This is a genomic window from Pseudomonas sp. ok272 (assembly GCF_900109995.1).
Lineage (GTDB): Bacteria > Pseudomonadota > Gammaproteobacteria > Pseudomonadales > Pseudomonadaceae > Aquipseudomonas.
The window spans coordinates 57,029-98,826 of sequence record NZ_FOCB01000017.1 but is presented as its reverse complement, the minus strand read 5'-3'; the positions used below and the strand labels follow the sequence as shown (position 1 = coordinate 98,826).

The 41,798-nt window shown below is 62.5% G+C and carries 38 protein-coding genes (1 of these 38 cut by a window edge); 24 read left to right on the top strand and 14 right to left on the bottom strand.

Going from position 1 to position 41,798, the window contains the following annotated elements; all coding sequences use genetic code 11:
• Positions 1 to 144 precede the first annotated feature (144 nt).
• Together cysQ and nudE are read right to left on the bottom strand one after the other, a co-directional pair.
• Complete coding sequence (cysQ, locus tag BMW74_RS21320; protein WP_093426125.1) at positions 145 to 981, bottom strand: 3'(2'),5'-bisphosphate nucleotidase CysQ; 837 nt, start codon at positions 979 to 981, stop codon at positions 145 to 147.
• Positions 978 to 1,544, bottom strand: a complete 567-nt coding sequence (gene nudE / locus BMW74_RS21315; RefSeq protein WP_093426124.1) for an ADP compounds hydrolase NudE — start codon at positions 1,542 to 1,544, stop codon at positions 978 to 980. The genes cysQ and nudE overlap by 4 nt, the downstream gene beginning before the upstream one ends.
• Before the next feature lie 89 nt (positions 1,545 to 1,633).
• On the opposite strand from nudE, the gene yrfG reads away from it, so the two are divergent.
• A complete protein-coding gene (gene yrfG / locus BMW74_RS21310) occupies positions 1,634 to 2,296 on the top strand; it encodes a GMP/IMP nucleotidase (protein ID WP_093426123.1) in 663 nt (220 codons plus the stop codon).
• A gap of 75 nt (positions 2,297 to 2,371) precedes the next feature.
• On the opposite strand, the gene lysM is transcribed toward yrfG, so the two are convergent.
• Positions 2,372 to 2,815 (bottom strand): peptidoglycan-binding protein LysM, encoded by a 444-nt coding sequence (gene lysM, locus BMW74_RS21305; protein ID WP_093426122.1) that lies wholly within the window; start codon positions 2,813 to 2,815, stop codon positions 2,372 to 2,374.
• A 136-nt stretch (positions 2,816 to 2,951) separates the two neighbouring features.
• Between lysM and BMW74_RS21300 the strand changes: the two genes are divergently transcribed.
• The 4 genes from BMW74_RS21300 (at position 2,952) to BMW74_RS21285 (ending at position 7,969) form a co-directional block, all read left to right on the top strand.
• Entirely contained in the window at positions 2,952 to 3,839 is an 888-nt protein-coding gene (locus BMW74_RS21300; protein ID WP_093426121.1) for a LysR family transcriptional regulator, read from the top strand.
• 94 nt (positions 3,840 to 3,933) lie between these two features.
• Positions 3,934 to 4,773 (top strand): formate dehydrogenase accessory sulfurtransferase FdhD, encoded by an 840-nt coding sequence (gene fdhD / locus BMW74_RS21295; protein ID WP_093426120.1) that lies wholly within the window; start codon positions 3,934 to 3,936, stop codon positions 4,771 to 4,773.
• Positions 4,770 to 7,118 carry an FdhF/YdeP family oxidoreductase gene (locus BMW74_RS21290; RefSeq protein WP_093426119.1) on the top strand — a complete coding sequence of 783 codons (2,349 nt, stop codon included), beginning with the start codon at positions 4,770 to 4,772 and terminating at the stop codon, positions 7,116 to 7,118. The genes fdhD and BMW74_RS21290 overlap by 4 nt, the downstream gene beginning before the upstream one ends.
• A 359-nt stretch (positions 7,119 to 7,477) precedes the next feature.
• Positions 7,478 to 7,969, top strand: coding sequence for a glycine zipper domain-containing protein (locus BMW74_RS21285; RefSeq protein WP_093426118.1), 492 nt, complete (start codon positions 7,478 to 7,480; stop codon positions 7,967 to 7,969).
• Between the two features lie 102 nt (positions 7,970 to 8,071).
• On the opposite strand, the gene BMW74_RS21280 is transcribed toward BMW74_RS21285, so the two are convergent.
• From BMW74_RS21280 to BMW74_RS21270, 3 genes are all read right to left on the bottom strand, one after another.
• Positions 8,072 to 8,503, bottom strand: a complete 432-nt coding sequence (locus BMW74_RS21280; RefSeq protein WP_093426117.1) for an acyl-CoA thioesterase — start codon at positions 8,501 to 8,503, stop codon at positions 8,072 to 8,074.
• 58 nt (positions 8,504 to 8,561) lie between these two features.
• A complete protein-coding gene (locus BMW74_RS21275) occupies positions 8,562 to 9,788 on the bottom strand; it encodes a 3-hydroxyacyl-CoA dehydrogenase (RefSeq protein ID WP_093426116.1) in 1,227 nt (408 codons plus the stop codon).
• A 69-nt stretch (positions 9,789 to 9,857) separates the two neighbouring features.
• Positions 9,858 to 11,828, bottom strand: coding sequence for a RecQ family ATP-dependent DNA helicase (locus tag BMW74_RS21270; RefSeq protein ID WP_093426115.1), 1,971 nt, complete (start codon positions 11,826 to 11,828; stop codon positions 9,858 to 9,860).
• Positions 11,829 to 12,028: 200 nt separating this feature from the next.
• On the opposite strand from BMW74_RS21270, the gene BMW74_RS21265 reads away from it, so the two are divergent.
• From BMW74_RS21265 to BMW74_RS21255, 3 genes are all read left to right on the top strand, one after another.
• On the top strand, positions 12,029 to 12,199 hold the full coding sequence (locus BMW74_RS21265) for a YhfG family protein (protein WP_093426114.1): 171 nt from the start codon (positions 12,029 to 12,031) through the stop codon (positions 12,197 to 12,199).
• Positions 12,199 to 12,801: a putative adenosine monophosphate-protein transferase Fic gene (locus BMW74_RS21260; protein ID WP_093426113.1), complete on the top strand. Its 603-nt coding sequence runs from the start codon at positions 12,199 to 12,201 to the stop codon at positions 12,799 to 12,801. Before BMW74_RS21265 ends, BMW74_RS21260 begins: the two co-directional genes overlap by 1 nt.
• 62 nt (positions 12,802 to 12,863) lie before the next feature.
• The gene (locus BMW74_RS21255) at positions 12,864 to 13,229 is read left to right on the top strand and encodes a DUF1493 family protein (RefSeq protein ID WP_093426112.1); all 366 of its coding nucleotides are present in this window, start codon (positions 12,864 to 12,866) and stop codon (positions 13,227 to 13,229) included.
• An 85-nt stretch (positions 13,230 to 13,314) separates the two neighbouring features.
• Here BMW74_RS21255 and BMW74_RS21250 read toward each other — a convergent pair whose 3' ends face one another.
• The 3 genes from BMW74_RS21250 to BMW74_RS21240 form a co-directional block, all read right to left on the bottom strand.
• Positions 13,315 to 14,856 (bottom strand): phosphoenolpyruvate carboxykinase, encoded by a 1,542-nt coding sequence (locus BMW74_RS21250; protein ID WP_093426111.1) that lies wholly within the window; start codon positions 14,854 to 14,856, stop codon positions 13,315 to 13,317.
• A 179-nt stretch (positions 14,857 to 15,035) separates the two neighbouring features.
• Entirely contained in the window at positions 15,036 to 15,938 is a 903-nt protein-coding gene (gene hslO / locus BMW74_RS21245; RefSeq protein WP_093426110.1) for an Hsp33 family molecular chaperone HslO, read from the bottom strand.
• Between the two features lie 300 nt (positions 15,939 to 16,238).
• Complete coding sequence (locus BMW74_RS21240) at positions 16,239 to 16,646, bottom strand: RNA-binding S4 domain-containing protein (RefSeq protein WP_093426109.1); 408 nt, start codon at positions 16,644 to 16,646, stop codon at positions 16,239 to 16,241.
• Positions 16,647 to 16,882: 236 nt separating this feature from the next.
• Between BMW74_RS21240 and BMW74_RS21235 the strand changes: the two genes are divergently transcribed.
• The gene (locus BMW74_RS21235; RefSeq protein WP_175479276.1) at positions 16,883 to 17,347 is read left to right on the top strand and encodes a retropepsin-like aspartic endopeptidase RimB; all 465 of its coding nucleotides are present in this window, start codon (positions 16,883 to 16,885) and stop codon (positions 17,345 to 17,347) included.
• Positions 17,344 to 18,249, top strand: a complete 906-nt coding sequence (gene rimK, locus BMW74_RS21230; protein WP_093426107.1) for a 30S ribosomal protein S6--L-glutamate ligase — start codon at positions 17,344 to 17,346, stop codon at positions 18,247 to 18,249. Before BMW74_RS21235 ends, rimK begins: the two co-directional genes overlap by 4 nt.
• Positions 18,250 to 18,894: 645 nt before the next feature.
• Here rimK and BMW74_RS21225 read toward each other — a convergent pair.
• On the bottom strand, positions 18,895 to 20,208 hold the full coding sequence (locus tag BMW74_RS21225; RefSeq protein ID WP_093426106.1) for an ATP-binding protein: 1,314 nt from the start codon (positions 20,206 to 20,208) through the stop codon (positions 18,895 to 18,897).
• Between the two features lie 108 nt (positions 20,209 to 20,316).
• Entirely contained in the window at positions 20,317 to 21,057 is a 741-nt protein-coding gene (ompR, locus tag BMW74_RS21220; protein WP_093426105.1) for an osmolarity response regulator transcription factor OmpR, read from the bottom strand.
• Between the two features lie 359 nt (positions 21,058 to 21,416).
• Here ompR and BMW74_RS21215 point away from each other — a divergent pair, with 359 nt between their 5' ends.
• The 8 genes from BMW74_RS21215 (at position 21,417) to BMW74_RS21180 (ending at position 30,261) form a co-directional block, all read left to right on the top strand.
• Entirely contained in the window at positions 21,417 to 23,741 is a 2,325-nt protein-coding gene (locus BMW74_RS21215; protein WP_093426104.1) for a Tex family protein, read from the top strand.
• Positions 23,741 to 24,124, top strand: a complete 384-nt coding sequence (locus BMW74_RS21210; RefSeq protein ID WP_093426103.1) for a PaaI family thioesterase — start codon at positions 23,741 to 23,743, stop codon at positions 24,122 to 24,124. Before BMW74_RS21215 ends, BMW74_RS21210 begins: the two co-directional genes overlap by 1 nt.
• A 267-nt stretch (positions 24,125 to 24,391) precedes the next feature.
• Positions 24,392 to 25,975, top strand: a complete 1,584-nt coding sequence (gshA, locus tag BMW74_RS21205) for a glutamate--cysteine ligase (protein ID WP_093426102.1) — start codon at positions 24,392 to 24,394, stop codon at positions 25,973 to 25,975.
• 214 nt (positions 25,976 to 26,189) lie between these two features.
• Positions 26,190 to 27,167 (top strand): taurine ABC transporter substrate-binding protein, encoded by a 978-nt coding sequence (gene tauA, locus BMW74_RS21200; RefSeq protein ID WP_093426101.1) that lies wholly within the window; start codon positions 26,190 to 26,192, stop codon positions 27,165 to 27,167.
• Positions 27,168 to 27,182: 15 nt separating this feature from the next.
• Positions 27,183 to 27,962, top strand: coding sequence for a taurine ABC transporter ATP-binding subunit (gene tauB / locus BMW74_RS21195; protein ID WP_093426100.1), 780 nt, complete (start codon positions 27,183 to 27,185; stop codon positions 27,960 to 27,962).
• Positions 27,959 to 28,798: a taurine ABC transporter permease TauC gene (gene tauC, locus BMW74_RS21190; RefSeq protein WP_093426099.1), complete on the top strand. Its 840-nt coding sequence runs from the start codon at positions 27,959 to 27,961 to the stop codon at positions 28,796 to 28,798. Before tauB ends, tauC begins: the two co-directional genes overlap by 4 nt.
• 222 nt (positions 28,799 to 29,020) lie before the next feature.
• A complete protein-coding gene (gene tauD / locus BMW74_RS21185) occupies positions 29,021 to 29,863 on the top strand; it encodes a taurine dioxygenase (RefSeq protein ID WP_093426098.1) in 843 nt (280 codons plus the stop codon).
• A 143-nt stretch (positions 29,864 to 30,006) separates the two neighbouring features.
• Positions 30,007 to 30,261 carry a hypothetical protein gene (locus BMW74_RS21180; RefSeq protein ID WP_093426097.1) on the top strand — a complete coding sequence of 85 codons (255 nt, stop codon included), beginning with the start codon at positions 30,007 to 30,009 and terminating at the stop codon, positions 30,259 to 30,261.
• A gap of 11 nt (positions 30,262 to 30,272) precedes the next feature.
• Here the strand turns inward: BMW74_RS21180 and betT are convergent, their stop codons facing one another.
• Positions 30,273 to 32,234, bottom strand: coding sequence for a choline transporter BetT (gene betT, locus BMW74_RS21175; RefSeq protein ID WP_175479275.1), 1,962 nt, complete (start codon positions 32,232 to 32,234; stop codon positions 30,273 to 30,275).
• A 618-nt stretch (positions 32,235 to 32,852) separates the two neighbouring features.
• Entirely contained in the window at positions 32,853 to 33,779 is a 927-nt protein-coding gene (gene epsC / locus BMW74_RS21170; RefSeq protein WP_093426095.1) for a serine O-acetyltransferase EpsC, read from the bottom strand.
• A gap of 188 nt (positions 33,780 to 33,967) precedes the next feature.
• Between epsC and BMW74_RS21165 the strand changes: the two genes are divergently transcribed.
• From BMW74_RS21165 to BMW74_RS21140, 6 genes are all read left to right on the top strand, one after another.
• Positions 33,968 to 34,960 carry a D-cysteine desulfhydrase gene (locus BMW74_RS21165; RefSeq protein WP_093426094.1) on the top strand — a complete coding sequence of 331 codons (993 nt, stop codon included), beginning with the start codon at positions 33,968 to 33,970 and terminating at the stop codon, positions 34,958 to 34,960.
• Between the two features lie 116 nt (positions 34,961 to 35,076).
• Positions 35,077 to 35,874: a cystine ABC transporter substrate-binding protein gene (tcyJ, locus tag BMW74_RS21160; protein WP_093426093.1), complete on the top strand. Its 798-nt coding sequence runs from the start codon at positions 35,077 to 35,079 to the stop codon at positions 35,872 to 35,874.
• Positions 35,871 to 36,539, top strand: a complete 669-nt coding sequence (gene tcyL, locus BMW74_RS21155) for a cystine ABC transporter permease (RefSeq protein ID WP_093426092.1) — start codon at positions 35,871 to 35,873, stop codon at positions 36,537 to 36,539. The genes tcyJ and tcyL overlap by 4 nt, the downstream gene beginning before the upstream one ends.
• Before the next feature lie 4 nt (positions 36,540 to 36,543).
• On the top strand, positions 36,544 to 37,290 hold the full coding sequence (gene tcyN / locus BMW74_RS21150) for an L-cystine ABC transporter ATP-binding protein TcyN (RefSeq protein WP_093426091.1): 747 nt from the start codon (positions 36,544 to 36,546) through the stop codon (positions 37,288 to 37,290).
• 500 nt (positions 37,291 to 37,790) lie between these two features.
• Positions 37,791 to 38,546: a hypothetical protein gene (locus BMW74_RS21145; RefSeq protein WP_093426090.1), complete on the top strand. Its 756-nt coding sequence runs from the start codon at positions 37,791 to 37,793 to the stop codon at positions 38,544 to 38,546.
• Positions 38,547 to 38,722: 176 nt separating this feature from the next.
• A complete protein-coding gene (locus tag BMW74_RS21140; RefSeq protein WP_093426089.1) occupies positions 38,723 to 39,349 on the top strand; it encodes a class I SAM-dependent methyltransferase in 627 nt (208 codons plus the stop codon).
• Between the two features lie 266 nt (positions 39,350 to 39,615).
• On the opposite strand, the gene BMW74_RS21135 is transcribed toward BMW74_RS21140, so the two are convergent.
• Positions 39,616 to 41,798, bottom strand: partial view of an efflux RND transporter permease subunit gene (locus BMW74_RS21135; protein WP_093426088.1) — the 3' portion only. The gene runs 868 nt beyond the window's last position; 2,183 of the gene's 3,051 nt are visible here — the last part of the coding sequence; its start codon lies off the right edge, out of view; the stop codon is at positions 39,616 to 39,618.

The window sequence follows — 41,798 nt, the reverse complement described above, 5'->3', positions numbered from 1 at the left end:
TGTTCATCAGACGGGTGTGCGCCGCTGGTCTACCGTGGGAGCGGGCTTGCCCGCGAATGCAATCTGCCAGCCGACATCAATGTTGACTGACCCGAGGCCTTCGCGAGCGGGCTCGCTCCCACAAGGATTGGTCATCAGTGGGCGTCAGGCACGGGCCAACGCCAGCAACTTGCCACGCCATGGCGCCTTGGCTGGCAGCGCCAGGAATGATGGGTTCAACAGCGACTCACGCGCCGGGTAGCTGAACGCTTCACCGCTCAACTCCAACACCTCGCCACCGGCCCCTTCCAGCACCCCTTGCGCTGCCGCGGTGTCCCATTGCGAAGTGGGCGCCAGGCGCGGATAGCAGTCCGCCGCGCCCTCGGCCAACAGGCAAAACTTCAACGAGCTGCCGACACTGGTCAATTGCAACTCACCCAGGCTGTCGCTCAACCCGGCGAGCAGGCGCTCTTGTTCCGGGCTTGAGTGCCGGCGGCTGGCGACCACGGTGAACGCCTCGCCCGCCGGTGGGACTTCACGCACCCGGATCGGCTGCGGCGCGGCATCCAGGTCCGCGCGCCAGGCACCGAGTCCGGCACCGCCGAAGTAACAGCGGCCGCTGGTCGGCATCGACACCACGCCAAACACCACGCGTCCCTGTTCGATCAACGCGATGTTGACGGTGAACTCTTCGCTGCCGTGGATGAATTCCTTGGTGCCATCGAGCGGGTCCACCAGCCACCAACGCTGCCAGCCCGCCCGCACCGCTTGTGGGATGTTGGCGTCTTCCTCGGACAGCACCGGGATGCTCGGATCAAGGGCGGTCAGCCCGTCCAGGATCACATGGTGGGCCGCCAGGTCGGCGGCGGTGACCGGCGAATCGTCCGCCTTGGTGATCACGTCCGTTCCCGTGCGCCAGAACGGCAGGATCGCCTCGCCCGCCTTCAGTGCCAGCTCGACCACCGGGGCCAACAACGGATGAACCTGAGGGAAATCGCTCATGGCTGGAACACCCCACGCTGGGTCAGCAGATCACGGGCCAGGTACAACGCCGCCAAGGCCCGGCCTTCGGTGAATTGATCGTTTTGCGCCAGTGCCGCCAACTCACGCAGGTTGACCTTGTCCACGCGCATCGGCTCCGGCTCATCGCCTTCGAGCTGCTCTTCGTACAAATCGGTGGCCAGCACCACCTGAATCTTCTGGCTCATGTAGCCCGGCGACAGCGACAGCTCGGTCAGGTGTTCCAGTTGCCGCGCACCGAAGCCGGCCTCTTCCTTGAGTTCGCGCTCGGCAGCCGCCAGCACATCTTCGCCCGGCTCGATCAAGCCCTTGGGCAATGACAGCTCGTAGGCATCGGTGCCGCCGCAATACTCTTCGACCAGCACCGCGTGCTCGGCGTCGAGCATCGCCACAATCATCACCGCGCCATAGCCTGCGCCCTTGCCGACCAAGCGCTCATAGGTCCGCTCGACACCATTGGAGAAGCGCAACTGCACCGCTTCAACGCAGAACAGGCGGCTGGTGGCGACGATCTCGCGGGCTAATACTTCGGGTTTCTGGCGCATGGCGGCTCCTTGGCGTGAACGCGCTACTATAACGCGGCCCGCCCGATTGGTTACGTCGGATATCTTTCTACCCGCTTGAGAAGTACCCCATGCCCTCATTGCCCTGGCGCGACATCGATACCGTTCTGCTGGATATGGATGGCACGCTGCTGGACCTGCACTACGACAACCACTTCTGGATGGAGCACCTGCCCGAGCGCTATGCCCAACTGCACGGCATCAGCCGGGCCATGGCCGAGCTTGAGATGCAGCCGTTGTTCGAGCGCAACGCGGGCCAGTTGCAGTGGTACTGCCTGGACTTCTGGAGCACCGAGCTGAAGCTTCCAGTGCGTGAGCTGAAGCTGGAGACCGCGCATTTGATTGCCCTGCGCCCGGACGCCGACACCTTCCTGGCCGCGATCAAGCAGGCCGGCAAACGGGTGATCCTGATCACCAACGCGCACCGCGATTCCTTGTCCTTGAAGCTGGAGCGCATTGAACTGGCCCCGTACTTCGAGCGCTTGATCAGCTCCCACGACTACGGCTTCGCCAAGGAGCACCCACAGTTCTGGGACGCCCTGCAAGCGGACATCGGCTTCGATCCGAAACGCAGCCTGTTTATCGACGACACCTTGCCGATCCTGCGCAGCGCCCGCGACTTTGGCGTGGCCCATCTGCTGGCGGTCAGCCAGCCGGACAGCCGCAAAGGACCGAAGGACACCGGGGAGTTCGAGGCGGTGGGGGATTATCGGGAATTGATTCAGGGCCTGTAGACCGAGGCGCCTGACAAGCTTCGCGAGCAGACGGAGCGCCGTCTGCTCGCGAACGCCATCACACGGTGTTAGGACTTACTCAGGAATACGCAACGACTGCCCTGGGTAGATCTTGTTCACATCCTTGAGCATCGGCTTGTTGGCCTCAAAGATTTTTTGATACTTGTTGGCATCGCCGTACACGCGCAGGGAGATTGCGCTGAGGGTGTCGCCCTTCTCGACCACCACGAACTTGGCGGCCAGCAGCGTTGGCTGGTTTGTGACCGTGATCTGATCATCCACACTGCCAACGCCGGCAATGTTGCCCAGCGCCAGGAGGATTTTTTCTTTCTCTTCCTGGGTCGCCACTTCGCCGGTCACCGTGACTTTGTCGCCATCGACCGTGGTCTGGACGTTCGGGTTGCCCAGGCCGACCTTCGCGATATGATCCTTCAGTTGCTCGCCCGCATTGGCGTTACCCGGTGTCAGCAAATCGATCAGTTTTTCGCCTGCCTCTTTTACAAAGCTCAAAAGACTCATAGTGCACACTCCTTGGGATTAATAGGTCCGGTCGCGAAAGACTAGACCAACATCACGCCACACGGTTCCCAACCGACCAATGACGCAGGTCAACCCAAGCGCTAGAATCCAGGCCTCATCGCGCCCGGGGGAAAAGATGGACATCAAGCAGCTGAAATTTCTCATCGCCCTGGACGAAACCCGGCACTTTGGCCAGGCCGCCGCGCGCTGCCACATCACCCAGCCCACGCTATCCATGCGCTTGCGCAGCCTGGAAGAAGAACTCGATCTGCCGCTGGTCAATCGTGGCCAGCGCTTTGAAGGCTTCACCGCACCCGGCGAGCGGGTGCTGGCCTGGGCACGGACCGTGCTGGCGGCCTATGACGGCCTGCAGGCCGAGGCGGCAGCGTGTCGGGGCAACCTGGTGGGCACGTTGCGCCTGGGCGTGGTGCCGCTGTCCAGCTTCGACCCGTTGCCCTTGATGCAACAGTTGCACGGCGACCACCCGAACCTGCGCTTCGAACTGTCGGCCTTGAGTTCCGAGCAGATCCTCGAACAACTGGCCAACAATCGAATCGACCTGGGCGTGTCCTACCTGGAACGGCTCGATGGCGAGCGTTTCGATTCCCTGGCCTTCAGCGAAACCCGCATGGGCCTGCTCTACGATCAGCGTTTCTTCAGCTTTGGCGACACGCCACTGAGCTGGGAAGCCTTGATCGAACTACCCCTGGGCATGCTCACCAGCGGCATGCACTTTCGCCAGTCCATCGACCACAACTTCCACAGCCGCGGCCTCACCCCACAGCCGTTGTTGCAAACCGACGCCGTGCACCAATTGTTACAAGCCGTGCATGGCGGCCTGTGCTGCGCGGTGATGCCGCTGGATGGCGGGCTCGAAGCGTTGACTGAGCACCTGCGCCTGCAACCGATTGAAAATGCGCAAACCCTTGGCCGGCTGGGGCTGATCATGCGCCGTGGCGCCCCCCGCTCAGCGCTGGCGGAAGCCTGCTTCACCCTGTACCAAAAATCATTAGTCAACTCTTGATCGACGGCATCTATCGATAGATCAGTACTAGCGATTAGACGCGACACATTGTCGCGCCTAGGCTAAGTGCTTAACAGACCGTCGGTGATGCCCCATGAACGCCAAGCGCCCGGACGGCATGGCGCCCGCCCTTGAAACGCCCGCGCCCGTCGCCAGCCAGAGTTACCAGTACTGCAACTTCGACCACAGCGAGCCGGCCAGCACCGCGCTCGCCGAGGAAGTCGCGCTGGCGATTGCCTATAACGGCATCAGCCAGGCGGTGATGCTGGTGACCCCGACCGACCTTGAGGACTTCATCGTCGGTTTCAGCCTGGGCAGCGGCATCATCCAGGACGCCAGCGACCTCTACGACCTGCAACTCAGCGGCTGCGGCAGCGCGCTGCACGCCCAGGTCACGATCGCCAACCGTGCCTTCTGGAACCTCAAGCAGCAACGTCGACAACTGGCGGGCACCAGCGGTTGCGGGTTGTGTGGCGTGGAGGCGGTGGAACAAGCCCTGCCGGAACTCAATGTATTGCCCGGTGCGCCCTTGCCCCCCGCGCACTGGCTGGACGGCCTGCGCCAGCGCATCAGCGCATTCCAGCCCTTGGGCCAGTACTGCGGCGCGGTGCATGCGGCGGTGTTCATGAACCATCAGGGCGAGTTGCTGCTGGGGCGCGAAGACATCGGCCGGCACAACGCCCTCGACAAGCTGATCGGCGCGCTGGTGCGCCAGGACATCCCCACAGCCGGTGGGCTGGTGATTGTCACCAGCCGCTGCAGCCTCGAACTGATCCAGAAAGCCCTGCGCGCCGGCATCCAGACCCTGGTCAGCCTGTCGTCGCCCACCGGCCTGGCCCTGCAATGGGCACGCCGGCACAACCTCAATCTCATCCACCTGCCGCACAAAAGTGCGCCGCGGGTGTATAGCCCCGCGATGGAGAATCAAGCGTGAGCACTCATCACCAAGCCGACCAGACACCCACCCCGCGCTACAAGCCCTACAAGGGCCCGGCCGGTGGCTGGGGCGCGCTGATCAGTGTGGCCCAGGCATGGCTGACCAGCGACAACGCGCTGAAAAACCTGCGCATGATGCTCAAGACCAACCAGAACGGCGGCTTCGACTGCCCCGGCTGCGCCTGGGGCGACTCGCCGGAAAGCGGCATGGTCAAGTTCTGCGAGAACGGCGCCAAGGCGGTCAACTGGGAAGCGACCAAGCGTCGGGTCGATGCGGCGTTCTTCGCCAAGCACAGTGTCAGCGCGTTGCTTGCGCAGAGCGACTATTGGCTTGAATACCAGGGCCGGCTGACCGAGCCGATGCGCTATGACGCCGAGACCGATCACTACGTGCCCATCAGCTGGGAAGCGGCTTTCACCCTGATCAGCAAACACCTGCACAACCTGGCAAGCCCCGACCAGGCCGAGTTCTACACCTCGGGCCGCGCCAGCAACGAGGCGGCTTATTTGTACCAGTTGTTCGTGCGGGCCTTTGGCACCAATAACTTCCCGGACTGCTCGAACATGTGCCACGAGGCCAGCGGCGTGGCCCTGGCGCAAAGCGTCGGCGTGGGCAAAGGCACCGTGACCTTCGATGACTTCGAGCACGCCGATGCGATTTTCGTCTTGGGCCAGAACCCTGGCACCAACCATCCACGGATGCTCGAACCGCTGCGCGAAGCCGTGAAACGTGGCGCCCAGGTGGTCTGCGTCAATCCGCTCAAGGAACGGGGCCTGGAACGCTTCCAGAACCCGCAACGCCCCATCGAGATGCTCACCAACGGCGACAAGCCGACCAACACCGCGTATTTGCGCCCGGCGCTGGGCGGCGACATGGCGCTGCTGCGCGGCATGGCCAAGTTCCTCCTGCAATGGGAACGTGACGCACAGAATGCCGGCACGCCGTCCGTATTCGACCACGACTTCCTCAATGAACACACGGTCAACATCCTCGACTACCTGGCCAAGGTCGATGACACCGCCTGGGAGCAGATCGTCGAACAGTCCGGGCTGACCTTGGTGGAGGTCGAGCAAGCGGCGCGCATGTACGCCAAGAGCAAGAGCGTGATCATGTGCTGGGCGATGGGCATCACCCAGCACCGTCACTCGGTGCCGACCATCCAGGAAATCGCCAACCTGATGCTGCTGCGCGGCAACATCGGCCGCCCAGGTGCCGGCCTGTGCCCGGTGCGCGGGCACAGCAACGTGCAAGGCGACCGGACCATGGGCATCAACGAACGCCCGCCCGTGGCCTTCCTCGACGCGCTGGAACGACGCTTCCAGTTCAAGGTGCCACGGGACAACGGCCACAACGTGGTCGAGGCCATCCACGCGATGCTCGACGGCCGCTCGAAAGTCTTTATCGGCCTGGGCGGCAACTTCGCCCAAGCCACCCCGGACAGCCCTCGGACCTTCCAGGCCCTGAGCAACTGCGACCTGACCGTACAGATCAGCACCAAGCTCAACCGCAGCCACCTGGCCCACGGTAAACACGCGTTGATCCTGCCGTGCCTGGGGCGTACCGACATCGACGCGCAAACCGAAGGCCCGCAAGCGGTGACGGTGGAGGACTCCTTCAGCATGGTCCACGCCTCCAACGGCCAATTGCAGCCACTGTCCAAACAGATGCGCTCGGAGCCTGCGATCATTGCCGGCATCGCCGCCGCCACCCTGGGCAGCACGCCGGTGGACTGGAACTGGCTCGCGGCCGATTACCGGCGCATTCGCGAGTTGATTGCCGACACCATTCCCGGCTTCCAGGACTTCAACCAAAAGATCGAGAACCCCGGTGGCTTCTACCTGGGCAACAGTGCCGGCGCCCGTCGCTGGAACACCCCGTCGGGGCGTGCCAACTTCCGCGCCAACGTGCTGCCGGCCGACCTGGTGCACGAACGGACCCGCGCGACCGGACAGCTACCCGACCTGATCATGCAATCAATGCGCTCCCACGATCAGTACAACACCACCATCTACGGGCTCGACGACCGCTATCGCGGGGTCAAGGGTCAGCGGGACGTGTTGTTCGTCAACGAGGCGGACATCATTCGCCTGGGCTTCAAGCCAGGGCAAAAGGCCGACATCGTGTCGATCTGGGATGACGGGCGCGAGCGCCGGGTCAAGGGCTTCACCCTGCTGGCCTTCGACATCCCGGCCGGACAGGCCGCCGCCTACTACCCGGAAGTGAATCCGCTGGTGCCGCTGGAAAGCACCGGGGACGGCAGCCATACACCGACCTCCAAGTTCGTGGCGATTCGTCTGGAGACGGCGAGCGAGACGGGATTGATCATGGCCAAATTGGCTTGATCCGATTGCTGGGCGGGCCGCTTCGCGAGCAGGCTCGCTCCCACAGTGATACTCAGTGAACGCTGCATCTGTGCCCGATCAAAAACCTTTGGGGGAGCGAGCCTGCTCGCGAAGCGGCCCGCACAACCACCGCCCACCCAGATCGGTATCAACTACCTTTCAAACGCCCACAAAAAAGGCCGCTCTTGGGTAAAAGCGGCCTGTCTCAAGTAGCTAAAGACCGACGAAAACCCATTAAGTTCCATCTAAAAAACAACAACTTAGCGAATTGTGCACAAGTCGTGTTACTCGTCGGATTTAGATTGTAACCCTTGCGTCACAGCCTCAGGATCGCGGCGTCATCCCTCTGAGGCTCCTCTATGAAGTTCTCCTCGATTCTCTTGTTGTCCCTTGGCCTGGTCAGCGGCATTGCATCCGCTGGAGGCACCACCGAGGCAGGCGTGGGCGGCGCATTGGGCGGGGTTTTAGGCTCGGTCGTCGGTCAGTCGCTGGGTGGTAATACCGGTTCCACCATTGGTGCTGCACTGGGCGGTGCAGGCGGTAGCGCCGTCGGCGCCGATAAACGCAGCCGTGGTGAAGCGGCCATCGGTGGCGCGCTGGGCGCCGCCGGCGGCAACGTGGTCGGTCGCAGCATGGGCGGCACCTCGGGCAGCCTGATCGGCTCCGCCGCAGGTGGCGGTGCCGGTGGCGCGCTGGGCAACTACATGGGTAACAAAAGCGACGATGAAGACCGTCGCTACAGCAATCGCGGCCGCGACGATCGCCGCTACCGCGATGGCCATCACCCCCGTGGCCATGCCTACGGCCATCGCAAGCACAAAAACAAGCACTACTATCGTGATCGCGACTAAGCGCTCCGATGGCGCAGGCTGACCCGTTCAGCAAGCCCCTGTGGGAGCGAGCAGGCTCGCTCCCACAGGTTTGCCACCGTCACTGGCTGGCAATGTTTCGCTTCACACCACCAGCCTTGCCAGCGCCTCGCGCAATCGAGCGGGAATCGGCACAGGCTGATTCGACGCCCGATCCACAAACACGTGGACAAAGCGCCCCGCCGCACAGGCGTCTTCTTCCCCGGCCTTGAACACCGCCAGCTCATACTGCACCGAACTGTTGCCCAGCTTGCCAACGCGCAAGCCGATTTCGATGTGCTCGGGAAAGGCGATAGACGCGAAGTAGTCGCACGCCGAACTCACCACGAACCCCACCACCTCGCCGTCATGAATATCCAGGCCACCAACTTCAATCAGGTAGGTGTTCACCGCCGTGTCGAAGAAGCTGTAATAGGTCACGTTATTCACATGGCCGTAGAGATCGTTGTCATGCCAGCGGGTGGCAATCGGCTGGAAGTGCCGGTAATCGGCGCGTTGCGGCGTACGGTCGGTCATCGGTGTCGATTCCTGGAGTGGGTTGGCCAGCACTGTAGCGTGCCTGGCCGCAGCTCAATCATTTACCTGCGAAGCCCTTGCCCACAGCCGCCAACTCACCGATCCGCTGCGCCGGCTTCCAGTGACCACCGTGCCGGGCCTGCAACGCCAACAACCGCTGGTGGATATCCGCCAGCCCCTGCTGGTCGGCCCAGGCCATCGGTCCACCGTGGGCGGCCGGGAAACCGTAGCCGTTGAGGTACACCCGGTCGATATCGTGCGCGGATTCGGCGATGCCCTCCTGAAGAATCTTCGCCCCCTCGTTGACCAGGGCCAGCAAGCAACGCTCAAGGATTTCTTCAGGGCCGATGTCACGCCGCGAGTAGCCCAGCGCCTCACTGACCCGCTGCACCAGCGCATCGACTTCTACATCGTGCTCTGCCTGACGGCTGCCGGGCTCGTAATGATAAAAGCCATTGCCGCTCTTCTGGCCGAAACGCCCGAGTTGGCACAAGCGGTTATCGACCTGGATTTCGGCCTCGTCCTGGCCAATCCCCGACAGCTCCCGAGCCCGCCAGCCAAGATCAATACCCACCACGTCGTACATGCGGAACGGGCCCATGGCGAAACCGAATCCTTGCAGCGCCGCATCGACTTGATAGGGCAAAGCCCCTTCGAGCAACATCTTGCGCGCTTCATGCACGTAGGTATTGAGCATTCGGTTACCGATAAAGCCGAAACAATTGCCGGCCACCACGCTGACCTTGCCCATGCGCTCGCCCAGGTCCTTGGCGGCACTGAGCACGGCGGGTGAGGTCTGTGCGCCACGCACGATCTCCAGCAACTTCATGATGTGCGCCGGACTGAAGAAGTGCAGGCCCACCACCTGTTGCGGCCGCTGGGTAACGGCGGCAATCGCGTCGATGTCCAGCGCCGAGGTGTTGCTGGCCAGGATGGCCTGCGGCTTGAGCTGAGCGTCGAGCTCGCGGAAGATTTGCTGCTTGAGTTCGAGGTTCTCGTAAACCGCCTCGATGACCAGGTCCACGTCGCGCAGCGCCGAGTAGTCGGACGTGGCGGTCACCCGGGCAATCCGTGCATCCGCTTCGGCCTGGTCGATACGTCCCTGGCGAACACTGTGTGACCACGTCTCGGCAATGGCTGCCCGTGCCTGGTCGAGCATCTGTCGGTTGTTATCAAGCCATTGCACCGGCACACCGGCGTTGGCCAGGCACATGACGATGCCACGGCCCATGGTGCCTGCACCGATCACGGCGGCACGCTGAATCTGGAAGGGCGTCTGGCTCATTGTTGGCTCTCTTGTTGGCGGTTCCCACGACGACCTTCACCATAATCAGCCCCGCCCCGCTTTTGAAGTTTATTCCCGTGATAGCGGACATTCAGCAGATGGATGTTCCCCTGGCAAGTGACCCTGGACCCAGGCCCGCACCTCGGCGTAAGGGTAGTCCTGCAGTGCTGCAAACCCGGCAATGGACTTGGCCTTGAGCTTGGTGAACAGCGGCACGCTGATGCCGCACAGAAAGCGGGTCAGTCGTTCGGCGCCGGGGACAGCACCGCTGTGACCTGCATGCCTGTGGATAAAATCGCCACACAACGCCTCGAAATTTTTATCCACAAGCGCCGACAACGACGGCGGCTCCGGCAGGCGGGCAACCTGCCCATCACACACCGAGCAATGCCCACACCGCTGCGGCGCATGGTCATCGCCGAAGTACTGCGCCAGCCGGTAACCCAGGCACTGCTCGGTGGCGAACAGATCGAGCATCGCGTGGATCCGCGCAATCTCCGTGCGCTCATGCAGGGTGAAACCGTCATGCAGCACTGCGCTCAACGCCTGAACGTCGACGTCGGCTTCCAGCACGCTGTAGACCTCGGTCATTTGCTTGCTTTCAAGCTCGACCCAACCTCTCTCCTGAAAGTAATCCAGCGCCTTGACCACCCGACTGCGCTCGGCCTGATGCTGCTGGTACAGCGCCTCGAAATTCACCGTGGCCCAGGTTCGCGCACGGCTGGAGGTCTGGATGATCGCTGCCACGAAGTCCCGGCGCTCGCCCTCGAAATGCGCCAGCAAAGCCTCGGGCTCCAGCAGGAACTTGAAGCGGTACTCGGCATAGTAAGCGTAGCGCGGTGCGATCAAGCCCTTGAGTTCGAGCTGCACCAACAAGGTCTTGAGCGGTAGTTGGCGAATGTTGCTCTGGTCGCCCAGCGGCCCCAGGAGAAACTCCCACTGCCCGTCCGGTGCGGCGGCTTGCAGGTCATCCAATACACAACGGATACCCTGCAGTTCCGGCGTGTCGCCATAGACGAAGTTCTCCAGCACGTTGAGGCTGTCGCGGTTGGCCAGCACCAGGCAGTCCGAGGCGCGGCCATCACGCCCGGCCCGGCCGATCTCCTGGCTGTAGTTCTCGATCGACTTGGGCAGGTCGAAGTGCACCACGTTGCGGATATCGCTCTTGTCGATGCCCATGCCGAAGGCAATGGTGGCGACGATGCAGTTGGACTGCCCGCCCATGAACCTGCGCTGGATGGCCTCGCGTTGCTCATGGGGCAACCCGGCATGGTAGGCCTCGGCCTGAAGACCGTGCTGGCTCAGGTGCTGGGCAATCTGCTCGGCGGTCCTTTGCAGGGTCACATAGACAATACTCGGCTGCCCGGCGCGCTGGCCCATCCATTCCACCAGGCGCCGACGCTTGTCCTGGCCGCGCACCGGCTCCACCCGCAGGTTCAGGTTGGCGCGGTAGAAACCTGTGGTCACCACATCGTCCGGCGCAATCGCAAACTTGGCCTGTATGTCGGTGATGACCTTGGGCGTGGCCGTGGCCGTCAACAGCAGCACCTGCGGGATGTTGAACTGGCGCTGGTAGTCCGGCAGCTTCAGGTAGTCCGGGCGGAAGTTGTGGCCCCACTCGGAAATACAGTGCGCTTCGTCCACCACCAGCAACGAGATCGGCACCTGCTGCAGAAAGTTGCGGAAGCGCTCGTTCTTCAAGCGCTCCACGGAGATCATCAAAATCTTCAACTCGCCTGAGCGCGCACGCGCCATGACCGCATTGGCCTCGTCACGACTCTGCACCGAGTCAATGCTCGCCGCCGCAATACCGTGGCGCTGCAAAAAACCCAACTGGTCCTGCATCAGCGCCAGCAACGGCGACACCACCAGCGTCAGGTGCGGCAGCAGCAACGCGGGCAGTTGATAACACAACGACTTGCCAGAACCGGTCGGGAAAATCGCCGCCGCCGAACGCCCGGCCAGCACCGCGCTGACCGTTGCCTCCTGGCCGGGACGAAACTGTGGATAACCAAAGACCTGTTCGAGGGTGTTGTGCATAAGCGGTCACTCCATTGACGGCTGCCATGCCAAAAGCCTAGCCGGCGAAAGCAACGCGTCGAGACAAGGTCGGGGTAAAAAAGATACGGGATGATACAGGGAGAACGGTGCAAGATTGTCCAGCCCCGCACGCTGAACTGGAAAGCCCCGAGCCAGGTCGTATGGGCTACACTTGAGCCCTGCACCCAGAGGTGAATGTCATGAACGAGCTGACGTTTCAACAGAAGCAGGATTATTACGACAAGGTCCGTCGGTCCAACTATCTGGCGAGCCTGCGTCTTGAAGGCTTCGACACGTCGCGAGCCGATGCCGACAAGCCACTTCCTACGCGGGAGTCGGCACTCAAAAAACATCGCCAGAACCCACGTTAATGTTGGATAAATACGGGGTCGGCCAAGACCCTTATTGCTACCCCGGCAGCCATGTTCTGCGCAACTTACTGAACATCCACGATGAACAACAACTGGATGACGCAGAGCGCGAGCTTTCGGAAATTGCGGCCAGCACGTTTCAACTCCTGCCCCCTCCTTTTGACCTCAGCCTCCTCCAACGGATTCACCAATCCTTGTTCTGTGACATCTACGAATGGGCCGGGCAACTGAGGACGGTGAATATTCGTAAAGGCGACACCCTGTTCTGCACCGCCGAGCGAATTGCCCCTGAAGCCGAGAAAATTTTTCGTGCAATGGATGACGCTCGCTGGTTCACCGGTATCCACAAGGCGCAACTCATCGTCAAGGTCGCCGAGGCGTACGGTGATCTGAATGTGATCCATCCCTTTCGCGAAGGGAACGGTCGAGCACAACGCATTTTATTTGAACAGCTCATCATCAACGCGGGCTTCAAAGTGGACTGGTGGCTCATCGATGAAGCCTCCTGGATTCCTGCGAACATTGATGCCGTTGCGTGCGACTACCGTGCACTTGAAACCATCTTCACCCGTTGCATTGGCACGCCCTTGAACTCGGAATGATCACTGGGCCAAGACTCGTTAACACCAAAAAACCCTTCATCCACACATCACACGTATCCGCCATGAACCTCGCCCCCAGCTTCCCCGACGACCACGCCATGCACCTGCTCATGCAGTTGCTGCACGAAGAACTCGGCCTGCCTGAACGCAAGACCATCAGCCTCAGTACCTCGATCAACTTCGACCTGGGCTGCGACGGCTCGGATGCGCAGCACTTGATGGAAGCCCTGGAAGAACAATTCGCCATCGACTTCGTCGACTACGACGCCTATCGCTACTTCCAGCCTGAAGGCTTTGACGTGTTCCTCAAGCGCAGGGCCAAGGGACGGGGGGACAAGCTGCCGCTGACCATCGGCATGCTGTATCAGGCCATCAAGGCCCGGTGTTGGGACACGCAGGCACTGGAGTCGATCCCGACAAACCTCTGAGGGGCGCCTCGACCCAGCCGCCAAATCCCACGCACACAAAAAAGCCGCCCCAAAGGGCGGCTTTCTCATTCGATCAAACCAGCGCTTACGCCTTAGGCCCTGCAGCCTTGATCGCGTCGCTCACGTCGAACTTCTTGAAGTTCTCCACGAACAGAGCGGCCAACGCCTTGGCGGCTTCATCGTAAGCAGCCTTGTCAGCCCAGGTGTTGCGTGGGTTCAACAGGCCAGTCTCAACGCCTGGCACAGCCAAAGGTACGTCAAGGTTGATGGTGTCCAGGTGCTCAGTTTCAGCACCGATCAACGCGCCGCTCTGGATCGCTGCGATCACCGCACGGGTGGTCGGGATGTTGAAGCGCTTGCCAACGCCGTAGCCACCGCCGGTCCAGCCGGTGTTGACCAGGTAGACCTTGGAGCCGAAGCCGCGGATGCGCTTGATCAGCAGCTCGGCGTACTCACCCGCCGGACGCGGGAAGAATGGTGCGCCGAAGCAGGTGGAGAAGGTCGACTTGATGCCGCTACCCGAACCCATTTCAGTCGAGCCCACCAGTGCGGTGTAGCCGGACAGGAAGTGGTAGGCCGCTTGTTCTTCACTGAGGATCGACACGGGCGGCAGCACGCCGGTCAGGTCGCAGGTCAGGAAGATCACCGCGTTTGGCTCGCCACCGAGGTTCTTCTCGGAGCGCTTGGCAACGTGTTCCAGCGGGTAAGCCGCGCGGCTGTTCTGGGTCAGGCTGACATCGGCATAGTCGGCGTGCTTGGCGTCGTCGATCACGACGTTTTCCAGCACCGCGCCATGCTTGATGGCTTTCCAGATAACCGGCTCGTTCTTCTCGGACAGGTCGATGCACTTGGCATAGCAACCGCCTTCGATGTTGAACACCACGCCTTCACCCCAACCGTGTTCGTCGTCACCGATCAGGTAGCGGCTTTCGTCGGCGGACAGGGTGGTCTTGCCAGTGCCGGACAGGCCGAAGAACAGGGTCACATCGCCCTCTTCGCCGATGTTGGCGGCGCAATGCATCGGCAGTACGTCGGCAGCCGGCAGCAGGAAGTTCTGCACCGAGAACATGGCCTTCTTCATTTCACCGGCGTAACGCATGCCAGCGATCAGCACTTTTTTCTGGGCGAAGTTGAGGATCACGCAACCGTCGGAGTTGGTACCGTCACGCTCTGGTACGCACTCGAAGTTAGCCACGTTGAGCACTTGCCACTCTTCACGGCCGGCCGGGTTGTACTGGGCCGGATTGATGAACAGGCAACGACCGAACAGATTCTGCCAGGCAGTCTGGGTGGTCATCTTCACGGCCAGGTAATGGTCTTGGGCAGCACCAACGTGGACGTGGGAAACGAAATGCTCTTGCGCATTGTTGAAGGCTTCAACGCGGTCCCACAAGGCATCGAACTTGTCGGCCGGGAACTTGCGGTTGATCGGGCCCCAGGCGATAGCGTCCTGGGTGCTGGGCTCTTCAACGATGAAACGGTCAACCGGCGAACGGCCGGTACGGTGACCGGTGCGAACAACCAGCGCGCCAGTATCGGCAAGCTCGCCTTCACCACGATTGAGGGCTTCTTTAACCAGATCATCAACACTCAGATCGGTGTACACGGCGTTATTGGCTTGCGTCATGAGGTTCCCCGTCGGCCAGTGGCCGAGTGCTCCAAACGTTTTGTAGTAGAAAGTCGTGCACTACTACCGCGAAAAAAGTGGGCCGGATTATGCCAGAAACGCCCAAAAAAAGTAGGGCCCTCCCGTCAGGGCGGCGTTATTGCGGCATTTACCAGTTAATTTACCTGAGCTGAAACGTTTTAGTGCCGAGTATCTGACGGCGCATCAACACCCGCGCCGGTGAACAATTGGGTGATATCCGCTGCGTCGAACAGGTAGCGCTCGTTGCAGAACTGGCAATCGACTTCAATGCTGCCGCCATGCTCGGCAAGCAATTGCCGGGCATCTTCCAGGCCAAGGCTGATCAGCGCATTGCCCGAGCGATCACGCGAGCAACTGCAGCAGAAGCGCAGTCGCTGCACGTCGAACAGGCGCACCTGCTCTTCGTGATAGAGGCGGTGCAACACGGTTTCGTTGTCCAGGCTCAGCAGTTCGTCGGCGGTCAAGGTGCCGCCCAACGCGGTGATGTGCTGCCAACTGTCGGCGCGTTCTTCCTCATCCTTGAGACGGTCGGCCGGCAGTTGCTGCAGCAACAGGCCACGGGCGCGACGACCATCGGCGTAGAGCCAGAAACGCGTGCCAACTTGCTGGGACATGACGAAATAGTTGGTGAAGCACTCCGACAGGGTTTCACCGTCAAGGTCGACAATGCCCTGGTAGCGCTGGCCCTGGGCCGGGTCGACGGTGAGCGCCAGTACGCCGTTGGGCATCATGTCGCCGAGGGTCGCGTCCGGGGCGATCTTGTCCGCATCGTAACGCGCCAGGCCGCGGATCTCGCGCTCGCTGGAGCATTCGATCATCAACATCGGCACCGGGCCGTCGGAACGCGCCTGAAGAATCAGCAGGCCATCGAACTTCAAGGTGCCGACCAGCAGCGAGGCCGCCGCCATCAACTCGCCGAGCAGTTGCGCGACCGGCTCCGGGTAGGGGTGCTTGGCGAGGGCTTCGGCATAGCTGCGTTCCAACGTCACCAGTTCGCCGCGGGTGTCGCTGTCATCGAAGATGAAGCGTTGGGTGAAGTCGGTATCCGGTAGATCAGTCATAGGTCTGGGTATCTGAAGTGAAATCGATGAGAGTCAACGACGCCGAGCGGGCGCCTTTGGCACCACTACGGTGCAATGTAGTCAGTGATGGCAGGCATTTTATGAACAATCGAGGATTGTTCCAAGCAAAGAGGGACCGTTGCCAGATTAAGCCTGCGCACTGTAGCGCCGATCGCGACCGGGGCAGCCAGGCTATAAATGCGGCTCAATGGACGAACTTTCAAGTATCGCGGGTTTAGCGAGCCGTCGAACACGAGGGGCCAGGACGAGCGGAACCGCCTGCGCGCCACCGCTAGGCCATCATTCTGGCGCATTCCCATCGCGGAACTTGAACAGGTCGCGGCGTTGCTTCTTGCTCGGCTTGCCATCGGTACTCATCCCCAGCGCTCCGGCCTTGCGCTGTGCTGCCGCCTGCTCGCGCTTGGCGATGCTGGCGTCGGTTTCGCTGTACAACGCCTGGGCCTCAGGGGCACCACGACGCACGACCGACAGCGCCTGGACCACCACCGTGCGCTCATCGAAGCCGACGCGGATCTGCAGTTCGTCCCCCACCCTCGGCTCCTTGCCGGGTTTGCAGCGCTCGCCCCGGCAATGCACCTTGCCACTCTCGATGGCCGCCTTGGCCAGCGCACGGGTTTTATAAAAACGCGCGGCCCACAACCACTTATCGAGACGGACTTTGTCGTCCTCTTCGGTTTTTTGTGCCATTGGATTTCCTCATCCTGAAATATTAAAGAACTGTACTACCGTTTCTATCGTGCCATGAATTTCGCCGGTTCAGATTAGAATGCGCACGTTCCAGAGCCTCCCCCGAGGCCTGGAAATCCGGGCCGTAGATATCTGTCGCCTTTTCCCTATTATTCTGCGTGAATACCGCCAATTCGGCCGCCTTGCGGTACGAGCGGGTTCTTACCGGTTGAGCACATTTGAAGACATTTGACCATTTGACCGTTGTCGGTCTGCGCGAGTGGGTGGCGCTTCCCGATTTGGGAGTCGCGGGCCTACGGGCGAAAATCGACACCGGCGCCAGCACCTCCAGCCTGCACGCCACCGAGATCGAGCCCTTCGAGCGCGATGGCGAGATGTGGGTGCGCTTTACCGCGCACCTGGGCACGGTGGTGCAATTGCGTCACCGGCGCTGTGAGGCGCCACTGGTGACGCGCAAGACCATTAAAAGCTCCAACGGCCAGGCCCAGGAGCGCTACGTGATCAGCAGCACCCTGGCGCTCGGCGACCGGGTCTGGCGTGTCGAGTTCACCCTCGCCTGCCGCAAGTCCATGCGTTATCGCCTGCTGCTCGGTTCCAAAGCCCTGATCGACGGCCAGTTGGTGGTCAATCCAGGCATCAAGTACGTTCAAGACAAGCCGGTGTTCCCGGTGGCCACTCACTCCTCCACAGGTGTTGCATGAAGATCGCTGTGCTGTCGCGGAACCCGCGTCTGTATTCCACTCGTCGTTTGGTTGAAGCCGGGACCGAACGCGGCCATGAGATGGTGGTGATCGATACCCTGCGCGCCTACATGAACATTGCCAGTCATAAGCCGCAGATCCACTACCGTGGCAAACCGCTGGAAGGTTTCGATGCGGTGATTCCACGGATCGGTGCGTCGGTGACGTTTTATGGCTGCGCGGTGTTGCGCCAGTTCGAAATGATGGGCGTGTTCCCACTCAACGAGTCGGTGGCCATCGCCCGCTCGCGGGACAAACTGCGCTCGCTGCAATTGCTCTCGCGTCGCGGTATCGGCTTGCCGGTGACCGGTTTTGCCCACTCGCCGGATGACATTCCCGACCTGATCGAGATGGTCAACGGCGCACCGCTGGTGATCAAGGTGCTCGAAGGCACCCAGGGCATCGGCGTGGTGCTGTGTGAAACCGCGACGGCCGCAGAGTCGGTGATCGAGGCGTTCATGGGCCTCAAGCAGAACATCATGGTCCAGGAGTACATCAAGGAAGCCGGCGGCGCGGACATTCGCTGCTTCGTGGTCGGCGACAAGGTGATCGCGGCCATGAAGCGCCAGGCCAAGCCGGGCGAATTCCGTTCCAACCTGCACCGTGGCGGCAGTGCCAGCCTGATCAAGATCACCCCGGAAGAACGCATGACCGCATTGCGTGCGGCCAAGGTCATGGGCCTGGCCGTGGCGGGTGTGGATATCCTGCGCTCCAACCACGGGCCGCTGGTGATGGAAGTCAACTCGTCACCGGGCCTGGAAGGGATCGAGACCACCACCAACAAGGACGTGGCGGGGATCATCATTCAGCACCTGGAAAAGAATGGCGGGCCGAACATGACGCGGACCAAGGGCAAGGGCTGAGGCACTCATCAAAATCGATGGCGGCTGGAGGGCGGTGGGTTAAGACAGTTGCTCCCACAGTGTTTTGAGCCGTACACGCGCTTGGTGTGCACCCGCGGACCTTGTGGGAGCGAGCCTGCTCGCGAACAGGGTGTGTCAGGCGTCGATTATGGTGCCAGACAGGCCGCCTTCGCGGGCAGGCCCGCTCCCACCCTGGTCCACGGCGAACACACATCCGGGGCGCAGCTCAACTCCTTGTAGGAACGAGGCTTGCCCTAATGCCAGTCAGTTAAGCGAAACCCGCGTGGGAGCGAGCCTGCTCGCGATAGCAGTAGGTCAGTCAACGGAGATGTTGGCTGTGTTGCCGTCTTCGCGAGCAGGCTCGCTCCCACAGGTTTGGCGCCTTAACTGACTGGCATTAAGGCTTGCCCGCGAAGGTGGCAAGCCTGACGACATCGATGTTGAATGGGCTGGCTGGTTCGCGGGCAAGCCTCGCTCCTACGGGCTCAACCCAGATTCCTGCTCGCAATGGCGGTGACGAGCGGCATGGCTAAGACAGTTGCTCCCACAGGGATTCTGACCGACCACAACATTTGTGTTCACTGAGTACCGGGTGGGTGGGCTTGCCCGCGATAGGGCCGTCAGCACCACCAAAGCAGCCGGCGTCTAGACGGCGTCCCGCGGCAACATCAAGCCCAACGGCAACCTGACCCGCGCTTCCAGGCCACCACCGGTGCGGTTGCGCAGTTCGACATTGCCGCCATGCATCGAGGCGATCCGCTTCACGATGGCCAGGCCCAGTCCGGTGCCCTTGCCACCCCGGGCACGGTCGCCACGGGTGAAGGGGTTGAAGATGGCTTCCAGCTCCGACGGATCGATGCCCGCCCCGCGGTCCATGACACTCAGCACCACGTACGGCGCACTGACATCCCCCGAGACATAGGCCGCCACTTCAACATCGCCGCCGGCATGATGCAGGGCATTGCCGATCAGGTTGTTCAGCAGGCGCTTCATCGACACCCGGCGCAGCGGGAACGGCTGAATCGGCTCCAGGCTCAGGCGCACGCGCTCTTCGTTCTGGTTGTAGGGCGCCGCCACTTCACGCACCAGGTCGCTGAGGTCGACCTCTTCCACCGACTCGTCCCGGCCATCGCGAATGAACGCCAGGAACTGGTCGAGAATCGCGTCCATGTCTTCGATGTCACGCACCATGTCGTCCGTCAGGTCGCTGTGGCCGCCCATCAACTCCAGCGACAAGCGCAAGCGGGTCAGCGGGGTGCGCAAGTCATGGGACACCCCTGCCAGCATCAACTCGCGCTCGCGCCCCGCCTGCTCGACGTCCTCGGCCATCTGGTTGAACGCCCGGTACACTTCGGCCATCTCACTGGGCGTGTCGCTGATCGGCAACCGCACGCTGCGTCCCTGGCCCAGTTGCCGCGCCGCATCGACCAGGCGCTTGAGCGGCTGATTGAGCTGGCTGACGAAGATCCACGCCGAGGCGGTGGATAACAAGCCGATGGCGAGGAACCACCCGAGCACGCTCCAGATTTTCTGGCCGCGCAACGGGTGCGGGTACAGCGGCACTTTCAGCCAGCCCGCCCCCAGGCTCGGGGCGCGCACCCACAAGGCCGGCGGCGCGTGCATGCGCAGGCGCACTTCGGTGTCGCCACCCAGTTCGGCCTGCATCTGTCGCTGGTAGATTTCACTGTAGGGCCAATGCTGCTCGCCATCGGGGACACCCGCACCGACCACCCGGATCAAGCCAACCTTATTGGCGATCTCCTCCCGGTTCTTTTCGTCGGCGGCCCAGTAGGCACGCAAGGTCAAGGCCACGCCGTGGCTGTATTGGCGATCCACCAGCACGTCTTCGTTCATCAACAGATAAACCAGGGTCAGCGCCTTGGAGAACAGAACGACAATCAGCACCAGCCAGAGGGTGCGAGAGAAGAAACTCTGGGGAAACCACATAGGGGTTTTCATAGAAGACAGCTACACACTTTGCAGGAGCGAGAGAGGCTCGCAGAATTGCGGATCGCGAATCAACCGGATAATGCATTATCCAGCTGACTCGCTCCTACAAATCACCGTTCACTTGGTCGCGGTGCCATCCGGAACGAACACGTAGCCCACGCCCCAGACGGTCTGGATGTAACGAGGCTTGGACGGGTCTGGCTCGATCATCCGGCGCAGACGGGAGATCTGCACGTCGATGGAACGCTCCAGGGCATCCCATTCGCGGCCACGGGCCAGGTTCATCAACTTGTCGCGAGTCAGCGGTTGGCGAGCGTTCATCACCAAGGCCTTGAGCACCGCGAACTCACCGGTGGTCAGCATGTGCACTTCATTGCCACGCTTGAGTTCACGGGTGGCCAGCGACAACTCGTAGTCACCGAAGGTCACGCTTTCATCTTCGCTGCCCGGCGCGCCCGGTACCGGGGCCAACTGGCGGCGCAGGACCGCTTTGACGCGGGCCATCAGTTCGTCGGGGTTGAACGGTTTGGCCAGGTAATCATCGGCACCCAGTTCCAGGCCCTTGATCCGGCTCAGCTCGTCGCCCTTGGCGGTCAGCATGATGATCGGGATCTGATTGTTCGCCGCGCGCAGGCGGCGGCAAGCGGTCAGGCCGTCTTCGCCAGGCAGCATCAGGTCGAGGACCACCAGGTTGAATACTTCACGGGCCAGCAGACGATCCATCTGCTCGGTGTTCGGTACGGTACGGGCGCGATAGCCCTTGCTGTCGAAGAACCGCTGCAACAGGCTGCTCAGCCCTGGGTCGTCGTCAACAATAAGAATTTTTTCGCCTTCAGCAGATTGTGTAGTGCTGCTCATTGGATGCTCCTTTGATCTCGGCGCGCATTATGGCGTAGCTGCCGTTATACGCACCGTGTGCATTGTTAGCAGATTTTTCCTCTGTGACCACTGATATAGGCATTGCACCGACGGCTCTCAAGCCCCCCCGAAGCGGAGCACGCCGGTTATAATGCGCCGCCTTTTGTGTCAGGCAACGTCTGATCGTTACGCGCCAGGGCGAAGGTTTTTTTCAACGCCAGGCAGTCATTTTTCGATTTCACGGGTCAATGGGATGCCTTTTGATCCAGGTAGCGGCGCAGGCCAGGCCGCTCAACCAGACTCGTCGAGCCCCGACTACAGGGCCGCGAGCCTGCTTTCACAATTTGTCAGGTGGTTTTATGGACAGCATCAACAGCCGCATCGCCGAAGAACTCGGTGTACGCCCACAACAGGTCGAAGCGGCCGTCGCGCTACTCGATGAAGGCTCCACGGTGCCCTTCATCGCCCGCTACCGGAAAGAAGTGACCGGCAGCCTCGATGACATCCAGTTGCGGCACCTGGAAGAGCGCCTGCGCTACCTGCGAGAACTCGACGAACGGCGCATCAGCATCCTGGCCAGCATCCAGGAGCAAGGCAAGCTGACGCCGCAACTTGAGCGTGACATCAAGCTCGCCGACACCAAGACCCGCCTCGAAGACTTGTACCTGCCGTACAAGCAGAAGCGCCGCACCAAGGGCCAGATCGCCCTGGAAGCCGGCCTCGGCGAACTGGCCGACGGCCTGTTCAACGACCCGAGCCTGACCCCCGATGCCGAAGCCGCGCGCTTCATCGACGCCGAGAAAGGCGTGGCCGACGTCAAGGCAGCCCTGGAAGGCGCCAAGTACATCCTCATGGAGCGCTTCGCCGAGGACGCCAACCTGCTCGACAAGCTGCGCAGCTACCTCAAGCAGGAAGCCACCCTCAGTGCCCGCGTGATCGCCGGCAAGGAAGAGGAAGGCGCCAAGTTCCGCGATTACTTCGAACACGACGAACCCCTCAAGAGCATGCCGTCGCACCGCGCCCTGGCGATTTTCCGCGGGCGCAACGAAGGCATCCTGAGCTCGGCGTTGAAAGTCGGCGACGAACTGCCGGGCACCATGCACCCGTGCGAGGGCATGATCGGCCAGCAATTCGGCATCGCCAACCAGAACCGTCCGGCTGACAAATGGCTCGGCGAAGTGGTGCGCTGGACCTGGAAGGTCAAGCTCTACACCCACCTGGAAACCGACCTGCTCGGCGAGCTGCGCGATGGCGCCGAGACCGAGGCGATCAACGTCTTCGCCCACAACCTGCACGACCTGCTGCTGGCCGCACCGGCCGGCCCGCGCGCCACCCTGGGCCTGGACCCCGGCCTGCGTACCGGCTGCAAGGTCGCGGTGGTCGACGCCACCGGCAAGATGCTCGATCACGCCACGGTCTATCCCCACGTGCCGCACAACAAGTGGGACCAGACCATCGCCGTGCTCGCCGCCCTGTGCGCCAAGCATTCGGTGGACCTGATCGCCATCGGCAACGGCACCGCCAGCCGGGAAACCGACAAGCTCGCCGCCGACCTGATCAAAAAATACCCAGCCATGAAAATGACCAAAGTCATGGTCTCCGAAGCCGGCGCCTCGGTGTACTCGGCCTCGGAGCTGGCCTCCAAGGAGTTCCCGGACCTGGACGTGTCGATCCGTGGCGCGGTGTCGATTGCCCGTCGCCTGCAAGACCCACTGGCGGAGCTGGTGAAGATCGATCCCAAGTCCATCGGTGTAGGCCAGTACCAGCACGACGTGTCGCAGCTCAAGCTGGCCCGCGGCCTGGACGCGGTGGTCGAGGACTGCGTGAACGCCGTCGGCGTCGACGTCAACACCGCCTCCGTGGCGCTGCTCGCGCGCATCTCCGGGTTGAACGCGACCCTGGCGCAAAACATCGTCAGCCACCGCGACGAACACGGTGCGTTCAAGACCCGCGCCGCACTGAAAAAGGTCGCGCGCCTGGGGGAAAAAACCTTCGAACAGGCCGCCGGTTTCCTGCGCGTGATGAACGGCGACAACCCGCTGGACTCCTCGGCCGTGCACCCGGAAGCCTATCCGCTGGTCCAGCGCATCGCCGCGCAAACCGAGCGCGACATCCGTTCGCTGGTCGGCGATGCCAGCTTCCTCAAGCGCCTGGATCCGAAGCAGTACACCGACGAAACCTTCGGCCTGCCCACCGTCACCGACATCCTGCAAGAGCTCGAGAAACCTGGCCGCGACCCGCGTCCGGAGTTCAAGACCGCCGAGTTCCAGGAAGGCGTCGAAGACCTCAAGGACCTGCAACTGGGGATGATCCTCGAAGGCGTGGTGACCAACGTCACCAACTTTGGTGCCTTCGTCGACATCGGCGTGCATCAGGACGGTTTGGTGCACATCTCTGCGCTTTCGGAGAAGTTCATCAAGGACCCGCGTGAAGCGGTGAAGGCCGGCGATGTGGTCAAGGTCAAGGTCATGGAAATCGACATCCCGCGTAAACGCGTCGGCCTGTCGATGCGCATGAGCGACACCCCGGGCGAGAAAATCGACGGTGCCCGTGGCGCACGCCCTGGCTCGGCACCGCGCCAGTCGACCAACAGCGCGCCGCGCAAGGAAGCCGCCGCACCCGCCCCGAGCAATAACGCCATGGCGTCGTTGTTCGCCAATGCCAAGCAGTTGAAGAAGCGTTGATGGAGATCCCGGCCGGCTTGACTGAAAGCGCCTTCTTCAAGCTGCTGGGTTGCCGCTTGCACAGCCTGGAAACCGGGGTGGCGCAAGTCGCCCTGGCGCTTGCACCCGAGCTGCGCAATCGCGGTGGCAAGCTGCACGGCGGGGCGCTGTTCAGCCTGGTGGACATTGCCATGGGGCTGGCCTGCTCCAGCACCCACGGCTTTGACCAGCAGAGCGCGACCATCGAATGCAAGATCAACTACATCCGCGCCGTGGCCGACGGCGAGGTGCTGTGCACGGCGCGGGTGATCCACCCGGGCCGACGCACGCTGGTGGTCGAAGCCGACGTGATGCAAGGCGACAAATTGGTCGCAAAAGCACAAGGCACGTTCGCGGTCCTGTAGCTACCGGCCACCGATTTGGGTTAGTTTCGCCGCTGTGACTCTGAGCGGGCTTGCCCGCGATAGCGGTGGATCAGTCATCAGTGATGTTGCCTGACACTACGCCTTCGCGGGCAAGCCCGCTCCCACAGGGGTTGTGCAGCTTCTGAACAATCGGCATCAGGCCTATACGGCTCGAAAACCAGGCGATAACGCCAGTTTTAACTTCACCCTTGTAGACCGTCCTGCCCACCCCCATATTGGGGCGACTGACGCGTGAAGGAATCCAACTTGAGCGAACTTCTCAACCGCCGCCTGGCTCTGCTCGGCGAGCGCGCTAACCTCTCTGTGCTCGAACAGTGCCTTCACGGCATCGAACGTGAATGCCTGCGCGTGACCAGCGAAGGCCGCCTGGCGCAAACCCCGCACCCGGAAGCATTGGGTTCCGCGCTGACCAACGAACAGATCACCACCGACTACTCCGAGTCGCTGCTGGAGTTCATCACCCCGGCCCTGCCCGATCCCGCCGACACCCTGGCGAGCCTGGACAAGATCCACCGCTTTGCCTACAGCAAGCTCGGCAACGAGTACCTGTGGAGTCCATCGATGCCGTGCCCGTTGCCGGCCGAGGAAGATATCCCGATTGCCTACTACGGCACCTCCAACATCGGGCAGCTCAAGTACGTGTACCGCAAGGGCCTGGCCCTGCGCTACGGCAAGACCATGCAATGCATTGCCGGGATCCACTACAATTTTTCCCTGCCCGAATCCCTCTGGCCCGTACTCAAGGCGCACGACGGTTTTGTCGGCACCGACCGTGACTACCAATCGGCGGCCTACATCGCCCTGATCCGTAACTTCCGGCGCTACAGCTGGCTGCTGATGTACCTGTTCGGCGCCTCCCCGGCCCTGGACGCCGGCTTCCTGCGCGGTCGCTCGCACCAGTTGGAACAACTGGACGCCGACACCCTGTACCTGCCCTACGCCACCAGCCTGCGCATGAGCGACCTGGGTTACCAGAGCAACGCCCAAGCGGGCTTGACGCCGTGCTACAACGACCTGGCCAGCTACACCGACAGCCTGCGCAAGGCGGTGGCCACGCCTTACGCGCCGTACGTCGAAGTGGGGACGCACAAGGACGGTGAGTGGGTCCAGCTCAACACCAACATCCTGCAGATTGAAAACGAGTACTACTCCAACATCCGCCCCAAGCGCGTGACCTACACCGGCGAGCGCCCGATCCAGGCGCTGGTGGCCCGTGGCATCCAGTACGTCGAAGTGCGCCTGTTGGACATCAACCCGTTCCTGCCGACCGGCATCGACCTGCCCGAGGCACGTTTCCTCGATGCGTTCCTGTTGTACTGCGCGTTGAACGAAAGCCCGCTGCTGACCAACACCTCGTGCAGCAACGCCACCTCGAACGTCCTCAGTGTGGTCAAGGAAGGTCGCCGTCCGGGCCTGCAACTGCAACGCGACGGCCAGCCGGTGGACATGAAGGAATGGGCCCTCGAGCTGCTGGAGAAGATCGCACCCGTGGCCGCCCTGCTCGACCAAAGCCACGGCGGCGAGGCGCACGGCAAGGCCCTCGACGCACAACGGGCGAAGATCAAGGACCCGTCCCTGACCCCGTCGGCCCAGGTGCTGGCAGCCATGACCGAGCACAAGGAGAGCTTCGCTCGATTCTCCCTGCGCCAGAGCCAGGCTCACGCCGAGTTCTTCCGCAGCCAACCGCTGCCGGCTGACGAGCAAGCGCAGTTCGAAGAACGCGCGCGCGCCTCGCTGCTCCAGCAGACCGAGCTTGAACAGAACGAAGTCGGCGATTTCGATGTGTTTGTCGGCGCGTACCAGGCGAGCATCCTGGCGATCAGCAACTAACCGCCGACGGTCCTTCGGACCTATTCGCGAGCAGGCTCGCGCCCACAGAGTCCCCTGAACCTGTGGGAGCGAGCCTGCTCGCGAAAGCCGCGCAGCGGTCGCTCTTGAGTTTTCCGCTCATAAGCTAATGCCAATAAGTTATTTATTTTGCAGTTCTTAGATCATTTAGTCTCATCACTCGCCGATACCCGGCCGCCTGATGAGGACTTCACTGATGAAACTGCACCTGCCCCTACGCCTCCTGGCGGCCGCTTCCCTGGCTGCGGCGAGTTTTTTCGCCCAGGCCACCGACGTCACCGTCGCCTACCAGACCACCGTCGATCCCGCCAAAGTCGCCCAGGCTGACGGAGCTTACGAAAAAGCCACCGGCGCCACGATCCACTGGCGCAAGTTCGACAACGGCGCCGACATCATCGCGGCCATCGCCTCGGGCGACGTGCAGATCGGCTACCTCGGTTCCAGCCCACTGACCGCGGCCATCACCCGCAAGGTCCCGGTGCAAACCTTCCTGATCGCCACCCAGATCGGCGCCGCCGAAGCCCTGGTCGCCCGCGACGGTTCCGGGATCAACAACCCACAGGACCTGATCGGCAAGAAGATCGCCGTGCCGTTCGTGTCCACCGGCCACTACAGCCTGCTGGCCGCGCTCAAGCACTGGAACATCGACCCCTCGACAGTCACCGTGCTCAACCTCGCCCCGCCGGCGATCATTGCCGCCTGGAAACGCGGCGACATCGACGCCACCTACGTGTGGGACCCAGCCCTGGGCGTGGCCAAGGAAAACGGCAAGGTGCTGATCACCTCCGGCGAGTTGGCCAAGTACGGCGCCCCGACGTTCGACGCCTGGATCGTGCGCGATGACTTTGCCAAGAAGCACCCAGAGATCGTCACCGCGTTCGCCAAGGTCACCCTGGATGCCTACGCCGATTACCGCAAGGACCCGAAGGCCTGGCTCGCCAACCCAAGCAACGTCGACAAGCTGGTGAAGCTCTCCGGCGCCAAGGCCAGCGACATTGCGTTGCTGCTGCAAGGCAACGTCTACCCGCTGGCGGCGGATCAAGTGGTCACCCTCGGCGCGCCGACCACCCAGGCCATCACCGCCACCGCCGCGTTCCTCAAGGAGCAAGGCAAGGTCGACGCCGTGCTGCCGGACTACGCGCCGTACGTCAGCGCCCAGTACATCACTCACTGATCGGAGTACGCCTCGATGGCCTTGCTACAGCTGGAGCGCATCAGCGCACAGTACCCAGGCAGCCCGGAGCCGGTATTGGCAGACATTTCACTGACCCTGGGGCCCCAGCAACTGCTGGTGGCCCTCGGGCCGTCCGGCAGTGGCAAGACATCGTTGTTGAACCTGATTGCCGGCTTCGTCGAGCCCAGCGCCGGGCGCATCAGCCTCGACGGCGTGCCGGTCAAGGGGCCGAGCGCCGAACGCGGCGTGGTGTTCCAGGATGATGCATTGCTGCCCTGGCAGGACGTGCTCGCCAACGTCGGCTTCGGCCTGGAGCTGGCCGGCGTCCCCCGGGACAAACGCCAAGCCCGCGCCCGGGAGATGCTCGCCCTGGTGGACCTCGCCGGTTTCGACGCGCGGCGCATCTGGCAGCTGTCCGGCGGCCAGAAGCAACGCGTCGGCCTGGCCCGTGCCCTGGCGGCCGACCCACGGGTGCTGCTGATGGACGAACCCTTCGGCGCCCTCGATGCCTTCACCCGCGAACAGATGCAGGCGTTGCTGCTGCAAGTCTGGCAGCGCACCGCCAAGCCGGTGTTCCTGATCACCCACGACATCGAAGAAGCGGTGTTCCTGGCCACCGACCTGATTCTGCTGGCCCCCAACCCCGGGCACATTGTCGAGCGCCTGCACCTGGACTTCGGCCAGCGCTACGCAGCCGGCGAGTCGGCACGGGCGATCAAGTCCGACCCACGCTTCATCGAAACCCGTGAACACGTGCTCGCCCGCGTGTTCTCCCAACGGCAGGAGCGCGCATGAGCACCTATCAGATCCCCGCCACTGCGGCCAAAACCAGCGTCCCGTCGACGACGATTGCCGTGCGCCGCCCTCTCGGCACGCGCTGGATCAGCGTGTTGACCCTGCTGGTGCTGATCGTCCTGTGGTGGGCCGTTACCGCCAGCGGCCTGATCGAGCCGCTGTTCCTGCCGCCGCCCTCGGCCGTGCTGCAAAAAGGCTGGTTGCTGGCGACCACCGGCTACATGGACTCGACCTTGTGGCAACACTTGGCCGCGAGCCTTGAACGGATTGGCCTGGGCTTGGGCTTCGCGGTGCTGAGCGCCGTGCCGGTGGGCATTGCCATGGGTTCCAACCGCATCGCCCGGGGCATTCTCGACCCGCTGATCGAGTTCTACCGGCCGATCCCGCCGCTGGCCTACCTGCCGTTGATCGTGATCTGGTGCGGCATCGGCGAGCTGTCCAAGGTGCTGCTGATTTACCTGGCGATCTTCGCCCCGATCGCCATCGCCACCGCCACCGGCGTGCGCACCGTCGACCCGGCCAAGCTGCGCGCTGCGCAATCGCTGGGCGCCACGCGGGCGCAACTGATTCGCCATGTGATCCTGCCCAGCGCCCTCCCCGACATCCTGACCGGCGTGCGCATTGGCCTGGGGGTCGGCTGGTCGACCCTGGTCGCCGCCGAGTTGATCGCCGCCACCAGCGGCCTGGGCTTCATGGTGCAGTCGGCCGCGCAGTTCTTGGTCACCGATGTGGTGGTGCTGGGCATCCTGGTGATCGCCCTGATCGCCTTCGCCATGGAAATGGGCCTGCGCGCCCTGCAGCGCAAGCTGGTGCCGTGGCACGGCCAGGCCCACTGACTTTCAACCTGTGGGAGCAACTGTCTTAGCCATGCCACTCGTCACCGCCATTGCGAGCAGGAATCTGGGTTGAGTCCGTAGGAGCGAGGCTTGCCCGCAAAGAGGCCAGCCCATTCAACATCGATGTCGCCAGAGGTACCGCTTTCGCCGGAAAGCCCGCTCCCATAAGGATCTCGCCGAACTGACGAAGATCAGGCCACGCCCACTCTAAAGAGAACACCCATGAGCCACCTGACCATCACCCCTTTAAGCTCGGCCCTCGGCGCGCAGATCAGCGGCGTCGACCTTGCCCAACCGCTAAACGTCGAACAGCGCGATGCCATCGAACAAGCCTTGCTCAAGCATCAGGTGCTGTTCTTTCGCGACCAGCCGATCAACCCCCGGCAGCAGGCACACTTTGCGGCCAACTTTGGCGACCTGCACATCCACCCGATCTACCCCAATGTGCCGGGCCAGCCCGAGGTGTTGATCCTCGACACCGCACACACCGATGTGCGCGACAACGCCCTGTGGCACACCGACGTGACCTTCCTGCCGGCCCCGGCGCTCGGCGCGGTGCTCAGCGCCAAGCAGTTGCCCGCGTTTGGTGGCGACACGCTGTGGGCCAGCGGCATCGCCGCGTATGAAGCCTTGTCGCCGCCGCTCAAAGCCATGCTGCAAGGCCTGACGGCCACCCACGACTTCGTCAAGTCCTTCCCCCGGGAACGCTTCGCCACCACCCCCGAAGACCTGGCGCAGTGGGAAGCCACCTGCCAGAAAAACCCGCCGCTGTCACACCCGGTGATCCGCACGCACCCGGTGAGCGGGCGCACCTCACTGTTCGTCAACGAAGGCTTCACCACCCGCATCAACGAACTGTCGGACAGCGAAAGCGAAGTGATCCTCAAGCTGCTGTTCGCCCACGCCACCCGCCCGGAGTTCACCATCCGCTGGCGCTGGCAAACCAACGACGTGGCCTTCTGGGACAACCGCGTGACCCAGCACTTCGCCGTAGACGACTACCGCCCGGCCCGGCGCGTGATGCACCGGGCGACGGTGATGGGGGATGTGCCGTTTTTCAGGTAGTTGCAAGCAGCAACGTCTATGCTCGATAGGACCACATTGAGGGCCCACCGCCCCCCATCACCGTGGGAGCGAGCCTGTCGAATTGCCGCACCGTCGCGAAGGCGGCCTTGTAGGCAATACACCGCCAAAGGATGGAACACACCATGCACACCGGGATCATCATTATCTTCGGCCTGGCCTTGCTGGCACTGATGCTGTTCATCGGCCAGAAGCTGGGCTTCAGTCGCGAAACCCTGACCTACGGCTTTGTCGGACTGTGGCTCGCGTTGACGGTGATCAACGGCGCTATCGGCATGAAGACAGGCCATTCGCTGGTCAGCGCGTTGATGGCCGGGTTCATGGTGTTTGCCGTGCCGGTGGCGGCGCTGGTGTTGTTCATTGCCATGAGCAACACCTGAGCCGCCCGCCATCAGCGCACCAAGTGCAAGAACTGCATGTGCCGTTCGTACTGGTCGAGGATGTCGTTGATGATCTGCTCCTTGGTGTAACCCATCAGGTCGTAGTCCTGGCTGCCTTCGCTCAGGTGCACCTCGGCGCGGTAGTAGCGGCGATTGAGCAGCTCCTTGGGGCCCATCCCGCCACGGGCGAAGGACGGTGTGAAGTAACCGCGCATCTGCACTTGATAGATGAACGGGTGCTGGTCGCCATGGCCGATCTCCAGGCTGACGCTGTCATTGACCGGGTCCGGCTGGGCCAGGACGTTGACGCCCTTCTCGACAAACACCGCCGTCACTTCTTCAATCGCCGGGCGCACCGTGGTGTCCATGAAGCGGTACACCTCGTCCCGCGAGGGGAAGTGCACCGCCTGGCTCAGGCGCTGGCGCCAGCCGCCCTTGCCCCGCCGCGAGGTCAAGACCGGTGCCAGCGAGTGCATCTGGGCGATGCGCTTCTGCGACTCCAGGTAGAACGCCTTGTGCAGGCCCCACATCATCAGCAGCAAAATCATCGAGAACGGCAACGAGGTCAACACCACCGCCGACTTCAACGAATCGATGCTGCCCGCGAACAGCAACGCGCTGGTCACCAGCGCCGTCATCACGCCCCAGAACACCCGCAGCCATTTCGGCCCGTCCTCGTCGGCATTGCCACCCTTGGCGGACAACGTTGACAGCACCACGGTGCCGGAGTCGGCCGAGGTGACGAAGAACACGAAGCTGATGAACACCGTCATGGCGATCACCGTCTTGCTCCAGGGGTAGGTTTCCAGCAACAGGTAGAGGGTCATCGACGGGTTCTCGATGGCCGACAGACCCAGCGCGCTCATGCCGTGATTGAGCACCTGGTCGATGGCGCTGTTGCCGAAGATCGACATCCACGCCAGGGTGAAGCCCAGGGGAATCAACAACACGCCGAAGACGAATTCGCGGATGGTTCGGCCCCGGGAAATCCGCGCGATGAACAGGCCTACGAACGGCGACCAGGCGATCCACCAGGCCCAGTAGAACACCGTCCAACCGCCGAGCCAGTCGCTGGGTTTGTCGTAGGCGTACAGGTCGAAACTCTTCATCGGCAGGGCGCCGAGGTAGTCACCCACGTTCTGGATCAGGGTGTTGAGCAAGTGCTGGGTGGGGCCGGCGAACAACACGAACAACAGCAGCGCGCAGGCCAGCAGCATGTTGATGTCGGACATCACCCGCACGCCCTTGTCGACGCCCGCCACCGCGACGATGATCGCCGCGCCCATCATCAGCGTGATCAGGCCGACCTGAACCCACTGGGTGTGAGCGACGCCGAACAGGTAGTCCAGGCCCGAATTGAGGTGCAGCACCCCAAAACCCATGTCGGCCCCCAGGCCAAATACCGTGGCGATGATGCCGAAGCCATCCACCGCGTAGCCGATAGGCCCGTTGATGCGCTTGCCGATCAGCGGGTACAGCGCCGAACGCAAGGCCAGCGGCAGGTTATGCCGGTAGGCGAAATACGCCAGCGCCATGCCGACAAAGGCAAACACGCCCCAGCCATGCAGGCCCCAGTGCAGGAACAGGACCTGCATCGCCTGGCGCGCCGCGTCCGCCGTGCCGGCCTCGCCCTGGGGCGGTTGCAACAGGTGGGTCAGGGGCTCGGAGACGCAAAAGAAAAACAGCGTGATGCTGATCCCGGCGGCGAACAGCATGCCGGCCCACGACAGATAACTGAACTCGGGCTCGTCGTGGTCGGCACCGAGCTTGATCTTGCCGTAGCCCGACAAGGCGGTGACCACCACGAAGATCAGGTACAGGGTCATCGCCAGCATGTAATACCAACCGACCGTGTTGGCCGCCCAGTCTTGCGCGGCCAACAGCCAGGCGCCGGACTGTTGTGGGAAGCTGATGACCACCAGGCCGAACAACAGAATGAAGCTCGCGGCGAAGTAGAACACCGGCGGGTTCACGCGCATTTGGCCGCTGGGTGGGGTGGTGGACGCACTCATGGGCGGTGCACCGTGAAGGGAGAAAACGTGGCTGTGGAAAACAGACTCAACAAAGGCAAGCCTCCTGTTGTGAGCGGGCAGCGAGCTGCCGGTTTAACTTGAATGAACGTTCAAGTTAAACACGGAAAGGCGCCGTAGGACTAATCGCAGGGCTTGGCGGCACTCTCCGAAGAGTGTGTGTGCGGGCTTGCTCGCGATGACGGCGGAGCATTCAACATCAACGTTGACCCACCCACCGCCATCGCGGGCAAGCCCGCTCCCACCCTGGTCCACGGCGAACACACATCCCGTGTCAGGCCCGGATTCCTTGTGGGAGCGGGCTTGCCCGCGAAGGCGGTAAGCCTGACGACATCGATGTTGAATGGGCTGGCCTCTTCGCGGGCAAGCCCCGCTCCTACGGGCTCACACCAGGTTCTGTGGGAGCGAGACCGGCTTGCCGGCGAATGCAGCCTGTCAGTTGACTGAGATGCCGACTGTGCCGGCCTCTTCGCGGGCGAGCCTCGCTCCTACGGGCTCAACCCAGGTTCTGTGGGAGCGAGACCGGCTTGCGCCGATGGTCGATCACACAATCAATATTCCCTACTTCTGCGTCCCATCATCGTGCTGCAGGTTGGCTTGGGTCAGGTTGCACCCGGCCGGCACACTGCGGGTCAGCCAGACATTGCCGCCGATGGTCGAGCCCTTGCCGATGGTGATCCGTCCCAGGATAGTCGCGCCGGCATAGATCACCACATCGTCCTCGACAATCGGATGACGCGGATGACCCTTCTGCAACTGGCCGTCTTCGTCCGCCGGGAAGCGCTTGGCGCCCAGGGTTACCGCCTGGTAGATGCGCACTCGCTCGCCGATGATCGCGGTCTCGCCGATCACCACGCCGGTCCCGTGGTCGATGAAGAAACTGCGGCCGATCTGTGCACCGGGGTGAATGTCGATGCCGGTGGCCGAGTGGGCGATTTCCGCGCTGATGCGCGCCAGCAACGGCAAGCCGGCGCGGTACAGGTGATGGGCCAGGCGATGGTGAATCACCGCCAGTATCCCCGGATAGCACAACAGCACTTCATCGACGCTGCGCGCCGCCGGGTCACCGTGATAGGCCGCCAGCACATCGCTGTCCAGCAGGCTGCGCAACTCGGGCAAGGCCAGGGCGAAACCCTGAATGATGCGAATCGCCCGGGCTTCGACGTCAGTGTCGACCTGGGCGCTGTGGCGGGCGACGTAGCGCAACTCCAGGCGCGCCTGGCAGAGCAAGGCATTGAGCGCGACATCCAGGGTATGGCCGACGTAGAAATCCTCGCTCTCCTCGCGCAGGTCCACCGGACCCAGGCGCATCGGGAACAGCGCGCCACACAGGGCCTCAAGAATCTCCGCCATCGCCGCACGGGACGGCAATTCGCGCCCGCCCTGCTCGCCGGTGGCGCGGCCATTTTGTACACGCCACTGGTCACGGGCCGCACGCAGTTGGCTGACGATGGTCTGCAGTTGCCAATGGCTGGAACGCTCGCTCACGGTAAAACTCCTCACAGGCTGCGGCCACACGGTTTGGCCGGCTCAACGGCAGTCACTTTACGGCAGTACCCTAAACCGCCATTAAGAACCAATTGTGCCGCCCTCAGTACTTTTTGGCATAAGCATGGCCGTGCGAGTCCGCCGGCCTTGCCTATAGTCCAGGGACCTCTCGCCACGCGTACGGTCACATGATCAAACAACAGCTGGCTCGTTTTCACCGCCTGGAGCTCCTCGCCGGCGCCACGCCCCTGGAGCGACTCGACCGCCTGTCGGGCTGGCTGGAGCGTGACATCTACGTCAAGCGTGACGACCTGACGCCGCTGGCCATGGGCGGCAACAAACTGCGCAAACTCGAATACCTGGCCGCCGACGCACTGGCGCAAGGCGCCGACACGCTGATCACCGCCGGGGCGATCCAGTCCAACCATGTGCGCCAGACCGCCGCTATCGCCGCGAAACTGGGCCTGGGCTGTGTCGCCCTGCTGGAAAACCCGATTGGCACCACGGACCCCAATTACCTGGGCAACGGCAACCGCCTGCTGCTGGACCTGTTCGAGGCCAAGGTCGAGTTGGTGGACAACCTGGACAACGCCGACCTGCAACTGCAAGCCCTGGCCAAGCGCCTGCACCGCAACGGCAAGGTGCCCTATCTGGTACCGATCGGTGGCTCCAACGCCTTGGGCGCGCTGGGTTATGTGCGCGCCGGGCTGGAGCTGGCCCAGCAGATCGAGGACAGCGGCCACGCATTCGCCGCCGTGGTCCTGGCCTCGGGCAGTGCCGGCACCCACAGCGGCTTGGCACTGGCACTCAGTGCAGTGCTGCCGAACCTGCCGGTGATTGGCGTCACCGTGTCGCGCAGCGACGAAGACCAGCGGCCCAAGGTCCAGGGCCTCGCCGAGCGCACCGCCGAGCTGCTGGGCGTGGACCTGCCGCCCGCGTTCAAGGTGCACCTGTGGGACGAGTACTTTGCCCCGCGCTACGGCGAGCCCAACGCCGGCACCCTGGCGGCGGTGAAATTGCTGGCGCGTCAGGAAGGCTTGTTGCTGGACCCCGTCTACACTGGCAAGGCAATGGCCGGGTTGCTCGATGGCATCGCCCGGCAGCGCTTCAACGATGGACCGATCATCTTTCTGCACACCGGAGGGGCACCGGCCTTGTTTGCCTATGATTCAGTGTTTTGAAGTCGCCATCGTCGCGGTTCCCCTGCACGGTTTGTCGGGCGGGGTGTGGTGATCGCGCAACGCTCGGTTTGCCTGCTTGTTAAAAAACATCCTTATAAAAAACACAGGGGCTTGTCATGAATTTTTGCGCATTTCGTCGGACACTTCTCATTGGCTCGCTGGGCCTGGCACTCGGTGCCGGCCTGTTGGGGCAGGCGGTGGCCGGGGAAGAACTGGACACCATCAAGAAAGCCGGCGTGATCAACATCGGGCTGGAAGGCACCTACCCACCGTTCAGCTTCGTCGATGCCAACGGCCAGCTGGCCGGCTTTGAAGTCGAACTGTCCCAGGCCCTGGCCAAGGAGATGGGGGTGAAGGTCAAGCTGCAACCGACCAAGTGGGACGGCATCCTCGCGGCACTGGAATCCAAGCGCCTGGACGCGGTGGTCAACCAGGTGACCATCTCCGAGGAGCGCAAGAAAAAGTACGACTTCTCCCAGCCCTACACCGTCTCCGGGATCCAAGCCCTGACGGGCAAAAAGGACGCCGGCAAGTACCTGACGCCCGAATCGCTGAGCGGCCATAAAGTCGGGGTCGGCCTGGGCACCAACTACGAGCAGTGGCTCAAGGCGAACGTACCGGGCGCCATCGTCAAGACCTACGATGATGACCCCACCAAGTTCCAGGACTTGATGGTCGGCCGCACCGACGCGATCCTGGTCGACCGCCTGGCCGCCCTGGAAATGGTCGGCAAGACCGGCGACAAACTGGCGGTCTCCGGGCCGGCGTTCTCTCGCCAGGAGTCCGGCATTGCGATTCGCCAAGGCGAGCCTGAACTGCTGGCCGCACTCAACACCGCCCTCGACAAGCTGCGCGCCGACGGCACCCTGGCCAAGCTGTCGCAGAAGTACTTCGGCTCTGACGTGACCCAATGATTGAACAGAGTCTCCAGCTTGCCCTGGACTCCGTGCCCTTTTTACTCAAGGGCGCGTACTACACGGTCATCCTGAGCCTGGGCGGGATGTTCTTCGGGCTGCTGCTGGGCTTCGGCCTGGCCTTGATGCGCCTGTCGCGCTTCACGCTGGTGAGCTGGATTGCCCGCGTGTATGTGTCGTTCTTTCGCGGCACGCCGCTGTTGGTCCAGTTGTTCATGATCTATTACGGCTTGCCGCAACTGGGTATCGAGCTTGACCCGTTGCCGGCCGCCCTGATCGGCTTCTCATTGAACATGGCCGCCTACGCCTGCGAAATCCTGCGCGCCGCCATCGGCTCCATCGAGCGCGGCCAGTGGGAAGCGGCGGCCAGCATCGGCATGACCCGGGCGCAAACCCTGCGCCGGGCGATCCTGCCGCAAGCCATGCGCACCGCCCTGCCACCTTTAGGCAACAGCTTTATTTCGCTGGTCAAGGACACGGCACTGGCCGCCACCATCCAGGTGCCGGAACTGTTCCGCCAGGCCCAGTTGATCACCGCCCGCACCTTCGAAATCTTCACCATGTACCTTGCCGCCGCCCTGATTTACTGGATTCTCGCCACGGCGCTGTCGAGCCTGCAGAACCGGTTGGAAGAGCGGGTCAATCGCCACGACCAGGAGTCTTGAGCCGATGATTGTCGTGGAAAAACTGACCAAGCAATTCAAGGGGCAGGCCGTGCTCAAGGGCATCGACCTTGAGGTCCGGGAAGGCGAAGTCGTGGCGATCATCGGCCCCAGCGGGTCGGGCAAGACCACCTTCCTGCGGTGCCTGAACTTTCTCGAAGAACCCAGCAGCGGCCGGATCAAGGTCGGCGACATCGAGATCGATGGCAGTCGCCCGCTGAACCATCAACAAGGCCTGGTGCGACAGTTGCGCCAGCACGTGGGCTTCGTGTTCCAGAACTTCAACCTGTTCCCCCACCGCACGGCATTGGAGAACATCATCGAAGGCCCGCTGATCGTCAAGAAGATGCCCAGGGCGCAAGCCGAGGCCCTGGGCCGCAGGTTGCTGGCCAAGGTCGGCCTGGAGGGCAAGGAAGACGCTTACCCGCGACGGCTGTCCGGGGGGCAGCAGCAGCGCGTGGCGATTGCCCGGGCGCTGGCCATGGAGCCGGAAGTGATTCTGTTCGACGAACCCACCTCGGCCCTGGACCCGGAACTGGTGGGCGAAGTGCTGTCGACCATCCGCGGCCTGGCCGAAGAGAAACGCACCCTGGTGATCGTCACCCACGAAATGAGCTTTGCCCGCGATGTGGCCAATCGGGTGGTGTTCTTCGACAAAGGCGTGATCGTTGAACAAGGCGAAGCCAAGGCGTTTTTCGCCCACCCCAAGGAAGAACGCACCCGACAATTCCTCAGTAAGTTCCTGAATAACTGAATATTAATCACCTACTTATCAAACAACTTTGACCGGCGTCACCTCTCGCAATAAGCCGTGACACACCGCTCACACCACACTCACTTCACGCGGTATCACGCCGCGTATTACGCGCTATTAAATCGCTGTTTATAACGCGATATATAGATACTCCCCGCAATACTTTCTTGTCACGTACCCTGGCACAGTTCACGCGTGTTCATAAACCGCCAGGCAGCCGTTATTCTGGTCTCATCAGCGCACACCCCAAGGAAACAGGCCTTGCCGGCGTCCGTTTGGAACCTGAGCACTGTAGGAGCCTTCTGAATAGCCACGGATTAACTCATTATAAGAAATCCTCTATTGACACCTTATAGCTCGCACTTTTATCTAGAGCGCAGCCGGAACTTACAGGCAACTAATAGTTTATTACGCACACTCAATTAACTTTAATAACCCGCCACTAACGCACCCGGCATTTCCTTTATGGACTTCGCTACGCGGTTTCAAGGAGAACACTCATGACCTGTCTGTCGAACACAGTTGAACTGACCCCTCCCCGCCTGGCGCAATCCTGCGGGTCAGCCATCAACCTCACCGCGGCGGCGCACCTGCTGATCGAAATCCCGCCGTACACCGGCATGGACGAAGAGGACTTGATCGAACTGTTCTGGAACAACTGCTACGTCACCTCCAAAGTGCTCGCCCGCGCCGACCTCGGCCAGCCCGTGAACCTGCGGGTGCCACAGAGTTTTGTGCACAACGGCAATACACGTATCCACTACAAGGTGATGCAAGTCGGCCAAACCCCGGTGCTGTCGGCGGCGAAGCGATTGCAGGTCAAACTCGACTGCCCTGGCGGTGAGCCGCACACCTTGTGCGCCGACGAAAACCAGAACCTGGCACCTGTGATCATCCCCGAGATAATCCGCCGCCGTGGGCTCAACCCGACCCAGATCAAACGCGGCGTGCCACTGGCCATCGAACCCTACCTGAACATGGCCGCTGGCGATGCGATCACCCTGCAATGGGGCGATGCACGCCTGGACCTGCCACCGCTCAAGGCCAGCGACATCGGCCAGCCCCTCAACCTCTGGGTGCCACCGGCACTGATCCTCGAAGCGGGCGAAGATCCCCGCCTGGAAGTGACCTACTGCATCCTCGACCGGGCCGGGAACAACTCACGCTGGGCACCGCCACGCACGCTCAAAGTCGGGTGCATCAATCCTTGCCTGATCGTGCGTCGCAAGGCGCTCGTACACCCGGCGAAGGGTTGAGGCGGTGTTGCCATTGCCCCACATCGGGAGCCTGACGCCTCACGCCCAAGGCGTTTCCTGACCCGTGAAGGACTGTTCGCTTAGCCGATACGGCAAGCAATCACCGCTACGATAAACCGTCGCGGGTGCAAAAACGCTTATAGTCAGCCCCTGTCCCTTCACCTGTGTAGATGGCCATGAAACACACCCCCGACGACCTCGAACGCATCACCGCCACCACCCTGGGCAACTACAACCACGTGGCCGAGAGCTTTCGCGAAGGCACCCGCGACCACGACGTCAGCCAGAACATCGACGCGCTGCTGCGGCACATCCAGGGCTCGGCGCCCTTCACCGTGCTCGACTTCGGCTGCGGCCCGGGGCGCGACCTGCAGACCTTCACCCGCCTGGGCCATGTCGCCATCGGCCTGGATGGCTCAGCGCAATTCGTGCACATGGCCCGCGAGGACAGCGGTTGTGAAGTCTGGCACCAGGACTTCCTCAACCTCGACCTGCCGGCCGAACACTTCGACGGCCTCTTCGCCAATGCCGTGCTGTTTCACATCCCCGTGCAGGAACTGCCACGGGTACTGAAACAATTGCACGCCAGCCTCAAACCCAACGGCGTGCTATTCAGCTCCAACCCCCGCGGCGACAACCGCGAAGGCTGGAACGGCCAACGCTTTGGCGCCTATCACGACCTGACAGCCTGGCAAGCACTGCTGACCGAGGCCGGGTTTGTCGAACTGGAACACTACTACCGACCGGCTGGGCTACCGCGTGAACAACAGCCCTGGTTGGCGAGTGTTTGGCGCAAGGTTTGAACCGCGGCTGGTAGAGCGAACACTGGATAGCTACGACTGGCCGAAATAGCGACAAAGAAACAGGCGACAGCCGAAAGGACGTCGCCTGTTTCGTGGGTGATGCAATGCTTGAGGCCGTCTTCGCGAGCGGGCTCGCTCCCACAAAGGACCGAGTACACCTGAAGAATCAGGTCAGCTGGAAGGTCGCCATCGCGACGGTGCGGCGATCCGACAAGCCCGCTCCCACAAAAGGGATCTGGGCACACCCGCCAGAGCCGGGCCGCCTGTCAGCCCGTCTTCACCGGCTCCTTGATCCTGTACCAAGCCACATACAACGCCGGCAAAAACAACAACGTCAGCAACGTCGCCGCCACAATCCCGCCAATCATCGCGTACGCCATCGGCCCCCAGAACACCTCCCGCGCAATCGGAATCATCCCCATACTGGCCGCCGCGGCCGTGAGCAAAATCGGCCGACGGCGATGCTCCGTCGCCTGCACCACTGCATCCCACGGCGAATACCCCTCCCGCTCGAACGCATCAATCTGCGTCACCAAAATCACCGAGTTACGAATGATGATCCCAATCAGCGCCAGGATCCCCAGGATCGCCACAAACCCCATCGGCGTCCCCGTCGGCACCAGCGCCAGCACCACACCAATCAAGCCCAGCGGCGCCACGCTGATCACCAGGAACAGCTTCTGCACACTGTGCAACTGAATCATCAGGAAGGTCGCCATCAAGAACAGCATCAGCGGCACAACCTTGGCGATAGGGCCCTGGGCCTTGCCGCTGGACTCCACCGTCCCGCCGGTGGCAACCGAGTAACCGGGCGGCAGGCTGGCGGCGAACGCATCGATGTCCGGCTTGAGCACCTTGACCAGGTCGGTGGGCTGGATCTCATCGCGCACCGCCGCCTTAACGGTGATGGTCGGCTTACGGTCGCGACGCCAGACCAGCGGCTGCTCCAGCTCATAACGCACCGTGGCAAACGACAGCAGCGGGATCGACGTCCCGCTGGGCGTGACAATCTGCAGGTTCTGCAAGGTTTCCGGCGTGCCCCGCTCGGCATCCACCGCGCGCCCGATCACGTTGATCAGGTAGATGTCATCGTCGACCTGGGTCACGGTCGAGCCGCTGACAATGCCGTTCATCAAGCTCGCGACGTCTTCGGACGACAAGCCAAACTGCCGCGCCTTGTCCTGGGCAATGTCGACGCGCAGCACCTTGCCCGGTTCGTTCCAGTCGAAAATGATCTCGCCGATGTGCGAGCTCTGGTCCAGCACGCTGGCCAGGTCGATGGCGAGCTTGCGCACCTGGTCGATGTCCTTGCCACTGATCCGGTACTGGATCGGCCGCCCCACCGGCGGGCCCATTTCCAACGCCTGCACGTAGCTGCCAATACCCACGAAGTCCTCGCGCAGGCGTTCACGCAGGCGCTGGCTGAGCGCTTCGCGCGCCTTGAAGTCCTTGCTGACGATCACCAGTTGCGCGTAGTAGGGGTTCTGCAGTTGCTGATCGAGCGGCAGGTAGAAACGAATCGCGCCCTGGCCAATGTAGGTGCTCCACCGCACGATGTCGGGGTCGCCCTTGAGCGTCGCTTCCAGGCGATCGACCGCCTTGCGGGTCTCCTCGATCGAGGCGTTTTGCGGCAGGTCCAGGTCCACCAGGATTTCCGGGCGGTCGGAGGACGGGAAGAACTGGTTCTGGACGAACCGCATGCCGACCACCGACAACGCGAAGCACAGCAACGTGATCCCGATGGCCCACCAGCGATTGCGCAAGCACCACAACAACCCGCTATTGAACGCCCGGCCGACCGGCCCAGGCTCGGCGGCATGGGGTTTTACGTGGGTACTGAGGATGTGCACCCCGATCACCGGGGCGAACAGCACCGCGACGACCCACGACACCAGCATCGCCACCGCGATCACCGCAAACAGGGTAAAGGTGTACTCGCCCGCCGAGCTTGAGTTCAGGCCAATCGGCACAAAGCCGGCGACGGTCACCAGGGTCCCGGTGAGCATCGGGAACGCGGTCGAGGTATAGGCAAAGGTCGCGGCCTGCTCCTTGGTGTCCCCCATTTCAAGGCGCGAGACCATCATCTCCACCGTGATCATCGCGTCATCCACCAACAGGCCGAGGGCGATGATCAGCGCACCCAACGAGATCCGCTGCATGGTGATGCCGCTGTACTCCATGAACACAAAGACCATCGCCAGCACCAGCGGGATCGAGCACGCCACCACCAGCCCGGCGCGCACCCCCAGGCTGATGAAGCTGACCACCAGCACGATGATCACGGCCTCGAACAGCGCGCGGGTAAAGCCGCCGACGGCTTCTTCGACCACCTGGGCCTGGTCGGAAACCATGTGGATGCCGACCCCCACCGGCAGGTCGGCGGTCAGCTCAAGCATGCGCGCGTGCAGCGCCTTGCCGAACACCTGGATGTTGCCGCCAGCCTTCATGT

Coding starts and splice junctions, on each gene's coding strand:
- nudE (WP_093426124.1), bottom strand. CDS start 1,544: ATGCGCCAGAAACCCGAAGTATTAGCCCGCGAGATCGTCGCCACCAGC.
- BMW74_RS21180 (WP_093426097.1), top strand. CDS start 30,007: ATGCACACCGGGATCATCATTATCTTCGGCCTGGCCTTGCTGGCACTG.
- BMW74_RS21300 (WP_093426121.1), top strand. CDS start 2,952: ATGGACATCAAGCAGCTGAAATTTCTCATCGCCCTGGACGAAACCCGG.
- rimK (WP_093426107.1), top strand. CDS start 17,344: ATGAAGATCGCTGTGCTGTCGCGGAACCCGCGTCTGTATTCCACTCGT.
- yrfG (WP_093426123.1), top strand. CDS start 1,634: ATGCCCTCATTGCCCTGGCGCGACATCGATACCGTTCTGCTGGATATG.
- BMW74_RS21225 (WP_093426106.1), bottom strand. CDS start 20,208: ATGAAAACCCCTATGTGGTTTCCCCAGAGTTTCTTCTCTCGCACCCTC.
- hslO (WP_093426110.1), bottom strand. CDS start 15,938: ATGACTGATCTACCGGATACCGACTTCACCCAACGCTTCATCTTCGAT.
- BMW74_RS21255 (WP_093426112.1), top strand. CDS start 12,864: ATGAACCTCGCCCCCAGCTTCCCCGACGACCACGCCATGCACCTGCTC.
- tauC (WP_093426099.1), top strand. CDS start 27,959: ATGAGCACCTATCAGATCCCCGCCACTGCGGCCAAAACCAGCGTCCCG.
- ompR (WP_093426105.1), bottom strand. CDS start 21,057: ATGAGCAGCACTACACAATCTGCTGAAGGCGAAAAAATTCTTATTGTT.
- BMW74_RS21165 (WP_093426094.1), top strand. CDS start 33,968: ATGATCAAACAACAGCTGGCTCGTTTTCACCGCCTGGAGCTCCTCGCC.
- fdhD (WP_093426120.1), top strand. CDS start 3,934: ATGAACGCCAAGCGCCCGGACGGCATGGCGCCCGCCCTTGAAACGCCC.
- tauA (WP_093426101.1), top strand. CDS start 26,190: ATGAAACTGCACCTGCCCCTACGCCTCCTGGCGGCCGCTTCCCTGGCT.
- lysM (WP_093426122.1), bottom strand. CDS start 2,815: ATGAGTCTTTTGAGCTTTGTAAAAGAGGCAGGCGAAAAACTGATCGAT.
- cysQ (WP_093426125.1), bottom strand. CDS start 981: ATGAGCGATTTCCCTCAGGTTCATCCGTTGTTGGCCCCGGTGGTCGAG.
- BMW74_RS21210 (WP_093426103.1), top strand. CDS start 23,741: ATGGAGATCCCGGCCGGCTTGACTGAAAGCGCCTTCTTCAAGCTGCTG.
- BMW74_RS21270 (WP_093426115.1), bottom strand. CDS start 11,828: ATGCACAACACCCTCGAACAGGTCTTTGGTTATCCACAGTTTCGTCCC.
- BMW74_RS21265 (WP_093426114.1), top strand. CDS start 12,029: ATGAACGAGCTGACGTTTCAACAGAAGCAGGATTATTACGACAAGGTC.
- tcyJ (WP_093426093.1), top strand. CDS start 35,077: ATGAATTTTTGCGCATTTCGTCGGACACTTCTCATTGGCTCGCTGGGC.
- tauB (WP_093426100.1), top strand. CDS start 27,183: ATGGCCTTGCTACAGCTGGAGCGCATCAGCGCACAGTACCCAGGCAGC.
- BMW74_RS21250 (WP_093426111.1), bottom strand. CDS start 14,856: ATGACGCAAGCCAATAACGCCGTGTACACCGATCTGAGTGTTGATGAT.
- BMW74_RS21145 (WP_093426090.1), top strand. CDS start 37,791: ATGACCTGTCTGTCGAACACAGTTGAACTGACCCCTCCCCGCCTGGCG.
- BMW74_RS21275 (WP_093426116.1), bottom strand. CDS start 9,788: ATGAGCCAGACGCCCTTCCAGATTCAGCGTGCCGCCGTGATCGGTGCA.
- tcyN (WP_093426091.1), top strand. CDS start 36,544: ATGATTGTCGTGGAAAAACTGACCAAGCAATTCAAGGGGCAGGCCGTG.
- BMW74_RS21140 (WP_093426089.1), top strand. CDS start 38,723: ATGAAACACACCCCCGACGACCTCGAACGCATCACCGCCACCACCCTG.
- BMW74_RS21280 (WP_093426117.1), bottom strand. CDS start 8,503: ATGACCGACCGTACGCCGCAACGCGCCGATTACCGGCACTTCCAGCCG.
- tcyL (WP_093426092.1), top strand. CDS start 35,871: ATGATTGAACAGAGTCTCCAGCTTGCCCTGGACTCCGTGCCCTTTTTA.
- BMW74_RS21215 (WP_093426104.1), top strand. CDS start 21,417: ATGGACAGCATCAACAGCCGCATCGCCGAAGAACTCGGTGTACGCCCA.
- BMW74_RS21240 (WP_093426109.1), bottom strand. CDS start 16,646: ATGGCACAAAAAACCGAAGAGGACGACAAAGTCCGTCTCGATAAGTGG.
- BMW74_RS21260 (WP_093426113.1), top strand. CDS start 12,199: ATGTTGGATAAATACGGGGTCGGCCAAGACCCTTATTGCTACCCCGGC.
- BMW74_RS21285 (WP_093426118.1), top strand. CDS start 7,478: ATGAAGTTCTCCTCGATTCTCTTGTTGTCCCTTGGCCTGGTCAGCGGC.
- tauD (WP_093426098.1), top strand. CDS start 29,021: ATGAGCCACCTGACCATCACCCCTTTAAGCTCGGCCCTCGGCGCGCAG.